This window comes from Rhodobacter sp. NSM (assembly GCF_052244495.1).
Classification (GTDB): Bacteria; Pseudomonadota; Alphaproteobacteria; order Rhodobacterales; family Rhodobacteraceae; genus Cereibacter_A.
The window spans coordinates 504,885-559,205 of the sequence record NZ_JBQPXH010000001.1 but is presented as its reverse complement, the minus strand read 5'-3'; the positions used below and the strand labels follow the sequence as shown (position 1 = coordinate 559,205).

Genomic DNA, 54,321 nt, shown 5'->3' with positions numbered 1-54,321 from the left:
TGCGGGAAGGTCCCTGCCAGCCCCCGTTCGTCAGGCCATGCCGAGGGCGTTCTTGTAGAGTTCGAGGATCGTCTCCTCTTCGGCGATGTCGTCGGGCTTGCGCTTGCGCAGGGCCACCACCTTCTTCATCACCTTGGTATCGTAGCCGCGGCCCTTGGCCTCCGCCATCAGCTCCTTCTGCTGCTCGGTGACGTCCTTCTTCTCGGCCTCGAGCTGCTCGTAGCGCTCGATGAACTGGCGCAGTTCGTCGGCGGTGACGTTGTAGGGGTCCAGCGTGTCGCTCATGTCTCTGCCTCTCGGTCTCGTTGGCGCCCCTCCTATCTCGGGCGGGGGGGCCGGATCAAGCGGGACGCGATCCTTCGTGGCCCGGTCGCCCTTGCCAGCGCCCACAGGCTCCGCTAGGCCCCGCGGCGTGCAGGGAGCAGCGGGAGAGTGCCATGGAATGGATGATCTGGATCGGAGCCGCGATCTCGCTCGCGGGCGTCGGCGGGTTGGCGTGGTGCATCTGGCTTGCGATGTCGGCGCGCCGCGCGCAGTTGCCGGATGCCGAGATGCGCGCGCGACTGCAGCGCGTCGTGGCACTGAACCTCGCGGCCCTGGGGATCTCGGCGATCGGCCTCATGTGCGTGGTGGCGGGCATCCTGCTGGGATGACGTCCCGCCCGGCCGCTCCCGAGAAAGGCGCGGCCCGACGGACGTGGGACGGGAAGCGGCAGCCCGTCGGCTGACGCCTGCGGGGGCCCGCGACGCAGGGCTGCCTGTCGGAGTGACGAAAGCGGCCTCTGCGCCGCCCCCCCGGCAACAGCTTCAGGATCAGACCGGCATGTTGTCGAATTCGGCCTCGATCTCGGCCTCGGTCCGATCCACCGGCGGCAGGACGAGGGCGAGACCCTGCATCTCGACGAGCAGATGGGCGAGGCTCTCCATCGGGCCTTCGTCATCCGCTGCCATCGTGTTCGGCTTGTCCTGCACCGGCCTGGGCTTGGTCGCGATCGTCATCTGTCCTCCTCCGCCGGTCACCCGGCGCAATTGCGGCAGAACGGCGTGTAGGGCAAGACGTCGAGCCTCGCATCGCCGATTTCCGAACCGCATTTCACGCAGTAGCCGTATTCGTCCGCCTCGATGCGGGCGAGCGCAGCCATGATGGCGCGCATTTCCTGCTGTCCCGAGGTGCCCATGCTTTCGAGCACTTCCTCGGTCTCGCGCTCGGTCGCGAGTTCTTCCCAGTCGCGGGAGTTGTGCGAATCCAGCTCGGCTTCGATGCCTTCGAGCCGCGCCCCCAGATCGGCAAGCCGGGTCTCCAGCTGGGCCTTGCGTCTGGCGATGTCGATCATGGCACACCTCCTCTGGGTGCGGCGAGGTTAGGCGAAGGCCAGCCGTGACTCCTTGACTTGAGTCAATGATTCAAGGCGGCAGCAACACGGCAGGGCCGGTCGGCGCCCGGACGGAAGCCGCCGGACGGACGGTCCCTGCGCGTGTCATCGCACGGTCGAAGTGAGCGCCGGGCCGGCGCCTGCGACCTTTCCTCCCATCCCGCCCGACGCTATGGTTGCCGGCAGAGCCGCGCCGCAGCAAGGGATCTCCATGAGCTTTCGTCACCTCACCGACAGCTACGCCGTCTCGCCGCAGATATCGCCGGAAGAGCTCCCGGCGCTCCGGGCAGCGGGTTTCACGACGATCATCGACAACCGCCCGGATGGCGAGATCCCTCCGCCGCTGCACACGGACGCGATGCGCGACGCGGCCGAAGCCGAGGGCTTCACCTTCGTCGCGAACCCCGTGATCGGCGGGGCGATCACGCTCGAGAACGTGCACCGCCAGCGCGATGCCATCGACGCGGCGTCCGGTCCGGTTCTGGCCTACTGCGCCTCGGGCAACCGGTCCTCGGTCGTCTGGGCGCTGGCCAGCGCCGGGCGACTGCCGACCGACGAGCTGATCGCCCGGGCCGCAAGCCACGGATACCAGCTGGAAGGCTTCCGGCGCGAGATCGACCGCCTCGCCGAAACGAAGGCCTGACCGCGCGCATCCCGGCGCCCGTCGGTCGCATGCCGTCCGTCCCTCGAGCGGTCCCTGCAAGCCGGGCATTCCGGTCGCCTGCCCGTCGCTGAGCATCCGGACCTCGCTGCGCAGAAGCGCGTGATCAGGGTGCCTGCTCCTCCCCTTGCAGCAGGATCGGCCCCGGCTTGCGAGGCTCAGGGGGAGACCTGCGCGGATCAGTCATCGCTGCCGGTCATCGCGAAGGGGACGACGCCGCCACTTGCTGGCTCCATGGCGGCAGCGGCGGGCGAGAGCCGCACGGCGCGCATGCCGCGATGCTGACCGAGCCTGCCCTCGGCGATGCGATGGCCATCGAGACCCTCGAAGGAAATGCCGTCGAGCGTAGCCTTCGGCAGCTCCACCAGATCGCCAACCTGCCACTGCATCAGCATGCCGAGGGGCAGGGTCACGCGGCTCAGCACCGCGTCGAGGCGGCAATCCGCCCCCATGACCTGCTCCGCCAGGGCGTTGCCGAAATCGGTCGGGGGTGCCGCCTCTCCCTCCGGTTCGGTCGGGGGTGCCAGCGGCTCACCCCGGCCTTCGGCCGGAAAGGCGAGGAGAAGCGTTCCGGTCTTGGACCCGAGCGCGAGGTCCACCTCGGCGGTGAAGACGCGGTAGTCGCAATCCTCGAGCAGGAGACCCAGAGGCCGTGGATCGTCGAGGAAGGACGCGTAGCGGAAGCCGGCCGCCCAGATCCGATCCTCGTCCTCGTCGATCAGCAGGTCCAGTTCCGAAAGGAACCGGTCCATGAAGCCGGAGACCATTGCGGCATCGGTGCGGGTGGGCTTGCGGGTCGCGACCGGCAGCGCGGTCACGCGGCCGATCGTCTGCACCTCGATCAGCGCGGAGAGCACCGGGGGCGACAGGACCAGAAGCCCCAGCCCCTCGCCCGGTCCCTCGAGGACCGCGTGGAGCGAGAGTTCCTCCGGCAGTTCGAGAAGTTCGGCCAGAGACCGCCGGGCCGAGGCGAGCTGCGCCACGTCGAGCGCCAGCGCGAACGAGTCCCGCGCCGCCCGCGCCAGCGACAGCCTGAGCCCACGCTCCGCCCCCGTGACCTGCGGCACCACCGGCCGGGCCTTCGCCTCGATCTTGCGCCTGAGCACGCTTTCCGTCACCGCATCGTCCTGCAATCGCCTCCGGACCTTTTGGCACGACAGAGTTGAGAAAGGGTTGACGGCTGCGCGGGTCGATCTTCCGCTGCAACGCCCGGCCGGACCGTCGTCTCGGCCGCAAGCCCGTGCCGCGGCGCTTGCCCGAACCGGCCGGAGGGTTCACGCCGCCCGCTGGAGGCGCAGCGGCAGCGTCACGCGGAAGGCGGCGCCGCCCTGCCCCGGCAGATAGGTGATGGTGCCGCCGAGGTTGGCCATCACCTCGCGGCAGATGGCGAGGCCCAGACCCGCGCCGCCGGCCCGCGTCTGGTCGGACAGCCGCGCAAACTTCTCGAAGATCAGCTCCTGGCTTTCCTTCGAGATCCCGGAGCCGTTGTCGGCGAAATCCACCGTCACGCGCCCGCCCTTCTGGCGCACCGAGATCCGCAGCTCGGGATACTCGGCATCGCAGTATTTGCGGGCGTTCGAGATCAGGTTGATGAAGACCTGCGCGAGCCGGTCACCGTCGGTGAAGAGAAAGATGTTCTCGGCCGTGGGATCGCGGTGAATGGTGAAGCCGCGCTCGGGCCGGGTATGCGCCGCGGCCTGCAGCGCCCGGTCGATCATCTGCTGGAGGTTGGAGAGGCCCAGGTTCAGCTGCACCGACCCGTTCTCGAGCACCGAGAGATCCAGCAGGTCGTCGAGCAGCCGGGTGAGCCGGATGGCCTCCTCGTGGATGATCCGGGCGTGGCGTGCCGCCATCTCGGGCGGCAGGTCGCCCTCCATCAGGATCTCCGAGAAGGCGCGGATCGAGGTCATGGGCGTGCGCAATTCGTGGCTGATCTGGCTCAGGAAGGCGTCCTTCTGCACCGAGAGCCGGGTGAGCTTGTCGTTCGCCTCGCGCAGCTGCCGGGCCGTGCGGGTCAGTTCCTCCTGCTGCGCTTCGAGCCGCGCGGAATACTCCATGATCTGCGCGGTTTCGTTGGCCACCGCCATCAGATCCTCGACGGACACCGCCGCGCGACCGGCCAGCTGCGCCAGCATGGCATGGGCCGTGGCCGCGCCCACCGACCCTGCGAGCCTCCGCTCCAGCCGCTCGACGAAGACCGGGATCGGGTCGGGCAGGTAGCCCTGCTTGCCCTGCGCGCGCGCCTCGGACTGAAACAGCGCCAGCGCCGCCTCCTCGCCCAGGATGCGCTGCGCCATGACCAGAAGTTCCTCGGATTCCGCCTTGCCCTGCGCCCATCCCTGCGGGCCGCGGTCGCCGGTCTCGAAGACATTCACGAAGGCTGCACCCTGCAGCCGTTCCAGCGGCCCCGGAAAGGTCACGAGCGAGGCCGCGACGAAGACCGTCGTGTTGAGGGCGAGCGACCAGAACATCGAATGAATGAGCGGATCCATCCGCCCGACGCCGAACAGCGCCTGCGGGCGGAGCCAGCCTACGCCGAAGGGGCCTTCCGTGATGGTGTGGGCGGAGAGGACGGCACCCTCGCCGAAGGAGGGCAGGAAGAGCGTGTAGGCCCAGACCGCGAAACCGAGCAGGAGGCCATAGAGGGCGCCCGTGCGCGTGGCTCCGCGCCAGAAGATGCCGCCGAGCATCGCGGGCAGGATCTGCGCCACGCCGACGAAGGAGATGAGACCGATGGCGGCGAGAGCGCTCGATCCTCCCGAGAGGCGGTAGTAGCCATAGCCGAGAGCGAGCACCCCCGCGATCGAGATCCGCCGTGCGAGCAGGACCAGCCGCCGCACATCGCCGCTGACCGCGGGCGTCGGCCGCAGCGACAGCCAGAGCGGCATGACGATGTGGTTGGACACCATCGTTGCCAGGGCCACGGCGGCCACGATGACCATGGCGGTGGCCGAGGAGAAGCCGCCGAGGAAGGCCAGCATCGCCAGTCCTCCGCGCCCCTGATCGAGGGGGACGGTCAGGACGAAGAGATCCGGATTGGCGCCCTCGGGCATGATCTCCAGCCCCACCACCGCGATCGGCACGACGAAGAGGCTCATCAGGAACATGTAGAGCGGGAAGGCCCAGCTTGCGGTGGCGAGGTGGCGCTCGTCCCCGGTCTCTACCACCAGCACCTGGAACATGCGCGGCAGGCAGACGACCGCCGCCGCCGAGAGGAAGGTGAGGCCCGCCCACCGCGAAGGCGCAAGTTCCCAGTCCGCGATTGCGGACCGGTCGATCCGCGCGATGATGTCGGCCGGCCCGTCCGCGATCCCCCAGACGACATAGGCGCCGACCGCCACGAGCGCCACCAGCTTCACGACCCCCTCGACGGCGATGGCAGTGACGATCCCGGTGTGCTGCTCGTTGGCGTCGAGCTTGCGGGTTCCGAAGAGGATGGTGAAGAGCGCGAGGCCGGCGGCGACCCAGATTGCCGTGCTGTCGCGGTCGGGCATCTGCCAGCCCTCGTGCGCGCCGCTTGCGAAGACGCTGAAGCTGAGCGTCACCGACTGCAGTTGCAGCGCGATATAGGGGGTCGCTGCGACGACGCAGAGGAGCGTGACAAGCACGCCCAGAAGGTTCGACTTGCCGTAGCGCGACGAGATCAGGTCGGCGATCGAGGTTACCCGCTGCTGCCGCCCGATCCGCACCAGCTTGCGCAGCACCCACCACCAGCCGACGAAGACCAGCGTCGGCCCGAGGTAGATGGTCAGGAACTCGAGCCCCGAGCGTGCCGCGTAGCCCACCGCGCCGTAGAAGGTCCAGGCCGTGCAGTAGATCGAGAGCGAGAGCGTGTAGACCAGCGGCGACCGCAGCCAGGGCAGCGCCTCGCCCACCGCCCTGCGCTCGACGAGGAAAGCCACGAGGAACAGGAAGATGACGTAGCTGAGACAGGAAAGAACCAGGAGATCGAACGGCATCAGCCCGCTCCGCCCTCCGCGGATCCGCTTTCGTCCGCCCCGTCCTCGCGCGCTTCGGCCCTGAGCCCCGGCGCCATGGCGCCGGCCACGAGGATCAGCAGCGCCCAGACCACGAAGAGATAGACGCCGTCCGGCGCCGTGTCGCGCCGGTCGGTGGCCGCCGGCTCCCACAGGATCGGCAGCAGGAACAGGAACGATCCGAAGATCGGCAGCACGCGCGCCGCGTCACGCAGCCTGCGCCTGCGGTAGGACCGCCGCGCGAGAAACAGCGGCGAGCGCCGGCGGCTCATCGCGGCACGAGCGCCCGGACCGACGCCAGCATTTCCGTGTTGGAAAAGGGTTTCGACATGAAGGCATCGACCCCCGCCCGTTCCGCCGCCGCGCGGTCGCGTCCCTGCCCCTTGGCGGTCAGCATCAGGACGGGCAGGTCCTCGGTGTCGGGATCCGCACGCAGGGCCGAAAGGATGTCGAATCCGCTCATCCCCGGCAGCATGAGATCGAGGATCAGAAGATCGGGCTGGGAACTCCGCACCACCTCGATCGCATCGGCGCCTCCGGAGTGGGTCGAGACCTTCAGTCCGTCGCGCATCAGGATGAACCGGATCGCCTCGGCAATGTTCGGCTCGTCCTCGATCAGCAGCACATGCGCCGTCATGAACCATCCCCCCGGAACCTGCACCGGGGCCGTCCTCCCCTGCCCCTTCGCAACTATCTGCGGAAAAAGCTTTGCTGTCAAAGCTGGAAGCCGGCGCATGGCGGTGCCGGAAGCCTGCCAGGCGACCCTGACGGTCATGCAGCGCGGCCGGAGCCTTCCGCCGAAGCGGCAGGTCTCGCCGCAGGGGCGGCCGCGCTTCCTCCCGAAGGCGGAGACCGTCTCGGCCGAACCACGGAACCCGGGCCTTTCGGAGGTGTCTTGCGGACGCCCGCGCCGCCCGGCCGATCAAGCAAGCGAGACTACTCCCCCTCCAGCAGGATCGAGGGTTCTCGGCGGGCGGGGCATCCCGCGCGCGGGCAGATCCGGCAGGACGTGCCGACGGCGCGCGGCTCCCTCGCCGGATCGGGCAGCGCGGGCTCGATCAGCATGCCCGCCTCGCGCAACTCGGGGCCTGAGAACCCGGATGGGTGGCGCGGCTCGCAGAAGGCCCGCGTGCGGAAGCGCCGGCGGGTCCGGGCCGCGGGCTCCACCACCGCCTCGATCGGGCTGAGCGGCCGCGCAAGCGCCTCGAACAGCGGCCAGAGCGGACAGGCCGCCCCGAAGCGCGGCAAGAGGAAGCCCTCGGGTGGCTTGCGGAACACCAGCGTACCGGAGCCGTCACAGATCACGAGGCCCGCAATCGCACCCGGAAGGGTCGCCATGCGCCGGAAGGTCGCCAATACGCCGACCCCGAACTGCCGGGCCACCAGCACCGGATCCCCCTCGGTCCGCAGGGCCGCGCGGAAGGGCTCGAGCGGCATGGCGGCCGCGTCCGCCTCGGCCCGCTGGATCCAGTCGCGCGCCATCGCGCGACCGGCCTCCGAGGCGAGATGCTCGACCTCGGCCTCGAGCACCGCGCGACCGCCCGGCTCTTCCAGCTCCGCCAGATGCCAGCCGCGCCCGGCGAGCCAGCCTTCCACCTCCTCCTGCGGCGCGGCGAGGCCCTGTTCCTCGTCCTCGGATGCCGCATCGAGATAGGCCACCAGCGCCTCGGCCCCCACCGCGAGCCGCTCGCTGTCGGCATGGATGTTGGCATGGAAGCGCGCACGCCAGTCGGGATCTATGTCCTCGGTCTCCGCGAGGATCGCGGCGGTCGAGCGCACGGCACTGACCGCCGAGAGCACCTCGTGCAGCGCCTGGCTCAGGTGCGTGTCGTGGGTCAGCCGATCGTTCAGCGCGGTCACGGTCCGCTCGAGCAGGCCCACCCGCCGGTGCTGCGCGGCCAGCATCCGCGCCCAGCCGGGATAGCGGCCGACCAGATCCTCCACCCGGTCGAGTTCGGGCTGCTCGTCCCCGGCCGAGGCGGCCGCGGCTCGCAGATCCTCGATCAGCACGCCCTCCGCCCCAGTCGACAGCGTCTGCGCCTCGATCTTCAGGGCAAGCGCCAGCCGTGACAGCACCTCGCCGCCGATGCGCCGCCGGTTGTGCTCGATCAGGTTGAGATAGGAGGCCGAGATGCCCGCGGCCCGCGCCAGATCGGCCTGCCTGAGCCCGAGCTGTTGCCGCCGCTCTCTCACCCGGCTTCCCGTCAGCGCCGTCATCGGCATGATCCGCTCCTCCCGACTTTACAGGATCATCCTTCAGGATCAGGAGGAAGAACAGCGCTTTTCAGGATCGCACGGGCCGGGTGTCAAGAAGATGCATCCGCGGGAGTGCGCCGTGAACGCTGGTCGCGGGACAGGAGAGAAGGGCCGATACGTCCCGGCGACATGCGCCGCAACGACCGGCCCCGCCCGGTCTCACGCGTCGGCGACGACCTCCTGCCGTTGCTGGCCCAGCCCTTCGACGCCAAGCTCGACCACGTCGCCCGGCTTGAGGAACCGCGGCGGCTTCATGCCGAGGCCCACGCCCGGAGGCGTGCCGGTCGAGATCACGTCGCCCGGATGGAGCGTCATGAACTGCGACAGGTAGCTGACCAGATGGGCCACGCCGTAGACCATCGTCCCGGTCGTGCCGTTCTGCATCTTCTCTCCGTTGACCGACAGCCACAGCGGCAGGCTCTGCGGGTCGGCCACCTCGTCGCGCGTCACGAGCCAGGGCCCGAGCTGCCCGAAGTTGTCGCAGCTCTTGCCCTTGGTCCACTGGCCCGACCGCTCGGCCTGGAACGAGCGCTCGGAGACGTCATTGGCCACCGCATATCCCGCGACATGGTCCAGCGCCTCGGCCTCGGAGACATATTTCGCCTTCTTGCCGATGATGACGGCCAGTTCCACTTCCCAGTCGGTCTTCACCGAGCCGCGGGGAATGATGATCGGGTCGTTCGGCCCGCAGATCGCCGAATTGGCCTTCATGAAGATGATCGGCTCGGGCGGGACCTGCGCACCGGTCTCGGCGGCGTGATCCGAATAGTTCAGGCCGATGCAGACGAACTTGGTCGTGCCCGCGACGCAGGGGCCGAGGCGCGTGCCTTCCGGCACGACGGGCAGGCTCGCCCCGTCGATGTCGCGGAGCTTCGCCAGCCCCTCGTCCGACAGCACCTCGCCCGCGATGTCCGGCACCACGCCCGACAGGTCGCGGATCGAGCCGTCGGTCCAGACGAGGCCGGGTCGTTCGGCCCCGGCGGGCCCATGGCGCAGCAGTTTCATGGCGTCTCCTCAGATGTTGGACCAGCCCCCGTCGATGACATGGGCGACCCCGGTGGTATAGGCGGATTCGTCCGAGGCGAGATAGACGACGAGCGCCGCGATCTCCTCGGGGCGGCCGATGCGGCCGATGGGCTGGCGGGCCACGAAGGCCCGACGGGCGGCCTCGTAGTCGCCGGTGGCACGGAGCCTCTCCTCGAGCGAGGGGCTCTCGACGGTACCGGGGCAGATCGCGTTGCAGCGGATGCCCTGCCCGATGAAATCGGCCGCGATGGATTTCGTCAGGCCCACGACACCCGCCTTCGTGGTGCCGTAGACGAACCGGTTCGGAGCGGCGATCGCGGCCGAGACGACGGACGCCATGTTGATGATCGACCCGCCGCCTCCCTCGATCATGCCCGGCAGGAAGGCGCGGCACATCCGGTACATGCCGGTGAGGTTCAGCCCGACCGAAAACTCCCAGCTGTCCTCGTCGCAGTCGAGGATCGTCCCCGCGGCCACGAAACCCGCGCAGTTGAAGAGCACGTCGACAGGTCCGGCCGCCTCGACCGCCGCTGCGATGGAGGACGGGTCGCGGACGTCGAGGCGGCGCACCTCGAGTCCCGCCTCCGCGAGTTCGCCGAGCGCAGCCTCGTTGATGTCGGTGGCGAGCACCTCTGCCCCTTCGCGGGCCATGGCCAGTGCCGAGGCCCGACCGATCCCCTGACCTGCCGCCGTCACCAGCGCGCGCTTCCCGGCCAGCCGGCCGCCGCCCTCGCTCATCGAAGCCTCCCTCCCTGCTCCGGCCTCACAAAAGAGCATTCTCGATGCGAGAACAAGCCCGCTGCGACCCGCGCGCCGCGACGGCCCGTGCCGGACGGGGCCCTCGCCCTCGCCCGGCACCAGCCGGAAGCACGATGCGTCCCGGGCTGGTCCCCGCTTTCCCGATGTGACAGCCTTGCCCGGCACCGCCTGCAGGCGGCACGGCACGGGCGAAAGGAGACAGGATGGAACGGAAACGGGTAATCGCGGTGGGCTCCTACCCGGACTGGGACAGCGAGGCGATGTCGAGGGACTACGCTCTGGCCACGATCGCGCGTCTCGCCGATCTTGCGTCGCTCGATCCCGCCCTTCGGAACGAGGCCGTTGCCGTGGCCTACAAGAGCGGCGCGTCCTTCGGCGCCGCCGAGATGGACCTGCTTCCGAACCTGGGCCTGATCTCGAACTTCGGCGTGGGCTACGACGCGATCAACATCGAGGCCGCTCGTGATCGCGGCATCCGGGTGACCAACACACCCGACGTCCTGAACGACGACGTCGCCGACACGGCGCTTGCCATGATGCTCGCCCACTGCCGCTGCATCCCCGCGGGCGACCGCTTCGTGCGCGAGGGCCGCTGGCCGGGCGGCGACTTCCCCCTGAACCGAAAGTTTTCGGGCGGCCGCGCCGGGATCATGGGCCTCGGCCGGATCGGTCGCAGCATCGCGGACAGGCTCGTGGCCTTCGGCATGGAGATCCACTACCACGCACGCAGCGCGAAGGACGTGCCGGCGGGATGGACATTCCATGCGACGCCCGAGGGCCTCGCCGCCGAGGTCGACTGGCTCGTGGTGGCTCTGGTCGGCGGGGCCGCGACGCAGGACTACATCTCGGCCGAGGTCATCGCCTGCATGCCGCAGGACGCGGTGCTGGTGAATATCTCGCGGGGCTCGACCGTGGACGAGGCGGCTCTTCTCGATGCTCTCGAGGCCGGCCGCATCGGCGCGGCGCTCGACGTGTTCCGCAACGAGCCGGACATCGACCCGCGCTTCCTCACGCTTCCGAACGTCATCCTTCAGCCGCACCAGGGCTCCGGCACCGTCGAGACCCGCCGCGCGATGGGCGAGTTGCAGCGCGCCAATATCGCGGCTTACTTGAGGGGTGAGCCGCTCCTGACGCCCGTGACATAGAGGCCACGGAACGCAGCGCCCCCTCTCATCGTGTGACGTCTCAAGGGAAGTCCTTGCCGCGTCGTCTCGGCGCTTTTCCCTAAGTTAAAGAGCTTTTCGCCGTGGAAGGTGGCGGATCGCGGTATCGGCCACCTGCTGATGCGCAGCACGACGGCCACCCGCGGCACGTCCAGACGGCGAAGCCCGGGCACCGGGCCGGAGCAGGAGGTTGACCCGGCTCTTCCGCTGCGCTCTGGTGGCGCCGCGCGACGGCTGCGGAGCGCCTCAGGAGAACCGACATGACCCACTCCGCGACCCAGACCCTGAGCCCGGACGGCGCAGAGGCGCCGCTCCACGCGCTGCACGAGTTTCTGGGCGAGCGGCTCCTGACCTCGCAGGCCACACGCGCGCAGCATGCCGAAAACGAGGCGTGGTATCCGGCGGCGCTGCCCGATGCGGTGGCGCGTCCCCTCTCCACCTCCGAGGTCTCGCGCATCCTCGCGATCTGCCATGCCTCCGGCACGCCCGTGGTGGCGCAGGGCGCGCGCTCGTCGCTGGAAGGGCACCACCTGGCGATCCGGGGCGGGGTCGCGCTGGACCTGACCGGGATGGACCGGGTCCTGTCCGTCCACGCCGAAGACCTCGACGCGGTGGTGCAGCCCGGCGTCACGCGCGAGGCGCTGAATGCCCATCTGCGCGACACGGGCCTCTTCTTCCCCGTCGATCCCGGCGCCAATGCCACGCTGGGCGGGATGGCCGCGACCCGCGCCTCGGGCACCACGGCCGTCCGCTACGGCACGATGCGCGAGGCTGTTCTGGCGCTCGAGGTGGTGCAGGCCTGCGGCACGGTGATCCGCACCGGCAGCCGCGCCCGGAAATCGGCCACCGGCTACGACCTCACCCATCTTTTCGTGGGGTCGGAAGGCACTCTCGGCATCATCACCGAGCTCACGCTGCGTCTCTTCGGCCAGCCCGATGCGCAATCGGCCGCGATCTGCCGCTTCCCCTCGGTGGCCGAGGCCGTCGCGACCGTCGTCGCCACGATCCAGATGGGCCTGCCGGTGGCGCGGATCGAGCTCGTGGACGGGATGATGGTGCGCGGCTTCAACCTCCATGCCGGAGCGGGCCTGCCGGAGGAACCTCATCTCTTCGTCGAATTCCACGGCACCGAAAGCGGGGTCGCGGAGACCGCGACGCTCTTCGGGGAGATCGCCGCCGAGCATGGTGGACAGGCCTTCCGCTGGTCCCGCCAGCCGGAAGAGCGGCGCGCCCTCTGGTCCATGCGCCACAACGCGCATCACGCGACGCGGATGCTGCGGCCCGGGGCGCGGACCGTCTCGACCGACGTCTGCGTGCCGATCTCGGCCCTGGCCGAAGCCGTCGCCGTGGCGCAGGAGGAGGGACATGCGCGCGGCCTCGTGCAGGCCATCGTGGGCCATGTCGGCGACGGCAACTTCCACTGCGGCATCCTCGTGGACCCCGAGGATGCGGCCGAGATGAAGCGGGTGAAGGAGTTCACCGACCTGCTGTCCGACCTTGCCCTCAGGCTTGGTGGCGTCGTCTCGGGCGAGCACGGCATCGGCATGGGCAAGATCGGCAAGATGGAGGCGCAGCACGGTGCCGCTCTCGGCGCGATGCGGGCCATGAAGCAGGCGCTCGATCCGAAGGGGATCCTCAACCCGGGCAAGCTGCTGCCGTAGCAGCGGCATGCCGGTCCGGCAGGCGGCCATGGGCCAGCCGCCGCGGCGCCTCCGCCGGGTGCTCTGACGAGCGGGCCGCGCATATGCCGCTGCCGTTTTCGAGACCGCGCCGATACGGCGGCGGAAAGGCCATGGCCCTTGCGGAACGGCACCGGAAGGCACGCGGCGGGCGATGGCGAGGGACGCGCCACCGGCGCGCCCCTGCTGCGCTCAGTTCAGCGCCTTGTCCGTGATCTCGTGCGTCCAGGCGCCGACCGGCTCCTGCGAGATGACCGGGTCAGAGCCGCCGCCCATCAGCGTGGCCACGGTGCGCTGGTAGTCGCCCTCGTCCAGCGCGCCGTTCGAGCCTGCCGTGAGCTTGGCGACCTCGCCCATCATCCGCTTCTGGTGGCTCTCGGTCTGCGCGCCCGTGTCATCGTTGTCGAGCACGATCATCGCCGCGTCGTCCGGGTTTTCCTCGGCCCATTTCCAGCCCTTCATCGAGGCGCGCACGAACTTGGCCATGGTCTCGACGAAGGCCGGATCCTTCAGCTTGTCGGCCATGACGTAGAGCCCGTCCTCCAGCGTCGCCACGCCCTGATCCTCGTACTTGAAGGTCACGAGATCCTCGGGCGCTAGCCCTGCGTCGATGACCTGCCAGTATTCGTTGTAGGTCATGGTCGAGATGCAGGCCGCCTGCTTCTGCAGCAGCGGATCGACGTTGAAGCCCTGCTTCAGCACCGTCACGCCCTCGGGCGAGCCATCGGTCGGCAGGCCGAGCTTCGACATCCAGTTGAGGAAGGGATATTCGTTGCCGCCGAACCAGACGCCCAGCGTCTTGCCCTTGAAGTCCTCGGGCGCGGCGACGCCGGATTCCTTCAGGCAGGTCAGCATCATCCCCGAGCTCTTGAACGGCTGGGCGATGTTCACGATGTCGGCCCCCTGCTCGCGCGCGGCGAGCGCCGAGGGCATCCAGTCGACCATGACATCCGCCCCGCCGCCCAGCAGCACCTGCACCGGCGCGATGTCCGGGCCGCCCGGCTTGATCGTGACCTCGAGCCCCTCTTCCTCGTAGAAGCCCTGATCGAGGGCGACGTAGTAGCCCGCGAACTGGGCCTGCGTCACCCACTTGAGCTGAAGTGTCACCTCCTCGGCCGAAGCCGTGCCGGCGGCGAGCGCGAGAAGCGCGGCTCCGGTCAGCAGTCCTTTCATCGTTACCTCCATGTTGTGCCCCTTCGGGGCTATCGTTGACGTCGTTGGGACGGGTGCCAGAAGGTCACCCCGCGCTCGACCAGCGCGACCGCCCCATAGAAGGCCGAGCCTGCAAGGGCCGCAACAGCAATCTCGGCCCAGACCATGTCGAGCCCGAGCCGGCCCACCTCGGTCGAGATCCGGAAGCCCATGCCGCGGATCGGGCTGCCGAAGAATTCGGCGACGATGGCACCGATAAGCGCGAGCGTCGTCGCGATCTTCAGTCCGTTGAAGATGAAGGGCATCGCCGCCGGCAGCCGCAGCTTCAGAAGCGACTGCACGTAGCTCGCGCTGTAGGTCTTCATCAGGTCGCGCTGCATCCGGTCGGTGGCCGCGAGCCCCTCGACCGTGTTCACGAGCACGGGGAAGAAGACCATGACCACCACGACAGCGGCCTTGGACTGCCAGTCGAAGCCGAACCACATGACGAGGATCGGTGCGATCCCCACGATGGGCAGCGCCGCCACGAAGTTGCCCACGGGCAGGAGGCCCCTCTGCAGGAAGGGCGAGCGGTCGATGGCGATGGCGGTCACGACCGCCGCGCCGCAGCCGATGATCCAGCCCGAGAGCGCGCCCTTCACGAAGGTCTGCACGAAATCTCCCCAGAGCACCGGCAGGCTGCGGGCGATCCGTGCGCCGATGGCCGAGGGCGGCGGAAGGATCACCGAGGGCACCTCGAGCCCGCGCACCAGAAGCTCCCAGACCACGAGGATGGTGAGCCCGAAGATCGCCGGCACCAAGAGCCGCCCGAAGCGGCGCGTCGAGAAATCGGTGTGAGAGATCCGCACGTTCAGGACCAGCGTCACCACCCAGACGACAAGGGCGAGGAAGACCAGCGTCATCGCGCCATCCCCATCCGCCGCAGCACCTGTGCCTGAATCGCGCCCACGATCCCCACCAGCGCCGCAGCCACCACGGCAGCCGCAAAGAGCGCCGACCAGATCTGGATCGTCTGCCCGTAATAGCTCCCCGACAGCAGCCGTGCGCCGAGGCCCGCAACCGCGCCGGTGGGAAGCTCGCCCACGATGGCGCCGACGAGGCTCGCCGCGATCCCGACCTTCAGCGAAGCGAAGAGATAGGGCAGCGAGGCCGGCAGCCGCAGCTTCCAGAAGGCCTGCGACCGGCTCGCGTTGTAGGTGGAGAGCAGGTCGAGCTGCATCGCGTCGGGACTGCGCAGCCCCTTCACCATGCCGACGACCACCGGGAAGAAGCTGAGATAGGCCGAGATAACCGCCTTCGGCAGAAGCCCCGAGACGCCGATGGAGTTCATCACCACGATGATCATCGGCGCGATCGCAAGGATCGGGATGGTCTGGCTCGCGATGGCCCAGGGCATGACGCTCTGATCCATGGCACGGTTGTGGATGATGCCGACCGCGAGCAGGATGCCGAGCCCGGTGCCGATGCCGAAGCCCAGAAGCGTGGCCGACAGCGTGATCCAGCCGTGATAGACGAGGCTGCGCTTCGAGGTGATCTTCTGGCCGGCCACGCCGTCCCAGAGGCCCTTCGCCACCTGATGCGGCGCGGGCAGGACGGGGCGTTCCTGGCTCATCGTCCGGGGCAGGATCTCCGAAAGACCGATCTCCTCGCCGGCGCGCGCCGCCTGGTCGCGCACCCATTGCGCGTTCATCGCGACCGAGGCGGCGTACCAGAGCGCCACGATCACGGCGACGACCGTCAGGACGGGAACGAGTGACCTCATGCGCCGGCTCCGGATGCGGGATGTCTCACCGGGCGAATGGCACCGACCGCGCGCTCGTGGCCGACGGATTGTGCAGGACACTGACGGCCCGGAGGGATGGCACGAACCGAAAACCCAATCCGGACAATGCCCTCAGCGGCGGAATTCACGATTTGCACGAAGTCTCTTCCCGCCCACCGCCGCTCAGTCGTCATAGGAATGCCCCGCCCGAAGCCCCTCGCGGACGCGATGGGCGATCTCGATGAACTCGCGGCTGTCGCGGATGTCGAGCGGCCGCTCGCGCGGCAGCGGGCTTTCGATCACGTCGGTGATCCGTCCCGGGCGCGGGCTCATCACCACGATCCGCGTCGAAAGATAAACCGCCTCAGGGATCGAATGGGTCACGAAGCCGATGGTCTTGCCGGTGCGCGCCCAGAGCTTCAGCAGCGCCTCGTTCAGCCGGTCGCGCACGATCTCGTCCAGCGCGCCGAAGGGCTCGTCCATCAGCAGGATATCGGCATCGAAGGCCAGCGCCCGCGCGATCGAGGCGCGCTGCTGCATGCCCCCCGAGAGCTGCCAGGGGTATTTCTTCCCGAAGCCCTCCAGCTCGACCAGCTGCAGCACGTCCTTCACGCGCCGCTCCTGCTCGTCGCGGGCAAATCCCATGATCTCCAGCGGCAGGCGGATGTTGCCCGCGATGGTGCGCCAGGGATAAAGCCCGGCCGCCTGAAAGACATATCCATAGGCGCGGCGGCGGCGCGCCTCCTCGGGCGTCATGCCGTTCACGCGCAACTCGCCCTCGGTGGGATGCTCGAGCGCCGCCACCGCGCGCAGGAAGGTAGTCTTGCCGCAGCCCGAGGGGCCGATGAAGGAGACGAAGTCTCCCTTCATCACCTTCAGGTCCACGTCCTTCAACGCATGAACCGGCCCGTCCGCGGTGGCGAAGGTCAGGCCCACGCCCCGCGCCTCGATCACCGGCCGGCCACTCGCAAGGGCGTCTCCCATCAGACCCCCGTGGCCGGGATGCCGGAGCGCTCGACCGCGCGCGGCGCCGTCAGCTCCTTCCAGGCCGAGAGCGCGCGGTTGACCGCCGGGCGCGGCTCTCGCGCGACGAACTGCCCGTGGCCTTCCTCGGTGCGGATCTCGCCGTCGGCCACGGCGACCTTGCCGCGGGTCAGCGTGAAGCGCGGCAGGCCCTTCACCTCCTTGCCCTCGAAGACGTTGTAGTCGATCGCCGACTGCTGCGAGCCTGCCGAGATCACCTTGGTCTTCTCCGGGTCCCAGACCACGAGATCGGCATCCGCCCCCACCAGCACCGCGCCCTTCTTCGGGTAGCAGTTCAGGATCTTCGCGATATTGGTCGAGGTTACGGCCACGAACTCGTTCGGCGTCAGACGTCCGGTGTTCACGCCATGCGTCCAGAGCATCGGCATCCGGTCCTCGAGCCCTCCCGTCCCATTGGGGATCTTGGTAAAGTCGTTCAATCCGAAGCGCTTCTGATCCGTCGTGAAAGCGCAGTGATCGGTCGCCACGACCGAGAGCGACCCCGACTGCAGCCCGGCCCAAAGCGAGTCCTGATGCTGCTTGTTGCGGAAGGGCGGGCTCATCACCCGGCGGGCGGCATGGTCCCAGTCGGGGTTGAAATACTCGCTCTCGTCCAGCGTCAGGTGCTGGATCAGCGGCTCGCCCCAGACCCGCTTGCCCTGCATCCGCGCCCGCCGGATCGCCTCGTGCGCCTCCTCGCAGGAGGTGTGCACGACATAGAGCGGCACGCCCGCCATGTCCGCGATCATGATGGCGCGGTTCGTGGCCTCGCCCTCGACCTGCGGGGGGCGCGAGTAGGCATGGGCCTCGGGCCCGCGATTGCCCTCGGCCAGCAGCCGCGCGGAAAGCTCGGCCACCACGTCGCCGTTCTCGGCATGGACCATGGCGAGCGCCCCCAGATCGGCGCAGCGACGGAAGCTTGCATAGAGCTCGTCGTCGTTCACCATCAGGGCGCCCTTGTAGGCCATGAAATGCTTGAACGAGGTGATCCCCTGATCAACCACCGCCTGCATCTCGTCGAAGACCTGCTCGCCCCACCAGGTGATCGCCATGTGGTAGGAATAGTCGCAGTTGGCGCGCCCCGACTTGTTGTGCCACATGGCGAGCGCATCCATCAGCCCCTGCCCGGGGGCAGGCAGCGCGAAATCGACCACCATCGTCGTGCCGCCCGCGAGCGCGGCCCGGGTTCCACTCTCGAAATCGTCCGAGGAATAAGTGCCCATGAAGGGCATCTCGAGATGGGTATGCGGGTCGATCCCTCCCGGCATCACGTAGCAGCCGGTCGCGTCCAGCACCTCGTCGCCTGCGAGATCCGGCCCGATTTCGGTAATCACACCGCCCTCGATCCGCACATCGGCCCTGTAGGTAAGATCGGCCGTGACGATCGTTCCGTTCCTGATGACTGTGCTCATGATCCTCTCCTTCGACCGCCGTGCTGTCGGAGCGGCAGCGCTGTCCTCGCCGCCCGCCCCTTCATTCTCGCCCGAATATCCTCGGGGGGGGCCGGGGGGCAGACAGCCCCCCGGGCTCTCGTCAGGCCACCACGCCCGCGCTTTCGAGCACCGCGTGGAACAGCACCTCGGCCCCGGCGGTCGCCCATTCCGGCGAGATCTCCTCGGCCTCGTTGTGCGAGAGCCCGCCCACGCAGGGGCACATGACCATCGTGGCGGGCGCGACCTTCGCGGCCCAGCAGGCGTCGTGGCCCGCGCCCGAGATGAGGTCCATGTGGCTCAGCCCCAGCTTCTCGGCCGCAGCGCGCACGTTCGCCACCAGTTCAGGCGCGAAGGTCACGGGATCGAAATGGCCCACCGGTTCGACCGCGCAGCCGACGCCCAGTTCCTCGCAGATCGCGGCCGCGCGGCTCTCGATGGCCGCGCGCATCCCGTCGAGCTTGGACTGGTCGGGCGAGCGGATGTCCACCGTGAACACGACCCTGCCCGGCAGCACGTTGCGCGAGTTGGGCGCGAAGGTCACCTGCCCCACGCCGCCAACGGCACCCGGCTGGGCCGCCATCGCCACCTCCTGCACCATCTCGAAGATCCGTGCCATGGCGAGGCCCGCATTGGTGCGCATTCCCATGGGAGTGGAGCCGGTATGCGCCTCCTTCCCTGTCAGGGTGAATTCGAGCCACCACAGACCCTGGCAATGCGTGACCACCCCTATGGTCTTTCCTTCGGCCTCGAGGATCGGCCCCTGTTCGATGTGAAGCTCGTAATAGGCGTGCATCTTCCGTGCGCCGACCTCCTCCTCGCCCTTCCAGCCGATGCGGGAGAGTTCGTCGCCGTAACTCTTGCCCTCCAGATCCTTCCGGCCATAGGCGTAGTCGAGCGAGTGGATCCCGGCGAAAACCCCCGAGGCGAGCATGGCGGGGGCGAAGCGTGCGCCCTCTTCGTTGGCCCAGTTGGTCACGACGATCGGATGCTTGGTGCGGATGCCGAGATCGTTCAGGCTGCGCACCACCTCCAGCGCGCCGAGCACCCCCAGCACGCCGTCATACTTGCCGCCGGTAGGCTGTGTGTCGAGATGGCTTCCCACATAGACCGGCAGCGCTTCGGGATCCTCGCCTGCACGGGTGGCGAACATGGTGCCCATCGCATCGACGCCCATGCTGCAGCCCGCCTCCTCGCACCAGCGGGCGAAAAGCGCGCGTCCTTCGGCATCGGCATCGGTCAGGGTCTGGCGGTTGTTGCCCCCGGCCACGCCGGGGCCGATCCTGGCCATGTCCATGAGGCTGTCCCACAGGCGTTCGCCGTTGATGCGCAGGTTCTCACCTGCCGCCGCCGTCTCGGCCATGCTCTTCTCCCTGTCCGGGGTTGCAGGGCGCAAAAGCGCCGCGCGCCCCGACTCTTCTGTTGCGCATCGTTCGACCATCCGGTCAGACGGGAGCGCAACATAACCTGACCAAGCGGTCAATAAATATCTCCGAGCGCTGCCCGACCTGCCCCACGGAGGGGCGGCCGATTGCAGACCGGGCGCGCCGTCCCGCAGCGACCGGCACCGTCTCACAGAGACAAATTCAGGCAGGCTCAGGATGCTGGGCAGACCGGTTGGGCCGGAGCTGCCTTCCGGAGATGCTCTCGGCGGGCCGCATCCAGGTATCCCGGCCGCGAGGGCGCGCGGCGCGAGCGAGGTGGCGCATGTTCGGAACCGCTCATGCGACCAAAAGGCTCAAGCTGCCAGGATGCCCGGTTCGAGGGCGTCCCTGCCCATATCGACGTCAGGATGCGAACCTTCGACTGTCCCGCGACCTCGCAGAGTCATGACGGCGGCCCCAAGGCCCCTCCGTCGCCCACGCGGCGCATCCGGACGCCGCGAATCTTTGACCATACGGTCAGGAAGCGGCTACCGTTCCGTCGCATGAAGGAGCGACGCATGGATCCCGACCCACACGGACCGCAAGGATGAGCCGGCCACGGCAAACCCGCATCCAGCAGCGGAACTCGGAAGCCATCCTCGAGGCGGCGCTCGAGGTCTTTGCGGCTCAGGGCTTCCGCGGCGCGACGCTCGACCAGATCGCCGAGGTCGCGGGCCTGTCGAAGCCGAACCTGCTCTACTACTTCCCGTCCAAAGAGGCGATCCATCTCGCCCTCCTCTCGCAGTTGCTCGAGACGTGGCTCGACCCGCTGAAGGCCATGAACCCCGAAGGCGACCCGGTGCAGGAGATCCTCGCCTATGTCCGCCGCAAGCTCGAGTTGTCGCGCGACTTCCCGCGCGAGAGCCGGCTGTTCGCCAACGAGATCCTTCAGGGCGCGCCGCGCCTGCGCCCGGTGATCGAGACCGACCTGAAGGATCTGGTCGAGGAGAAGGCCGCCGTCCTCGACCGCTGGATGACCGAGGGCCGGATCGCCCGGCTTCATCCCGTGCATCTGATCTTCTCGATCTGGGCGCTGACACAGCATTACGCCGATTTCGACATGCAGGTGCGGGCGGTCCTCGGCAAAGCCGAGCCCGACCCCTTTCCGGAGGCCGGGCTCTACCTCGAGACGGTGTTCCGCCGCCTTCTGGCGGTCTGACCTGCACCAGCCGGGAGCGCGGTCCGGCGCCGCAGACCTCAGGCGGTGGGGCCGCCGTCTCCGGTGGGGTTGATGTCGCTCACGAAGTTCAGCAGGTCGACCATGGTGAAGGTGTCCGGCTCGGCCCGCGGCAGCTCGGGTTTCCAGTTGCTGCGCAGCCAGAGGAACGAGCGCTGGTCGCCATGCACGAGGCCAAGGAAGGTCTCGGCGACGATGATCGACCCCACTGGGCCGAGCGCGCGCCCGTCGCGCAGGAGCTGCGCCTCTTTCAGGATGTAGTACCAGAGCGGCGTTTCCTCATGCAGCCCGTGCGCCGCCGCGGCCGCGCCGTCCGGACCCGAATCCGCGATGTCCTGCGGATCGAGCGGCGCCACGCCCATCGCCGCCGCCACCGACTGCCCCGAAGGCAGGCCCAGCAACACCCCGCGCCGCAGGTTCAGGAAGGCGAGGATGCCCGCCTTCTCCGAGCCCGCGCCCGGCAACTGGTGTAGCGCCGGCACCAGCAGCGGGTCGATCCGCCGCGAATGGTTGACGGTCACGCCATCCGGATTGCCGCCGAAGTCATAGAAGCGGCGCCAGTCGATCACCCAGTTCGAGGGCAGCGTGGCCTGCGCCCCGACGGGCGGGAACGAGCCTGCCGGCGCCTGCGCCGCGAGATCGCCGATGATGGAGCCCGACTTGGCGGTGAAGGCGAAGAGCAGGCCCAGCGACCCCGGCGCCAACGCGACCGGGCCGGAGTTGAACACCCGGTTGTGGTCGTAGGTCTCGCGCACCATCGAATGCCCGAGCCTGTAGCCCGCCGCCGAGAATTCCACCGGCATGTAGGGCCGCGAGCGGAAGCGGTAGAAGCGCCGCCCCTCGTCCTTGATACGCCGGATGAGCCCGGGCTCGGTGAGGCGCTCCACGAAGTCGAAGAGCACGATCCACTGGTAGTGCCATGTGGTGACGCGACGCGCCTCGTCGAAGAGCTCGCCCGAGCTGAGGCCGGGGCTGCGCTCGGCCACCCAGTCCACCACCTTGTTGTGGAACTTGATCATGGCGAGATGGGTCTGCGCCACCAGCAGGTTCTCGTCGTTGCGCTCGTCGCCGATGATGGCGCGGCCGGCGCTGCTGCGCGGCAGGTCGTTCGGCAGGTCCGGGATCGTGCCGCCCGCGGCGTCCGGCGATGTCGTGGCCTTGCCGACCAGCAGCTTCGGCGTCATCGCGCCGGTGGCCGGATCGCGCTGGTAGAGATAGGGCGCGAGCGCCGGTCCCGGCCCGTAGAGCGCGTCGAGATCGAGCGCGGGCGTGCGGAAGTTGACGGTGGCGAGCGGATCCTCCTTCTGGACCTCCTGCGGGGTCAGGTCGAGGGTGATGTCATGGTCGATGAACTGGCCGAGATAGGTGAAGCCCGCCGGCACGTCGGGATTGTCGCCCGCAGCCGAGGCGGGCTCGACGTCCTTCATGGCGCGGGCGAGATCGAGAAGCGCCTCGTCGACCACGAAAAGCGGCGGCAGCATCGGGAACATCCGCCCGAACTTGCCGGGATCGCCGTGACCGGAAAGGGCATTCAGGGAAGCGGGCGAAGGCTCTCGCGGCGAGTGGCCGTGGTGGCATTCGAGGCCGTGGGGACGCGTAGGCTCGTGAGCGAAGGAACGACGGAAGTCCTGCCGAGCAGTCATGCGATGTCTCCATCTCTTCGGAATGTCTGGGATCGAAATATCTGCGTAGAAAAGATGCGCGCCGAGGGAATCAAATAGGCCCGGCGCATCACCAAGATACAGCAACCCCAGGCCGAAATCAAAAATTTGGCCGCACGCCAAGGTAGAAGCGCAAGGCGCTACCTGCTTCGCAGGTGCAGCGTGATGGCGAGCCTGACCGGCAAGTGATACCGGTATCGGCGAAAAACCGGGCGCCATGCGGGCGGTTGCCGGTGCGCCGGAAGAACGCGATCCCGGCTTTTCTCTGCGGCTGCAGCACGGGCTTCAAGCGGAATGCCGCCTGCCCGGTGCCCGCGCGCGGACCGTCCGGGTGGGCGGCACCGGGCAGTGGACCGTCGGGTTCAGGCCTCTGGCGCCAATCGCCGCGCACGCGCGGGCGGTCCGGTCATGCCTTCCTGAGCAGGATAAACGACCAGTGGCCGCGCGTGCGCAGGCCGTCCCTGCCTCGCTTCCGGTTGCGGCGCCTGCGCAGAGGCGCCGCAGGATCGCTCATTCGGCGGCTTCGCGCACCGAGGGGTTGTTCGGATGGCTGAGCCAGTTGGCGTAGTCGCCGATGGTGCGGCCCGTCCGGGGATCTGTCGCCCCTTTCGGCAGCTCGCGCATCGTGATGCAATCCTCGACGGGGCAAACGTCCACGCAGAGATTGCAGGCCACGCATTCCTCGTCCTTCACCGAGAAGATGCGGTCGGGCGACATGGCGATGGCCTGGTGGCTGGTGTCCTCGCAGGCGGCATAGCAGCGGCCGCACTTGATGCAGAGCTCCTGATCGATCTGGGCCTTGGTGACGTAGTTCAGGTTCAGATACTGCCAGTCGGTCACGTTCGGCACCGCACGGCCGACGATGTCCGCCGTCGAGGCAAAGCCCTTTGCGTCCATGTAATCCGAGAGCCCCGAGATCATCTCCTGCACGATGCGGAAGCCATAGGTCATCACGGCGGTGCAGACCTGCACGTTGCCTGCGCCGAGCAGCATGAATTCGACCGCGTCGCGCCAGGTGGTGACGCCGCCGATGCCCGAAATCGGCAGACCATGCGTTTCGGGGTTGCGCGCGATCTCGGCCACCATGTTCAGCGCGATGGGCTTCACCGCGGGGCCGCAATAGCCGCCGTGGGTGCCCTTGCCGTCGATCATCGGCTCGGGACAGAAGGCGTCGATATCGACGCTGGTGATCGAGTTGATCGTGTTGATCAGGCTGACGGCATCGGCGCCGCCGCGCTTCGCGGCCTCGGCGGGCTTGCGGATGTCGGTGACGTTGGGGGTGAGCTTCACGATGCAGGGCATGCGCGAATTCTGCTTCACCCAGCGCGTGACCATCTCGATGTATTCCGGCACCTGCCCCACGGCCGAGCCCATGCCGCGCTCGGCCATGCCGTGCGGACAGCCGAAGTTCAGCTCGACCCCGTCGGCCCCGGTATCCTCGACATGGGCGAGGATGTCCTTCCACGACTGCTCGTCGCAGGGCACCATCAGCGAGACGACCAGCGCGCGGTCGGGATAGTCGCGCTTGACCGCCTTGATCTCGCGCAGGTTCACCTCGAGCGGCCGGTCGGTGATGAGCTCGATGTTGTTCAGCCCCAGAAGCCGCCGGTCCGCGCCATAGACCGCGCCGTAGCGCGGGCCGTTCACGTTCACGACCGGCGGGCCTTCGGAGCCCAGCGTCTTCCAGACGACGCCGCCCCAGCCCGCCTCGAAGGCGCGGCGGACGTTGTATTCCTTGTCGGTGGGCGGCGCGGAGGCCAGCCAGAACGGATTGGGGGACCTGATGCCGAGGAAGTCGGACTGAAGATTGGCCATGGAGTGCTCCTCACAAATGGGGAACGGGCCGCGATGCGGCCTGACGGGGTGCCATGGAACGGGCAGCGACGGTCAGCCGCCCGTGACGAGATTCCAGAGATAGCCGAGGATGTTGCCGCCGATCTCGCCCGATTTCGGCGTGGCCCAGGCCCAGGCGATGCAGCCCAGGATGTTGACCGGCGCGAACTTCCAGAACGAGAGCCGCGAGACCCCGGCCAGAACGAAGACCACCGCGCGCAGCGGACCGAAGAAATGGCCGATGATGACCGCAAGCGATCCCCAGCGCGAGAAGGCGTCCGTCCCGCGACGGACGAGCGCCTGGTGGTCGCGCATCGGCGGCATCTCGAGCGCCCGTGGACCGAACCGCCAGCCGAGCCAGAAGGAGAAGAAGGAGCCCAGCATCGCGCCGATCGAGGCGCCGATCCAGATCGGAGTGAAGTCCAGCCCGCCGGTCGCGACCAGCGCCCCCACTCCGAACAGGATCGCGGTCGAGGGAATGAGGATCGACAGGAAGGCCGTCGTCTCTGCCGCGGCAAATCCCATGGCGATCCAGAGCGCCCAGGCACTGTTGTCGCGGATGAAATCCACGATCGTCTCGACGATGCCTTCCATGCGCCTCTCCGGTGCTGACCGGGCGATTGCCTAGCCCGAAGCCGATGGCCTTGCAAGGCAGGGTCATGGGCGGCACAGCTCGGCATGGATGTCGATGGCGGCATCCCGCCCCTGGGCAACCGCTGTCACCGTCAGGTCCTCGCCGCCCGTGGCGCAGTCGCCGCCCGCCCAGACGCCGGCAAGGCTCGTCCGTCCCGAGGCATCCACCGCGATCTTGCCGCCGCTGAGGACGAGGCCCTCGGGCACGTCGCCGAGCGTCTGGCCGATGGCCTTGAAGAGCTGGTCGGCCTTGAGCCGGAAAGTCTCGGGCAGGAGCTTCAGCCCCTCGGGACCGTCCTCGGTATAGGCGAACTCGACCTCGCGCACCGCGCCGTTGCCATGCACCTTCACCGGCGCGGCGTTGCAGATCAGGCGCACGCCATGCGACGTGGCATGCTCCTGCTCGTGGCGCGAAGCGCTCATCCTCTCCTGCCCGCGGCGATAGACGATGGTCACGTTCTCGGCCCCGAGCAGCTTCGCCTGCACGCCCGCGTCGATGGCCGTCATGCCGCCGCCAACCACCACGACATTACGGCCGATGGGCAGCGCGGCGAGATCCTCGGCCTGACGCAGCGCCGCGATGAAATCGACCGCCGGATAAACATGGCCGCGATCCTCGCCCTCGGTCCGGAGCGCGTTCACCCCCGACAGCCCCATCCCGAGGAACACTGCGTCATGCTCCTCTCGCAGTCCCCCGAGCGTCACATCCCTCCCGAGCGCCATGCCCGTCTTCAGCGTGATCCCGCCGATCATCATCAGCCAGTCCACCTCGGCCTGGGCGAAGTTGCCGGGTGTCTTGTAGCTGGCGATGCCGTATTCGTTCAGCCCGCCGGGCTTCGGACGCGCGTCGAAGATCGTGACCTCGTGCCCGAGCATCGCCAGGCGGTGCGCGGCGGCGAGACCCGCAGGGCCTGCCCCCACCACCGCCACGCGCTTGCCCGTCGCAGCCGCCCGGGCAAAGGGGTGGAGGTTCTTCGCCATCAGCGTGTCGGTCGCGTGGCGCTGCAGCCGCGCGATCTCGACCGGCTTGCCCTCGGCCACCTCGCGGACGCAGACCTCCTCGCAGAGCTGCTCGGTCGGGCAGACGCGGGCACACATTCCGCCGAGGATGTTCTGGGTGAAGATCGTCCGCGCCGCGGCCTCGGGCGTGCCGGTTGCGATCTGGCGGATGAAAAGCGGGATGTCGATCGCCGTCGGGCATGCCGTGACGCAGGGCGCGTCGTGGCAGAAGTAGCAGCGGTCCGCGGCGACCTTCGCCTCGTGGCGATCCAGCGGCGGCTCTACATCGGCGAAGTTCCGGCAGTAGGCATCCGCTGGCAGACGCCCCGGCACCACGCCGGGCGTAAGCTGGCTGTTGGACAACGTCGGGCCCTCCCTGGGCTGTTGATTGTGGAAACAGGCTGGCACGACCCCGATTTTTTACCAAACGATAAATAATCACCCGGCCGGTGGAGGCACGCTCTCGCGCAGGAACATCGGCTCTTTGCCCGAAAAAGCGGCAGGGCCTTGCCTTCTCGCGACGAACTGGCGCTTTTCTCCCCCGCGCCCTTTGCGTATAAGCCAGCAAACCGCGCGCCGGGCCGGGCCGAGCGGCCCGTCTCCTTCCGGCAGAAAAGCCAACCCGAGGACGTCATGAGCAAGAACAACACAGAGGCCGATGTCGCCTTCATCCAGGCCCTGGCCGAGCTTCTGAACAGCAACGAACTGACGGAACTTTCGGTCAAGCGGGAATACGGCGAGGACGACAGCCTCGAGGTCCGCGTGGTCAAGCAGGCGAACATCGTCACGACGCAGGTCGCGGCGCCGATGATGGCACCGGCGCCGGTGGTGTCCGCAGGCGCGGCCCCTGCCGCCGCGGCGTCCCCTGCCGCGGTCGAGGATCCGGCGCAGCATCCGGGCGCGGTCACCTCGCCCATGGTCGGCACCGCCTACATCGCGCCCGAGCCGGGCGCCTCGCCCTTCGTCACCGTGGGTTCGGCGGTCTCGGAAGGCCAGACCCTCCTGATCATCGAGGCGATGAAGACGATGAACCACATCCCGGCCCCCCGCTCGGGCACGGTGAAGCGGGTTCTCGTCTCGGACGGCACGGCGGTCGAATACGGCGCGCCCCTCATGATCATCGAGTGAGGCCCCGATGTTCGAGAAGATCCTGATCGCCAACCGCGGCGAGATCGCCCTGCGCGTGATCCGGGCCTGCCAGGAGATGGGGATCAGGTCGGTCGCCGTCCATTCGACGGCGGACGCGGATGCCATGCACGTGCGCATGGCCGACGAGAGCGTCTGCATCGGCCCCGCCTCCTCGGCCGAGAGCTACCTCAGCAAGGCCTCGATCATCTCGGCCTGCGAGATCACCGGCGCCGAGGCCGTGCACCCCGGCTACGGCTTCCTCTCCGAGAACGCGGCCTTCGCCCAAGCACTGCAGGACCACGGGATCGAGTTCATCGGCCCGACTGCGGATCACATCCGCATCATGGGCGACAAGATCACCGCGAAGGACACGATGAAGGCGCTCGGCGTGCCCTGCGTGCCGGGATCGGACGGCGGCGTGCCGGACTACGAGGCCGCCATCGCCACCGCGAAGGAGATCGGCTTCCCGGTCATCATCAAGGCCACGGCGGGCGGCGGCGGGCGCGGCATGAAGGTCGCCCGCAACGAGGAAGAACTCGAGATCGCCTTCCGCACCGCGCGCGCCGAGGCGAAGTCCGCCTTCGGCAATGACGAAGTCTACATGGAGAAGTATCTCCAGAAGCCGCGGCATATCGAGATCCAGGTCTTCGGCGACGGCAAGGGCCGCGCGGTCCACCTGGGCGAGCGCGACTGCTCGCTGCAGCGCCGGCACCAGAAGGTGTTCGAGGAAGCCCCCGGCCCGGTCATCACGCCCGAAATGCGCGCGAAGATCGGCAAGATCTGCGCCGAGGCCGTGGCCCGGATCAACTATATCGGCGCCGGCACGATCGAGTTCCTCTACGAGGAGGGCGAGTTCTACTTCATCGAGATGAACACCCGCCTGCAGGTGGAACACCCTGTCACCGAAGCGATCTTCGGCGTGGACCTCGTGCGCGAGCAGATCCGCGTGGCGGCGGGCCTGCCGATGTCCTTCAGCCAGGAGGCGCTGGAGATCAACGGCCACGCCATCGAGGTCCGGATCAACGCCGAGAAGCTGCCGAACTTCTCCCCCTGCCCCGGCAAGGTGCGGGTCTTCCATGCGCCCGGCGGTCTGGGCGTGCGGATGGACTCGGCGCTCTACGGCGGCTATTCGATCCCGCCCTACTACGACAGCCTCATCGGCAAGCTGATCGTGCATGGCCGCGACCGGCCCGAGGCGCTCGCGCGCCTGCACCGCGCGCTGGGCGAGCTGATCGTGGACGGGATCGACACGACCGTGCCGCTCTTCCACGCGCTTCTGGCCGAGCCCGACATCCAGAATGGCGACTACAATATCCACTGGCTGGAAAAATGGCTCGCCGCCCAGTTCGGCTGACCTTCCGCTCGGGCGGCGCATGAAGCCGCCCGAACTTTCCCCCCGCCTGCTGCTGCGCGCCTATGCCTTGGGAATCTTCCCGATGGCCGAGTCGCGCGACGATCCCGCCATTCACTGGATCGATCCGAAATGGCGCGGCATTATCCCCCTCGACGGCTTCCGGATCTCGCGCAGCCTCGGGCGACGCATCCGGCGGATGGACTGGCGAATCTCGGTGGACGAGGATTTTGCGGGCACCGTCGAGGGCTGTGCCGACCGGGACGAGACCTGGATCAATTCCACGATCTTCCGTCTCTACATCGCCCTCCATGCCCTGGGCCACGCCCATTCGCTCGAAGTGCGCGAGGGCGACACACTGGTGGGCGGCGTCTACGGCGTGACGCTCGGCCGGGCCTTCTTCGGCGAGAGCATGTTCTCGCGCCGGACCGATGCCTCGAAGGTCGCGCTGGCCTTCCTGATCGACCGGTTGCGCGCCGGAGGCTTCACGCTCTTCGACACCCAGTTCCTCACCCCCCACCTCGCCTCGATGGGTGCGGTCGAGATCTCGCGCGCCGACTATCAGGACAGGCTGGCCGAAGCTCTGACGGGGACGGCGGAATTCGAGCCGCCGGGCTACTGGCCCGACCCGGCGTCCGTGGTGCAGCGCAGCAGCCAGACGTCGTAGCGCGGGTGGTCGAGCGCCGAGAGTGCCGGGCTCGAGGCGATCATCCAGCCGTCGAAGACCGGCTCGGCCGCGCGCGAATCCCGGATCGTGAGATGGGCATAGGCGTCCGAGGCCGGGTCGCCCGCGGGGAAACGGCATTCGTCGAGTTCGATGGTCAGGTGGCCGCTGACCGCGGACTGGCCGCGCTGCAGTTCCACATCCGCGGTCTCGCCCGACATCTTGTCGAGCCAGCGCAGGAGCGCGCCGCCGCCTTCGGCCGTGCGCAGATCCTGCGCCATCGCCGGCGCGGCCATCAGGAGCAGCGCCGCGAGGATCTTCATCCCTCGTCGCCCTTTATCGTGTCCTCGGCGCCCGAGCCCACGAACTTCATCAGAAGCGAGATCAGGCTGACCGACCCCTGGGTGTCCTCGATCTCCTCGCCAGGTTGGAGGTTCTCGAGCGCGCCGCCGGGGACGAGTTCGACGAAGTTGCCCCCCAGAAGTCCTTCGGACGAGATCAGGATGGCAGAATCCGTCGGCAGACCGATCCCTTGCCGGACCGAGATCGTGGCATCGGCGAAGAAGGTCTGCGGGTTCAGCGAAAGCGCCGTCACCGTGCCGACCTTGACGCCCGCGAGACGCACATCGGTTCCGACCGAGATGCCCTCGGCCGACCGGAAACTCGCCGTCAGCGGATAGGAGCCGCCGTCGCGGGTGATCCCTGCGCTCTCGCCGGCATAGACGAGGAAGCCGATCGCCGCCGCGAGGACCGCAGCTCCGGCAAGGATTTCTGAACGGTTCTCGGCCATTATTCGGGCTGCCATGCCTCGTAGTCACGCCGGGCCACCGGCTCGGTGCGACGGATCGAACCGGGCGGCGCATAGGCGCGGTCGGTCCCGGTCAGATTCTCGACATGCGCCTTCTCCCACGGCTTGTGCAGCAGAGGCCTTGATGTCGGCGGATCCTCCCAGGTGTTGTGCAGCCAGCCGTGCCAGTCCGGGCTGATGCGGCTGGCCTCGATCTCTCCGTTGTAGATCACCCAGCGGCGCTTCCCGTCCTTGGAGGTGTAGAAGAGGTTGCCCTGCTCGTCCTCGCCGACCTTCACGCCATACCGCCAGGTGAAAAGCTGGGTGCCGAGCGTCTGGCCGGTCCACCAGGTGATCGCGCGCTTGAGAATGGACATCCACGAGCCTCCGAAAGCTGTTGCACCGATATGGCAAATGCCGCCGCCGAGGTCCAGCGGGATCGGCAGAAAAGAAGAAGGCGGGCCTGAACCCGCCTTCGAATCCGCAGGCGCGGAGGCGCCGTCAGCTCGCGGTCGCGTCTTTCTTTTTCGTGACCTCGGTGTAGATCAGGAGCGGCTTCGCCCCGGAGTTCACCGCTTCCTCGTTCACGACCACCTCTTCCACGCCCTCGAGGCCCGGAAGCTCGAACATCGTGTCGAGGAGGATATCCTCCATGATCGAGCGGAGGCCGCGCGCACCGGTCTTGCGCTTGATCGCGCGCTTGGCGATCGCGACCAGTGCATCGGCCGTGAAGGTGAGCTTCGTGCCCTCGATCTCGAACAGCCGCTGATACTGTTTGACCAGCGCGTTCTTCGGCTCGGTCAGGATGGTGACCAGCGCCGACTCGTCGAGGTCGGTCAGCGTCGCGATCACCGGCAGACGGCCGACGAATTCCGGGATCAGGCCGAACTTCAGCAGATCCTCGGGCTCGAGTTCGGTGAACAGTTCGCCCACGCCACGCGAGTCCGGATCCTTGACCTCGGCGCCAAAGCCGATACCCGACCCCTTGCCGCGCTGCGCGATGATCTTTTCAAGACCCGCGAAGGCGCCACCGCAGATGAAGAGGATGTTGGTCGTGTCTACCTGCAGGAATTCCTGCTGCGGATGCTTGCGCCCGCCTTGCGGGGGAACGCTCGCCACCGTGCCTTCCATGATCTTCAGCAGCGCCTGCTGCACCCCCTCGCCCGAGACGTCGCGGGTGATCGAGGGGTTGTCGGACTTGCGGGTGATCTTGTCGACCTCGTCGATGTAGACGATGCCGCGCTGCGCCCGCTCGACGTTGTATTCCGAGGCCTGCAGAAGCTTCAGGATGATGTTCTCGACATCCTCGCCGACATAGCCGGCTTCCGTCAGCGTCGTCGCATCCGCCATGGTGAAGGGCACGTCGAGGATGCGGGCCAGCGTCTGCGCGAGCAGCGTCTTGCCGCAACCGGTCGGGCCGATCAGCAGGATGTTCGACTTCGACAGCTCGATGTCGTTCTTCGAGCTGTGGTTGAGCCGCTTGTAGTGGTTGTGCACCGCGACCGAGAGCACCCGCTTGGCGTGCATCTGCCCGATCACGTAATCGTCGAGCACCTTGCAGATCTCGCGCGGGGTGGGGACTCCATCCGCCGACTTGAGGCCGGTGGATTTCGTCTCCTCGCGGATGATGTCCATGCAGAGCTCGACGCACTCATCGCAGATGAACACGGTCGGCCCTGCGATCAGCTTGCGCACCTCATGCTGGCTCTTGCCGCAGAAAGAGCAGTAGAGGGTGTTCTTGCTGTCGCTGCCAGAATTGTTCGCCATCGTCGTCCTCTGCCGTCGCCTTGGGGCCCACCCTGCCGGCCTGAAGCGAAAGTCTAGGACAAGCCCCCGACCTTCACAACGCCAAATCGCCCCCCGCCGTCCGCGGCGCCGGGGGGCCGTTCGTCACTTCGCCGTGTCGTCCGCCCTGCTGCGGCTTTCGAGGATCTCGTCGATGAGACCCCAGGCCTTGGCATCCTCGGCCGACATGAAGTTGTCGCGCTCGAGCGCAGCCTCGACCGTTTCGAGGTCCTGGCCCGTGTGCCGGACGTAGATCTCGTTCAGCCGACGCTTGAGCTTTTCCGTCTCGCGCGCGTGGATCATGATGTCGGTGGCCTGGCCCTGGTAGCCGCCCGAGGGCTGGTGCACCATCACCCGGCTGTTGGGCAGCGAGAAACGCATCCCCTTCTCGCCCGCGGTCAGCAGCAGCGAACCCATCGAGGCCGCCTGCCCGATCACCAGCGTCGAGACCTTGGGCCGGATGTACTGCATCGTGTCGTAGATCGACAGACCCGAGGTCACCACTCCACCCGGCGAGTTGATGTACATCGCGATTTCCTTCGAGGGGTTCTCCGCCTCGAGGAACAGCAGCTGCGCGCAGATCAGCGACGACATCCCGTCGTGCACCGGCCCGGAGAGGAAGATGATCCGCTCCTTCAGCATGCGGCTGTAGATGTCGTAGGCCCGTTCCCCCCGGCTGGTCTGTTCGACCACCATCGGCACGAGCGTGTTCATGTAGAGATCGATAGGGTCTTTCATGTGCGCCTGCTGTCCCGTGATATTTGCAACGATTATCGTCCAGCTGTTACCCGAGTCTTAGTGGCGCGCTCCCGCCCCCGCAAGGGTGGCGGAAAAAATGGGCGGCTGCGGTGGCTCGCGGCATCGGCGCCTCGGATCCGCCCATCGGTCCGCGCCAAGGGCCGTCCGCGCCCGGATTCCGGGGATCTTCCGGCTGCCGGAGCGCCCGTCACGGACAGCCTGCGGCTCGATGCGCGCTCAATCCCGGAACAGGCGGCGGGCGAGGAGCACGCGGCTCGCGGCGGTGACGAAGCAGAGCGTGCCGAAAATCCAGGCAGCGGGAGAGAAGAACTGCGGAAAAAGGCACAGGAACAGGAAGAAGAGGATCGTCTCGCTGCCTTCGAGAAGCCCTGCGGTGAAATAGAGCGATTTCTCGCCGCGCGCCCGCGTCTCCAGTCCGCGCCGGGCGGCCAGCACCGCAAACCCGAGGAAGCTCGATCCGTTGACATAGAAGGAGGCGAGGAGGAAGGCGCCCGCCACCCCGTCGGAAGGCTCGCGCAGCACGAAGGCCAGGGGGAAGGCCGCGTAGAAGAGGAAGTCGCAGGTGATGTCGAGATAGCCGCCGAAGTCCGTCTTGTGCCGTGCCCGCGCGATCGCGCCGTCGAGCCCGTCGGCCACCCTCCCGGCAAGGAAGGGCAGGACGGCCCATGCGGTCGGCACCCCGATCGCCACCAGAAAGGCCGCCGTCAGACCCAGCGCGAGGCCAGCCAGCGTGACCGCATCCGCGCTCCAGCCGCGGCGGGCCAGCACGCGCCCCGCCCGGTTCAGCGGCGGGTCGATCAGGCGTCTCATCAGGCCGTCGAGCATGGCGCCTCCTGCACTATCTCTCTCTGGCGCAAGCGCTGCGCCGGTGCAACGGCGGCGATTGCCGCCGGGGGGTGGCGCGGTTTAAGTCAGGTCTGGCGAGGTGGCGCCAGGAAGGAGACCGGATGCTGAGACGGACGATGGGGGCGGCGCTGGTCTGCCTCGCGGCACTAGCATCCCCGGCGCGGGCAGACGAGGCATGGGATCGGGTGCTCGCCGAGGCAGAGGGCCAGACGGTCTACTGGCACGCCTGGGGTGGCGATCCGAAGATCAACGCCTTCATCTCGTGGGTGGGAGATCAGGCGCGCGCACGCTACGGGGTGACGCTCGAACAGGTGAAGCTTGCGGACACGACTGACGCGGTGGCGCGGGTGCTGGCCGAGAAGCAGGCCGGGCGCAGCGAGGGCGGCGCGGTCGATCTCATCTGGATCAACGGCGAGAACTTCGCGGCGATGAAGGCACAGGGGCTCCTGTCCGAACCCTTCGCCGAGAGCCTCCCGAACTGGCCCCTCGTCGATGTCGCGGGCAAGCCGGCGGTCGTCACCGACTTCACCGAGGCCACGGACGGGCTCGAGAGCCCCTGGGCCATGGCCCAGCTCGTCTTCGAGCATGACAGCGAGCGGCTGCCCGCGCCGCCGCGCCGTCTCTCCGACCTGCTCGCCTGGATCGAGGTCAATCCCGGCAGATTCACCTTTCCCCAGCCGCCGGACTACCTCGGCACGACCTTCCTCAAGCAGGTGCTCTACGGCGTGATCGAGGATCCGCGCCTCCTCCAGAAGCCCGTCGATCCAGCCACCTACGAGGAGGCCACGGCGCCGCTCTGGGACTGGCTCGACCGGGCGGAGCCGCATCTGTGGCGCGAGGGTCGCGCCTATCCGGCCAACGAGCCCGCTCTCGGCCAGCTCTTTGCCGACGGCGAGATCGCCATCTCCTTCGCCTTCAACCCGGGCCGCGCCTCGGCAGCCATCGCGGCCGGAGAGCTGCCGGACACGGTCCGCACCTTCACGCTCGAGGGCGGCACCATCGGCAATGCGAGCTTCGTGGCCATTCCCTTCAACGCAAGCCACGAGGCGGGCGCGAAGGTGATCGCGAACCTCCTGCTCGACCCCGAGGTGCAGGCGCGGGCGCAGGATCCGGCCATGCTCGGCTTCCAGACCGTGCTGGATCTCGCGCGGCTGTCGCCCGAGGACCGGGCGCGTTTCGACGCCCTCGACCTCGGCCTGGCCACGCTCGCCCCGGACGAACTCGGCCCGGCCCTTCTCGAACCGGATGCCAGCTGGATGGAGCGGATTGCCGAGGACTGGACGCGCCGATACGGAACCGCCCGGTGAGGAAAGGCGCGGGCGCGCTCCTGCGGCAGGCGCCGCGGCTGACGCTCGCGCTGATGCTCTTGCCGGTGGCGGCGGGGCTTGCGGGCACCATCGCCCCCGCCTTCGGGCTGGGCGACGGTCCCGATCTCGCGGCCTTCCGAGCGCTGGCCGACTGGCCGGGCCTCGGCGCCTCGCTGCGCCTCTCGCTCGTCACAGGGATGGCCTCCACGGCGCTCGCCCTCGGCCTGACGCTCCTGATCCTTGCCCTTCTGCCCGGCGGGCGACTGTTCGGGGCGGTGCTCCAGCTGCTCTCGCCGCTCCTCGCCGTCCCGCATGCGGCGGTCGCCCTGGGGCTGGCCTTCCTCATCGCGCCCTCGGGGTGGATCCTGCGCGCCCTCTCGCCCTGGGCGACCGGTCTCGGGGTGCCGCCCGATCTGCTGACGCTGAACGACCCTGCGGGCCTGGCTCTGATCGCGGGGCTCGTCGCGAAGGAGGTGCCCTTCCTTCTCCTGATGTCGCTGGCCGCCCTGCCCCAGACCGATGCCGCCCGGCGGACGATGCTTGCCGAGACGCTCGGCTACGGCCGCGCGGCAGGCTGGGCCCTGTCCGTCCTTCCCGCGCTCTATGCCCAGATTCGGCTGCCCTGCTATGCGGTGCTGGCCTATTCGATGTCGGCGGTCGAGATGGCCATGATCCTCGGCCCCAACCGTCCGCCCACGCTTGCCGTGCAGATCGCGCTCTGGATGGCGGATCCGGCGCTGGCCGAGCGGGGCCGCGCCGCGGCGGCGGCGCTCCTGCAGCTCGCGCTGGTGCTGGCGGCGCTCGGGATCTGGCGGAGCGCCGAAATCGTGGGGCGCCGCCTGCTGCTGCGCGCGGCTGGCGGCGGATGGCGGGGCGTGACGCTGGATGCGTTCCTGCGGCCGCTGACGCTCGGCGGCACGGCCCTCGTGCTCGCGGCGGTCTTCCTCGGACTGGCGGGGCTCGCGGTCTGGTCCGTGGCGGGCCTCTGGACCTTTCCCGACGCGCTTCCGCGGACCTTCAGCCTCCGCGTGTGGCGCGAGGCGGCGCCCGACCTTGCCCGCACCGCCACGCTCACGCTCGGGCTGGCGGCGGCGGTCGCGACAGCGGCGCTCGCACTGACGCTCGCCTGCCTCGAGGCGGAGCAGCGTCACGCGCTCGTCCCTTCGCCGCGCGCGATGACGACGCTCTACCTGCCGCTCATCGTTCCGCAGGTGGCCTTCCTGCCGGGTCTTCAGGTGGCGGCGCTCGGCCTCGGCCTCGACGGCACGCCACTCGCGGTCGCGGCGGCGCATCTGGTCTTCGTGCTGCCCTATGTCTTCCTGTCGCTCTCGGCGCCCTGGCGTGCCTGGGACGCGCGGATCGGACAGGTGGGCGCAGCGCTCGGTGCCTCGCCGGACCGCATCTTCTGGCGGTTGCGCCTGCCCATGCTGCTGCGGCCTGTGCTGACGGCCCTCGCGGTCGGCATGGCCGTCTCGATCGGGCAATACCTGCCGACGCTGCTGATCGGCGGAGGCAGGGTCACCACCCTCACAACCGAGGCAGTGGCGCTGTCGTCGGGCGGAAACCGGCGCATCGTCGGTGCCTACGCACTCCTGCAGATGATCCTGCCCGCCGCCGGATTCGCGGCGGCGCTGCTCCTGCCCGCCCTCCTCTTCCGCCGCCGGCGCGGCATGAGAGCCGCATGAGGGGGCTCAGGCTCGACCGCCTCCGCGTGACGCGCGGCGATGCCGTGCTGGTCGATCTCGACCTCGCCGTGGCCCCGGGCGAGGTGGTGACCATCATGGGCCCTTCCGGTTCGGGCAAGTCCACGGCGCTGGCCGCGATCATCGGCACGCTCGCCCCCGCCTTCCGGCAGAGCGGGCGCATCCTGCTGGACGGCCGGGACGTGACGCCTCTGCCCACGCGCAGCCGGCGCATCGGGCTGCTGTTTCAGGACGACGTGCTGTTTCCGCACCTGTCGGTGGCGGGCAACCTCGGCTTCGGCCTGCCGCCGTCGATCCGCGGCGGCGAGCGCCGGGCACGAATCGAGGAGGCGCTGGCGCTGGCCGATCTGGCAGGCTTCGCGGACCGGGACCCTGCGACGCTCTCGGGCGGTCAACGCGCCCGGGTGGCCCTTATGCGGACGCTGCTGGCCGAGCCCGCGGCGCTGCTTCTCGACGAGCCGTTCTCGCGCCTCGACGCAGAACTGCGCGCACAGATTCGGGGCTTCGTGCTCGGGCGTGCACGGCAGGTCGGCCTGCCGGTGGTCCTGGTGTCGCACGACCCGGAGGATGCCGCCGCGGCCGGAGGCCGGATCGTGGCGCCGGCAGGAATCCGCAACCCGGGCCGGGCGACGCCATGATACCGCCTCGAATTTTTCAACTTTTGCGTGCATGGGAACCTCAGCTCAAATAAGATGAGTCCCATGCGCCCACTCCTGCTCAGCCTTCTCATCCTCGCAGCGGCGCCCCTGCAGGCCGCCCAACCCTGCAAGGCCCCGCAGGGGGCCGACGCGCTTCGTGTCGAGGTGATCCGCCTCGTCAGCGCCGAACGCCGCAAGGCAGGCCTTCCGCCGCTGGATCTGTCGCGGAAGTTGCAGGGCGCGGCACAGGTGCAGGCCTGCGACAACGCCCGCCGGTCGGTCCTCTCGCACGAGACCTCAAACGGTTCCGGCCTGACCGACCGCCTGCGCAGGCAAGGCTACCGGTTCCGCGCGGCGGCCGAGAACATCGCGCGCGGTCCTTCCACGGCCCAGAGGGTGGTCGAGCTCTGGATGAATTCGGCGGGACACCGCAAGAACATCCTGATGCGCGGCGTGCACGAGGCGGGCGTGGGCATTGCTCCGGGCAAGGACGGACGGGCGCAGTGGTCGCTCGTGCTCGCGAAGCGGAAGTAACTGAAACCGGGCCGGCGTGGCGCCGCAGCCCCGGCAGTTCAGCGAGCGAACATGAGTTCCGCGCGCAATCCCCCCAGCGTTTCGCTCTCGCCCAGACGCAGGGTGCCACCGTGACTGCGGGCAATGTCCATCGCGATGGTCAGGCCAAGCCCGACGCCTCCGCCACGGTTCTGGTTGCGCGCCTTGTCGAGCCGGGTGAAAGGGCGAAGCGCCTCTTCCCGCCGCTCCCGCGGGATGCCGGGGCCGTCATCCTCGACCGCGATCCGGAGCGCCCGTTCCCCGAGCACGACCGAGACCTCGGCCCTTCGTCCGTAGCGGACGGCATTGCCCAGCAGGTTCTCGAGCGCCCTGCCCACCGCCGCCGGCCGCAGGAGCATGGTGCCGGTGCCCTCGGCCTTCACCAGCGTCACGTCCTGCCCCATCCGCTGGCCGTTCTCGACGGCGCGTGCAACCAGCGCCAGCGGATCCACCTCCTCCGCCTCATCGAGCGCATCCCCGCGGACGAAGGACAGAAACTCGTCCACCAGCCGCTCCATGTCGGCCACGTCACGCAGAAGCTCCTCGGCTTCGTCCGGATCGGACAGCATCGACAGGCCCAGCCGAAGCCGGGTGAGCGGGGTGCGCAGGTCGTGGCTCACGCCCGAGAGCATCAGCGTCCGTTGCTCGATCTGCCGTTCGATCCGCGCCCGCATCTCGAGGAAGGCCTGCCCGGCCGAACGGACCTCGAGCGCCCCGCGCGGCCGGTAGGGGATGTGCTGGCCCTTGCCGAAGGCCTCCGCCGCATCCGCGAGCCGCGTGATCGGGCGAAGCTGATTGGACAGGAAGAGATAGGCGATGATCGTCATGAGCAGCGAGGTGACGATCATCAGCACCAGGAGCTGGTGAGGATTCGAGGCCGAGACGCGCCGCCTCTCCACCGCCACCGACATCGGCCCGTGATCCGTCACGAAGAGGAGCTGCACCTCGTTGTCGTTCGTCACGAGATCGACGGTCGCAAGCCCCGGCAGCCCGTTGCGCAGCGTCAGGATGAGTTGGCGTCCAGACAGGTCCAGAAAGTCCCGTCGGTCCGCCTCGGCATTCCAGGCGGCAGGCAGCGCAACCCGGAACTCGAGCGCCGCGCCCAGGGCCGCCGCGCGTTCCTCCGCGGCCGCAAGTGTCGGCGCCGCGTCCACCTCCTCGATCAGGTGGCGCAGCTCGATCACCAGCCCGCGGGCCATCTGACGCGTGACGCCCTCGTAATGGCGCTGGATGAAGGATATGGAGATGACGAGCTGGATCGTGACGATGGGCACGATCAGGATGAGGGCGGCGCGGCCATACAGGCTGCGTGGGACGACGGACTTGAGCGGCGCGAACATGGGGTCGAGCCTATCCGCGCCCCGGATGCGAGGAAAGAGCCATGGAGAGACCGGAGCCGGGCCGTTGCGTGACGCTGGAACCGGGCCTCAGGCGGGTTCTGGCGCCCAATCCCTCGCCGATGACCTTCTGGGGCACGAACAGTTACATCCTCGGCGATGGAGATGTGGCGCTGATCGATCCCGGCCCGGACCTCCCGGACCATCACGAGGCGCTTCTGGCGGCCCTCAGTCCGGGCGAGCGGATCACCGCGATCCTCGTGACGCATGCGCATCGCGACCACTCCCCTCTCGCCCGCCCCCTGGCCGCCGCAACCGGTGCCGAGATCCTGGCCTTCGGCGCGGCCGATGCCGGCCGGAGCCGCCTGATGGCCGCCCTCGCGGCGGAGGGCTTGACGGGCGGAGAGGGAGTCGATGCGGATTTTCGTCCCGACCGCACACTCGCTCATGGAGAGCGCGTCTCCGGTCCCGGCTGGGAGATCGAGGCGCTTCACACGCCCGGCCATTTCGCGAACCATCTGTGCTTCGCCTGGCGCAACCGGTGCTTCTCCGGGGATCATGTGATGGGCTGGGCCACTTCGCTCGTGTCGCCTCCCGATGGCGACATGGGCGCCTACATGGGCTCGCTTGAACGTCTTCAGGCGCGCGAGTGGAGTGCTCTCTACCCCGGCCACGGCGCACCGGTGCGCGACGCGGAGCGGCGCATCGCCTGGCTGATGGCGCACCGGCGCGAACGTGAGGCAGCGCTTCTCGCCTTGCTCGCAGAGGGGCCGGCGCACGTCCAGGACCTGACGCCCCGCATCTATGCGGACACGCCCGCGGACCTGCTTCCGGCCGCGAGCCGCAACCTCCTCGCGCATCTGCTCGACCTTTGGGATCGGGGGCGCGTGCACGCGGATCCAGGTCCGTCGGAAGCAGCCCGCTTCGCGTTGGCGGGGGGTAGCGAAGAAAGTTGAGGAAAGCGGCAAAAGCCTCTGGACGCCTCCGAAAGCCGTTGCTATACGGCCCCCGTGTTCCGGCGTAGCTCAGCGGTAGAGCAGTTGACTGTTAATCAATTGGTCGTAGGTTCGATCCCTACCGCCGGAGCCAAAATCAAAGCAAGCTACTGACACTAAAGAAGTGCTCTCCATTATGGGGAGTGCGGTTGCGTGCCGACTGAAGCAGTCTGCGCTGCGCCAATGGCTGTATCGGAGTTGGACGCTTGCGTCGAACTTCGCGAGGTACCCGGCCTTCGATGGCCGCCCGTGTCTCGTCCACCAACGTCCCGGTCAGCCTCGTGACACGAGTGGATCGATGGACGGAATGGCGCGGCCCAAGCCGCTCCTGTGCCTCTTGTCGCGGACCTGTGCCCCTGCGGACACGAAGGCAATTTCCCGCCGTCCGACTGCGCGGAGCGACGCGGATCTTGCCGCCACAGCGGAAGAAGATGCCTATCGACCGGATGACGGCCAAGAGCATCCTCGCGGAACCCGTTGCACTCGAGAGCGCATGTCCGATCAGGCCGGCGCCTATGCCCCGCATCATCGGATCAGGCCCGCGCTGAAGACTCGTATTCTCCGCTTTCGGAAACAGCGGCGGAAACGTGACGCAAACCTCGAGGACGTGGGCGCGCCTTGAAGGACCGTGCCTTCCTCTGGTAAGCCGGAGGCCGTTCCACCGCGCGCAACGGAGAGTCCAGTGGCAGAAGACGGGCCGCCCCGGGCCATGAAGCGCGCGGTGACGGTCAAGGACGTCGCCGCGGCCGCGCAGGTGTCCCGGGCGACGGCGGCGCGCGCGCTCAACGGCTACGGCTATGTCGGCGACGAGGCGGCGCGGCGGGTGCAGGAGGCGGCCGAGCGGCTCGGCTACCGCGGCAACCGGATCGCGCAGGCGCTGCGGCAGGGGCAGATGCCCATCGTGGGCTTCGTGCCGGGCGACATCCAGAACCCGTTCTTCGCCCGCGTCGCCCATGACATCGACGCGGCGCTGCGCCGGAGCCGCCACAGTCTCCTCATCGCCAGCAGCGACGAGAGCCTCGCGCAGGAGCAGGGCCTGCTCGACAATCTGCGCGCGCTCAATGTGCGCGGCATGATCGTGGCCCCCGCTTCCGAGGGCGACAGCCGCCATCTGGCGCGGCTGGTGCGCGAGGGCGTGCCGCTCGTGCTGATCGACCGTGAGCTGCCGGGCATGGAGTGCGACAGCGTCACGGTCGACAACGAGGGCGGCGCGCACGAGGCCATCGGCCTGCTGATCGCGAACGGGCACCGGCGGATCGCGCTGATCCACGACGCCTCGCGCATCGCGACCGCCCGGCAGCGGCGCGAGGGCTATCTGCGCGCGCTGGCCGAGGCGGGGCTTCCGGCCGACGACCGGCTCATCGCCGTGTCGCAATCGACGGTCGAGCATGCCATCGACGCCACGATCCGCCTGTTCAGCCGGCCCGAGCGGCCGACCGCGCTCTTCACCGTGGACAGCCTGATGACGACGGGGGCGCTGCTGGCGCTGCGCTCGATGGGGCTTGCCGTGCCGCGCGACGTGTCGCTGATCGGCTTCGACGACTTCGACCTTGCCACCTTCACCGACCCGCAGATCACCGTCGTGGCGCAGCCCGTGGGCCAGATCGGACCCCTGGCCACGAAGATGCTGCTCGAGCGCATTCAGGGCAGCGACCAGCCGGCCCGCCATGTGCGCTTTCCCACCCGCCTCATCGCGCGCGGCTCGGTGGCGCGGGCCGATTTCGGTCGCGCCTGACCTCTGTCCAGCCGTCAAAGAATCTCTTGCCAGATCGCATTTCGCGTGCAGTATGAAGTGTGAGATCGGTCTCTCAGCCGCCGCGGCGGCAGGACCGATCCTTTTTTGCCCCGATGTGAGATCGGTCTCATGAATCGTCCTGCCGGCTCTTCGCTGTCTCCCGCCACGGCCCTCGGCCGGCCGTTCGACGCGGCGGCCCATCGGCGGGATCTCGAAGCGGCGCTGGCGGCGGCCGATACGGCGTTGCGCTGGATCCCGGCCCTGTCGGTGGAAAGGCTCGTGCTGGTGGGCGGGGGCGCGGCGCAGCTTCTGGCGCAACCCGCGCTCGATCTGGTGGGGCGGAGCTCGCGGCTGGCCTCTTTCGCGCTCGCCTCCGAGGAGGCGCGGATCGGCCTGCCGCCGGAGCGGGCGCCCGGCACGCTGGTGCTGCTCTCGGCGCCCGACCCGGAAATGGCGGAGACGCTTGCCGCGCGGGGGGCCGCGGTCTGGACACTCGCGCCCATGGCGCCCGAGGCGCTCTGCCTGCAGGCGCTGGCCTGGGCGGTCCATCTGCTGGCGGCACGAGGAGAGATCGAGGCGCCCAGCGCGATCCGCGAGGGGCTGGCGGCCCTGCCCCGGCTCCTCGGTCCCGCCAAGGCGGCCTTCGAGCCCGAGGCCACCCTGCTGGCCGCGCGCCTGCGGGCCGAGCCCTATCAGATCGTCACCGGCGCGGGCGGGGCCTGGTCCGTGGCGCACCGCTTCGCGCTGTCGGCGCTGGAGCGCGGCCTGCGCCTGCCCGCGCGCCCGGTCCATGCCGCCGACTTCTTCCACGGCACCCTCGAACTGATCGAGCCGGGGGTGAGCCTCCTCCTCGTGAAGGGCGAGGATGCGCTGCGCCCGCTGGCCATCCGCGTCGAGCGGTTCGTGGGCCGCTACACCGACCGTCTGCGCATCGTGGATGCGGCCGCGGCCGAGCTGCCGGGCCTTGCCCCCCGCCTGCGGGCGCTGGCGACCCCGGTGATCCTCGCGGCGCTGCTCGAGCGGGTCGAGGCCCATCTGGGGCCGCCCGCCCCGCGCCGCGGCGAGTGACGCGCCTGCCCCAAGACCAACAAGAAGCCCGACAACAGGAGAGATAGAGATGAAACGGTCCTTGCAGTCCATGACAGCCATCGTCGCCGCAATGTCGGCGCTGGGAGCGGGCGCCGCCGCGGCCCAGACGGCGGTCGCCGATCCCGCGGCCCCGGTCGAATACGAGGGCACGATCAGGGTGATGACCAAGTTCGGGATGCAGCGCCTCGCGCCCTATTTCACCGAGCTGGCGCAGGAATACGAGGCGCAGCATCCCGGCGTCGAGATCGAGCTCATCCAGGAAGACGATGACAGCGTGAAGGGCAAGACCAAGACGCTGGTCGCCTCGAACTCGATCCCGGATGTCTTCTTCTCCTGGACCGGCACCTGGGGCGGGAACTTCATCCGCGGCAAGCGGGCGGTGGATCTGACGCCGGTGATCGGGCCGGACACGGACTGGGGCAAGACCTTCGCCCCGGCCGCGGTCGATGCCTTCGTCTACGACGGCAAGCACTACGGCATCCCGCTTTATCTCGATGCGAAATTCATGGGCTACAGCAAGCCCATCTTCGAGAAGCTGGGCCTCTCGGAGCCCGAGACGCTCGAGGACCTGCTGGCGGCCTGCGACACGATCAAGGAGGCGGGCATCACGCCGATCTCGATCGGCAACAAGGAGCCCTGGGTCGCCGTCCATTATCTCGGCCAGCTTCTGGCCTACAACGTGCCGAAGGACGTGCTGGAGCGCGATTTCGACCCGGCGACCGCCGAATATGCCGACCCGGGCTATGTCGCCTCGCTCGATCAGTTCAAGGCCATCGCCGACCGCTGCACCATCGGCGCGGGCATGAACGGCATCTCCTACCAGAACGCGATCCAGGAGCTGAGCGACGGCAAGTCGGCAATGTATTATCAGGAGATCATCGAGTTCGACAATTCGGCCTCGGACAAGACCCAGCTCAAGCCCGAGGAGTTCGGCTTCTTCCCGCTGCCGGCGCCGAAGGATGCCAAGGGAGATCCGAAGGCACTCGAAGGCGCGCCCGAGGGCTACATGATCTCCTCGGCCTCCGAGAACGTGCCGCTGGCGCTCGATTTCATGAAGTTCGTGACGAGCCAGGCCAATGCGAAGGTGCTGTCGGCCCCCCCCTACGGCCAGCCGAGCGCGGTCGTGGGCGGCGCGGATCCGGCGCAGATGAGCCCGGCCGTCGTGGGCGGTCTCGAGGATATCGCCGAGGCCTCCTACCTGATGCAGTGGCTCGACACCGTGAACCATCCGCGCGTCGCCGCGGCGTGGCTGTCGAACCTGCAGGCCTTCGCGGGCGGGAACCTCACGGCCGAGGAGGTCGTAGCCGAAGTCCGTGCGGCCGCCGCCGCGGCCAAGTGATGAGCTTGTCCGCGGACATCGGAAAGAGCGGGGTCGCCCTCAGCGGCCCCGCCCTCGGGGCAGGGAGGGGGCCGCGGCTGCGCCCCCTCCTCTCCCGGCTGCTGGCGCTGCGCTGGATCGCCGTGGCGCTCGTCCTCGTGGGCTGGTTCGTCTATTACCCGATCGTCAACAACTTCTTCGTCAGCACCACGAACCAGGATATCTTCACCGGCGAGGTGACGCAGGTCGGGCTCGACAATTACCGCAGGCTCGCCGAGGACCCGGTGGTGGGCCGCGCGCTCTGGAACAACGGCGCCTATGCGGTGCTCTCCATCGTCTTCCAGGTCTTCGCGGCCTTCTGCCTCGCCGCCATCGTCGAGGGCCTCTCCTCGGAACGCTGGCGCAACTTCTGGCGGGCGCTCTATTTCGTGCCCTCGGCCATCTCGACCACCGTCACCGGCCTCCTCTTCTACTTCATCTATCAGCCCGACATCGGCATCCTCGACGGGCTGCTGAAGGCCCTGAACCTCGAGCACTGGTCGCATGTCTGGCTCGGCGACCCGCGGACGGCGATCTATGCCATCATCGCCATGAGCCAGTGGCAGGGCTTCGGCTATTCGACGCTCCTCTTCACCATCGCGATCCAGAAGATCCCGCAGGAGCTTTACGACGCGGCGCGGATGGACGGGGCGGGCCCGCTCCGCCAGCTCTGGAGCATCACCTTTCCCCTCACGCGCGAGATGACCGGCATGATGATCATCGTGACCGTGACCGGCGCCTTCCAGGTCTTCAACGAGGTCATGGTCATGACCGGCGGCGGGCCGAACAATTCGAGTCAGGTGCTGGGCACTTGGCTCTACGAGCAGGGCTTCAACCAGAACGACATGGGCTATGCCGCGGCCATCGGCTCGGTCGTCTTCGCGGTGACGATGCTCACGGGCATCCTGCAGCTCTGGTATACCCGGCGGCGGAGGGTCCTCGCATGAGCGGCGCGACCCACTCCGCCCGCGGCTTCTGGCCCGTGATGGGGCAGGCCTTCCTCTGGGCCTTCCTCCTCGCCGTGGGCGTCGTCGTCCTTTATCCGCTGCTCTGGATGGGGCTCGGCGGCTTCAAGTCGAACAGCCAGATCTTCGACCAGCCCTTCGCCCTGCCGCAGAACTGGTCGCTCGAGAACTACTTCTCGGCCTGGCGCGGGGTGCAGGGCTACATGGTCTCGAGCCTCCTCGTCACGCTGGTCTCGACGGTGGCGACCGTGCTGATCTCGGCGCGCGCGGCCTATGGGCTCACGCGGACGGCGATGCCGGCAAAGCCCCTCATCACCGCCTTCGTCCTGGGCGGCATGATGCTGAGCCCGACCGTGGCTCTCGTGCCGCTGGTGCGGATGCTCCAGTCGCTCGGGCTCTACGACACGCACTGGGCGCTCATCATCCTCTACACCGCCTTCCGCGTGCCCTTCACCACCTTCCTGATCCGCGCCTACATGCTCGACCTGCCGCGCGACCTCGACGAGGCCGCCATGATGGACGGGGCAAGCCCCGGCCAGATCTACCGCAGGATCATCCTGCCGCTCTGCCGGCCGATCATCGTCTCGTGCGTCGTGCTCCATATCCTCTTTGCCTGGAATGAATATCTCTTCGCCATGATCTTCACCAACAGTCCCGGCGTGCAGACGCTGCCCGTGGGCCTCACGTCGCTGATGTCCAAGCAGGGCACCGACTTCGCGCAGGTCTTCGCCGCCATGACGCTCTCGGCGCTGCCCATCGTCATCATCTTCTTCCTGACCCAGCGGTATTTCATCCGCGGCCTGACGGAAGGGATGGCGAAATGAGCGCCCGCCTCTCTGCCTGCCAGTCGATCGGCGCGAACTTCGCCTTCCAGCACTTTCCGCTGTCCGAGGTGGCGCGCCGGATGCGCGGCTTCGGCTTCACCGAGATCGAGCTCTGGGGCGTGGCGCCGCATCTCGACCTCTTCCACTCGAGCGACCGAGACGTGGCGGAGGTGAAGCGCGTGCTGGCGGGCGAGGGCCTGTCGGTGCGCTGCCTCACGCCTGAGCAGGTGGTCTATCCGATCAACATCGCCTCGGGCGACGATGCCTTCCGCGCGGCCAGCATCGACCGCTTCCGCCGCGCGGCCGATATCGCGGCCGAGCTCGGCGCGCGGCACCTGTTCCTGACCCCCGGCCGCGGCTACGAGAGCGAGCCCGCCGAGCGCGCCTGGGACCGCTCGGCCGAGGCGCTGCGCCTGATCGCGGGCCATGCCGCGGGCCTTGGCCTGCGCTGCCTGCTCGAACCGCTGCAGCGGGTGGAGAGCAACATCGCCCACAGTGCCGCCGACACGGCGCGGCTGCTGGAGATGGTGGGCGCGGACAATATGGATGTGGTGCTCGATACGGTCGCCATGGCCTGCGCGGGCGACAGCGTGGCCGATTACGCGGGCCTCTTCGGCGACAGGCTCGCCCATGTGCATCTCGTGGACGGGCGCCCGGCGGGCCATCTCGTCTGGGGCGACGGCACGCTGCCGCTCGCCCGCATCCTCGCCGATCTCGCGGCGGCCGGCTATCGCGGCGCGCTCTCCTTCGAGCCCTTCGGCGACGGCTCCTATGCGCTCGATCCCGTCGCGGCCTGGACCCGCCATCTCACGGCGCTCGCGCCGCATCTCGATCCCGTGGAGGCCCGCCCGTGAGCCGCAGCCCGACCCTGATCGCCGTGGGCGACAATTGTCTTGATGTCTATCTGTCGAAGGACCGCATGGCGGTGGGGGGCAATGCCCTCAACGTGGCGGTGCAATGGAGGCGCGCGGGCCTCGAGGCGCGCTACTTCGGCCTTGTCGGCCCCGACCCCGAGGGCGAGGTGATCCGCACCGCCGTCTGCCGCGCGGGGCTCGATCCCGACGATTGCGAGGTGCGGCCGGGCAGCACCGCCGTTACGCTCCTTCTCGAACGCGACGGCGACCGGCGCTTCCTGCTCGAGGATCTGGGCGTGGGGCTCGGCTATGTGCCCGAGGGCGAGCGCCATGCGGCGCTTCTGGCCGCGGACTGGGTGCATCTGGGCACCCACAGCGCGCCCGAGCTGGTCCGCGCCCTCGTCCGCGACGGCGCGCGCTTTTCGGTGGATGTCTCGACGCATCACGACCTCCTCGACCTTCAGGGCGTGCCGCTCGTCTTCGCCTCGGGCCCCGAGGATCCGGCCGAGCCGGTCGAGCCGCTGCTCGCCCGCTTCCGCGCGCGGGGCGCGCAGGCCACCGTCGTGACCTGCGGCAGCCGCGGCGCCTTCCTCGATGCGGGCGGCACCGTCACCCCGGTGCGGGCGCGGCGGGTCGAGGTGGTGGACACCTGCGGCGCGGGCGACAGTTTCATCGCGCGCTTCATCGCGCTCTGGGCCATCGAGCGCCGCCCCGATGCCGAGTCCCTGCGGGGAGCGGCGGATGCGGCCACCAACACCTGCCTGCACGAGGGCGGCTTTCCGCAGCCGCTGCTGCCGATCCCCTCGTGGCTGCTGGAGAAATATGCCGATGTGATCGCGGCGGGAGAGGTCTGATATGGCGACGCACCGGCTCGCGCTTCCCACCGCGGCGCCCGAGGGCGACCGCTCTTTCTGGCTCCGCGATCTGGGCGCGGGGCCTGCGACGCCGCCCTTCGCGGGCGAGGCCGCCTGCGACGTGGCCATCGTCGGCGGCGGCTATACCGGCCTCTGGACGGCGCTGCGCCTGAAGGAGCAGGCGCCCGAGCTGCGCGTGACGATCCTCGAGGCCGATTTCTGCGGCTCGGGCGCCTCGGGGCGGAACGGCGGGCAGGTCCACAGCTGGTTCGCCGAGCTGGACCTGCTGACCCGCCTCGTCGGCGCCGAGGAGGCGCTGGCGCTCTGCCACGCCACCGCCGAGGCCATTGAGGAGCTGGCGGAGCTGCAGGCCTCGGGCACGATCGACATGGACCTGCGGCTCGATGGCTGGCTCTGGACGGCCAGCGCGCGGGCGCAGGAAGGGGCGTGGCAGGATGCGGCCGAGCTCTGCCGCAAGGCGGGTGAGGCCGACCGGCTGCGGCCCGTGGGCGCGGAGGAGATCCGCAGCCGCACCGGCTCGGGCGCTTCCTATATGGGCGTGGTCGAGCCGCGTGCCGGCACGGTCCAGCCCGCGAAGCTCGCCCTCGGGCTGCGCGCGCTGGCCCTGTCGCGGGGCGTCGTGATCCACGAACGGAGCCCGGTGTCGGAGATCGTCTCGGGCAAGCCCTCCCGGCTGCGGACGCCGGGCGGCACGCTTCGGGCGGGCAAGGTGGTGATCGCATCGAACGCCTGGGCCGCGACGCTGCCGGAGCTTGCCCGCTACCTCTATGTGGTGGACAGCCAGATCGTCGCGACGGAGCCGGTGGCCGAGACGCTCGACCGGATGGGCTGGACAGGCGGCGAGTCGATCTGCGACGCGCAGGCCCATGTGCTCTATTACCAGCGCACCACGGGCGGGCGCGTGGTCTTCGGGCGCGGCAGCGGGAATGTGGCCTATGCCAACCGCTTCGGCGCGGCCTTCAACCGCCGGCCGGACGGCGGCGCCGACAATCTGCGCGAGCTCCACCGCGTCTACCCCGAGCTGCGGGGCGCGAAGATCGCGGCGGACTGGTCGGGCCCCATCGACTGCTCGGCCGCGCATCTGCCGGTCTTCGGGTCGCTCACGGGCGAGCCCGACATCCTCTTCGGCGTGGGCTTCAACGGCACCGGCATCGCCCAGACGCCGGTCGCGGGCCGCATCCTCGCAAGCCTCGTGCTCGGGCGCGACGACCGCTGGAGCCGGAGCGGCCTCGTGGGCCTCGATCGGCGCCAGACGCTGCCGCCCGAGCCCTTGCGCACGCTGGGCGCCCGCCTCGTGCGCCGCGCCATCCGCATCCGCAACGACCTCGAGATCGAGAACCGGAGCCCGGGCCCGCTGATGCGCTGGCTCTCGTCGCTCACGCCCGGCCGGTGACGGCCATGAACGGTGCCACCGCGGCCTCGGGCCGGACAGACAAGGGAAGGGCAGGCCGATGGCCGAACTGACGCTGCGCCAGGTGCGCAAGACCTATGGCTCGATGGAAGTCCTGCACGGGATCGACCTCGACATCCCCTCGGGCTCGTTCGTGGTCTTCGTGGGCCCCTCGGGCTGCGGGAAATCCACGCTCCTTCGCACCATCGCGGGGCTCGAGGACATCAGCTCGGGCGAATTCACCATCGACGGCGAGCGGATGAACGAGGTGGCCCCCTCGCGCCGCGGCATCGCCATGGTGTTCCAGTCCTATGCGCTCTATCCGCACATGACGGTGTTCGAGAACATGGCCTTCGGGATGCGGATCGCGGGGCTGAAGAAGGACGAGATCGCCCGCCGCGTCGCCCGCGCGGCCGAGGTGCTGCAGCTCGCCCCCTATCTCGACCGCTATCCCCGCGCCCTCTCGGGCGGGCAGCGGCAGCGGGTGGCCATCGGGCGGGCCATCGTGCGCGACCCCAAGGTGTTCCTCTTCGACGAGCCGCTCTCGAACCTCGATGCGGCGCTGCGGGTGGCGACGCGGATCGAGATCGCCAAGCTCAAGCAGTCGATGCCGGGGGCCACGATGATCTATGTGACCCACGATCAGGTAGAGGCCATGACGCTGGCCGACCGGATCGTGGTGCTGCGGGCGGGGCGGATCGAGCAGGTGGGCTCGCCGCTCGATCTCTACCGGCGGCCTGCCAACCTCTTCGTCGCGCGCTTCATCGGCTCGCCCGCGATGAACGTGATCCCGGGCACGGTGCGGATCGGGCCCGAGGGCGCGCGGCTCGACCTCGCCACCGGCGGCGGGGTGCGGGCGCCTTTCCCGCTCAATGCGGGCCTTGCGGGCCGGACGGTGCAGGTGGGCATCCGCCCCGAGGACCTGCGGCTGGCCGAGGGCGCGCCGCTCCTCAATGGGCGGATCTCCTATATCGAGCAGCTGGGCGAGGTGCAGCTCACCTATATCGAGGCCGAGGGTCTGTCCGAGCCGCTGATCGCGAAGCTGCCCGGCGTGCTCGACCTTGCGGCGGGCGCCTCGATTGCTCTGACGGCCGATGTCCAGAGCCTGCACCTCTTCGGGGAGGACGAGCGCAGCCTGCGCCTCGACCCCGCCTCGTCGCCGGAGGTCATTTCCGCACGAAGCTGAAGGAGAAGGCCGAGCCCCGGTGATAGTCCATCGCATAGATCACGCGCGTGCCGCAGGCCGCGTAGCAGACCTCCTCGATGAGCAGCGCCGGGCCGAACTCCTCGAGCCCATGCAGCCCGCTCACCTCGTCGGGCAGAAGGACGGCGCGCACGTTCGCGGTCGAGGCCACGGGCCGCCGCCCCACCCGGTCGAGGAGCGCCACGAGCGAGCCGCTCCAGTCGGGCGTGCCTTCGAGCCCCTCGCCCATGAGCGCGCGAGGCAGCCAGTCCACGGAATAGACGAGCGGCTGGCCGCCCGAGCTGCGCAGACGCTCGACGCGGACGAGAGGCGTGCCCTCGGCCACAGCCAGCCGCTCGGCGGTCACGGAATCGGCGGGGACGGCCGAGAAGCCCAGAAGCCGCGTCTCGGCCCTGTAGCCGTGGCTGCTCACCATCTGCGACACGCTCTCGAACTTGGTGATCGGCCGCGCGATGCTGAGGAGCGCGCCCGCGGCGAGGAAGCGGCCCTTGCCCTGATGGCTGTCGATCACTGCCTCCTGCTCCAGCAGCTTCAGCGCCTCGCGCAGCGTGGGGCGCGAGATCTGGAAGCGCTCGACCATCTCCTTCTCGGTCGGCAGCCGGTCTCCGAAGCCGAGGCCAAGCTCCTCGATCATCTCGAGGATGCCGGCGCGCAATCGCTCGACATTGCTTTCCCGCGGTTTATCCATGCGGCTGAACTCCTTGCCGGTCTAGAACTCGAAATCCCGTGCAATCTGCGCCGGCGCGCGCCCGGCGGCCAGCGCGAGTTGCAGCAGAAGGCGCGCCTTCACCGGCGCGGCGCGGCCTGCGGGCAGGAAGCCGTGGCCGTCGTTGCGGCTGTTGGCCAACACAGGCCCGTGGCCGCGCGAGGCCATGACGACCACCCCGCCCTCCTCGCGCACCCAGGTCTCGAGCCGCCGGGCCTGCGTGCCCGTGGCGTAGCCGGGCGCGAAGCCCGCCACCACGAGACCCTGCGCTCCCGCGGCGATGAAGGCCTCGATGGCGCAGGCGTCGCCACCGTTGTGGCAATAGAGGATATCGACCCGCGGCAGCGCGCCGAGGCCTCGCCAGTCTGCCCGCGGTGCGCGGGGAGCGGCGGGGCGCAGGAAGCGCACCTGCCCGCCGATGACGAGGCCCACAGGCCCCAGATCGGGCGAGCGGAACGTGTCGAGGCCGAAGGTCGCCGTCTTCGTCACCTCGAACGGCAGATGGATCTCGCCATGCGCCACGACGAGCACGCCCTCGGCCCGCGCCTGCGGGTGGGCGGCCACCAGCGCCGCCTGAAAAAGGTTCATGTAGCCGTCGCTGGAGAGGGCGGAGGCCGGCCGCTGCGCGCCCGTCACAACGAGCGGCACCGGCAGGTCCCAGACGAGCGACAGGAAGAAGGCCGCCTCCTCGAGCGAGCCGGTCCCGTGGGTGAGCACGAAGCCCGCAAGCCCCGGATCCTCGGCCAGCGCCTTCGCGCAGAGGCCGCAGATCGCGCCCCACTGCTCGGGGCCCATGTCGAAGCTCGGCCGCGGTTCGAACGCGAGCGGCACCAGCGCCACCCGGTCGGCCATCGCCGCGCAACGGTCGATCAGTTCGGCCGCAGTCATGCTGCCCGCCTGCCCGTAGTCGCAGATCTCGAACGGATCGGAGGCGAGGGCGGTCAGCGTCCCGCCCCCCGCGATCACTGCCACCTTCGGACGGCCCGCTTCCTGCCGGCTCATCTCCTCCTCCTTCCGCCCGGCGCCAGAGGGGCGCGAGTCAGGCCGCTTCATGATGTCTGACAAGATGATTGCCCAATCCGCCGCGAGAAGTCACTACTTTTCAGATTGTTGCAGAAAAATGCGCGAGCCTTCAGAATCCAGATTGACAGATGCCCACCTGAAACGTTTCACTTGTCGGACAAGTTGAGACAAGCCAGGCCAGCAACGACGGGGGACGGATGGACGGGACAGGCGCAGCGGAGCAGGGCATTGCCTTCGACCGTGTCAACAAGTGGTACGGCCAGATGCATGTGCTGCAGGATGTGACCTTCTCCGTCGCGCCCGGCGAGAAGATCGTTGTCTGCGGGCCCTCGGGCTCGGGCAAGTCCACCATGATCCGCTGCATCAACCGGCTCGAGGAACATCAGGCGGGCACGATCCGCGTGGGTGGCGTCGAGGTGAACGACCAGCGCCGCAACATCGAGCAGGTCCGCCGCCGCGTGGGCATGGTGTTCCAGAACTTCAACCTCTACCCGCATCTGACGATCCTCGAGAACTGCACCCTCGCGCAGCGCTGGGTGCGGGGCACGCCGCGGGCCGAGGCCGAAGCGCGGGCCATGCGCTATCTCGAGCGGGTGCGCATCCCCGATCAGGCGCGCAAATATCCGGGCCAGCTCTCGGGCGGCCAGCAGCAGCGGGTGGCCATCGCGCGCTCGCTCTGCATGGAGCCCGAGATCATGCTGTTTGACGAGCCCACCTCGGCGCTCGATCCCGAACTGGTGCGCGAGGTGCTCGACACGATGGTCTCGCTCGCCGAGGAGGGCATGACCATGATCTGCGTGACCCACGAGATGGGCTTCGCCCGTCAGGTGGCCGACCGCGTGATCTTCATGGACCGCGGCCGCATCGTCGAGAGCGCGCATCCCGAAGACTTCTTCTCGAACCCCCAGGAGGAACGCTCGCGGCTGTTCCTCAGTCAGATCCTGCACTGATCCCGCAGAAGGATCGGGCCCAACCGGGGCCAGTCCCCTCCCCTTCCAGCAGAAAGGTCGACCCATGCCCAAGATCGGCACCCGCCTCGCCTCCCTCCTTTTGTCGGGGGCGCTCGTGCTCTCGGCCGCCTCCGCCGCCGTGGCGCAGGACATGCCGCCCCTGCCCGAGGCGATCCAGAAGGCGGGCAAGATCCGCATCGGCGTGAAATGCGACAGCCCGCCCTTCGGCGCTTCCGGCCCCGACGGCAAGCCGCGCGGCATCGAGGTCGAGATGGCCAGGAAGATCGGCGACTATGCCTTCGGCTCGGAGGAGGGCGCGGAGCTTTCCTGCGTCACCAGCGAGGCGCGCATCTCGTCGCTGAATGCCGGCAAGCTCGACCTGATCATCGCCACGCTGGGCCGGACGGCGGCGCGGCAGGAGGTGATCGACTATTCCAACATCTATTTCTGGGGCACCTCGAACGTGCTCGTCCCGGCCGACAGCCCGGTGCAGAAGCTTTCGGACCTCGAGGGCCGCTCGGTGCTGGTGGTCAAGGGCGCCTCGCAGATCAAGTGGCTCGAGGCCAACATCCCCGACATCTCGATCGTGCAGCTCAACACCACCGCCGACGGGGTGCAGGCGCTGATGCAGGGCCGCGCCGACGGGTTCGTTGGCGACGGCGGGCTGATCTACACGCTCGGCGGCAACTATCCCAAGCTCCGCGTGATCGAGGAAGGGCTCGACCTAGGCGTGAACGGCGTGGGGATGCGCAAGGGCGAGACCGAGCTTCGGACCTTCGTCAACGCGGTGCTCGACGAGCTGCGCAAGGGCGATTTCTACGAGACGGTGATCCCGCAGTTCGTCGAGGAACCGGCCGTAGTCGATGTGATGAAGCGCGGCTTCCTCGAAGAGCCGCCGCAGATCTGAGCCCGCTCCGGGAGGCGTCCGCGCCTCCCGGCCCTTCCCTCCCGCCGGACCGGACCGACCATGACCGTCATCGACTGGGGCTATATCCTCGCGGCCTTGCCCGACCTCATGCGCGGCCTCGGCATGACCCTCATGGTCAGCCTGCTCGCGATCCTCTTCTCGCTCCTTCTGGGGCTGGCCGGCTGCGCGCTGCGCGTCTCGGGCATCCGCCCGCTGTCCTACGCCATGCGCGGCTATGTCGAGTTCATCCGCGGCACGCCCTATCTGGTGCAGATCTTCTTCGTCTTCTACGGCCTGCCGAGCCTCGGGCTCACGCTCTCGATCTTCTGGTCCGGGGTGCTTGCGCTGACACTCTGGGCCAGCGCCTTCCATATCGAGAGCTTCCGCGCCGGTCTGGCCTCGGTCGGGCGCGAGATGCACGACGCCTCGGCCTCGCTGGGCCTGCGCCGGCTGCCGCACGCGCTGCTCGTGGTGGCGCCCATCGCGCTGCGGGCGGCGCTGCCCTCCACGCTCAACACGGTCGTCGGCACGATCAAGAACTCGGCCTATCTGCAGGCCATCGGCCTCGTGGAGCTGACCTTCGTCGCGGTCGACCGGATCGCG

At 68.8% G+C, this 54,321-nt stretch carries 54 protein-coding genes and 1 tRNA gene (1 of these 55 cut by a window edge); 26 read left to right on the top strand and 29 right to left on the bottom strand.

All coding sequences use genetic code 11. The features are described 5' to 3' along the window. Positions 1-30 precede the first annotated feature (30 nt). The gene (locus tag ACTVZP_RS02625) at positions 31-285 is read right to left on the bottom strand and encodes a DUF2312 domain-containing protein (protein ID WP_443210528.1); all 255 of its coding nucleotides are present in this window, start codon (positions 283-285) and stop codon (positions 31-33) included. A gap of 152 nt (positions 286-437) precedes the next feature. Between ACTVZP_RS02625 and ACTVZP_RS02620 the strand changes: the two genes are divergently transcribed. After that, positions 438-653, top strand: a complete 216-nt coding sequence (locus ACTVZP_RS02620; RefSeq protein WP_443210527.1) for a hypothetical protein — start codon at positions 438-440, stop codon at positions 651-653. Positions 654-812: 159 nt separating this feature from the next. On the opposite strand, the gene ACTVZP_RS02615 is transcribed toward ACTVZP_RS02620, so the two are convergent. Together ACTVZP_RS02615 and ACTVZP_RS02610 are read right to left on the bottom strand one after the other, a co-directional pair. Beyond that, positions 813-998 carry a hypothetical protein gene (locus ACTVZP_RS02615; protein ID WP_443210526.1) on the bottom strand — a complete coding sequence of 62 codons (186 nt, stop codon included), beginning with the start codon at positions 996-998 and terminating at the stop codon, positions 813-815. A 17-nt stretch (positions 999-1,015) separates the two neighbouring features. Next, complete coding sequence (locus ACTVZP_RS02610) at positions 1,016-1,333, bottom strand: TraR/DksA family transcriptional regulator (RefSeq protein WP_443210525.1); 318 nt, start codon at positions 1,331-1,333, stop codon at positions 1,016-1,018. Between the two features lie 250 nt (positions 1,334-1,583). Between ACTVZP_RS02610 and ACTVZP_RS02605 the strand changes: the two genes are divergently transcribed. Further along, positions 1,584-2,015 carry a TIGR01244 family sulfur transferase gene (locus tag ACTVZP_RS02605; RefSeq protein WP_443210524.1) on the top strand — a complete coding sequence of 144 codons (432 nt, stop codon included), beginning with the start codon at positions 1,584-1,586 and terminating at the stop codon, positions 2,013-2,015. A gap of 197 nt (positions 2,016-2,212) precedes the next feature. Here ACTVZP_RS02605 and ACTVZP_RS02600 read toward each other — a convergent pair whose 3' ends face one another. The 7 genes from ACTVZP_RS02600 to ACTVZP_RS02570 form a co-directional block, all read right to left on the bottom strand. Next, entirely contained in the window at positions 2,213-3,151 is a 939-nt protein-coding gene (locus ACTVZP_RS02600; protein ID WP_443210523.1) for a FliM/FliN family flagellar motor switch protein, read from the bottom strand. Positions 3,152-3,307: 156 nt separating this feature from the next. Beyond that, positions 3,308-5,992 carry a sodium:solute symporter family transporter gene (locus ACTVZP_RS02595; RefSeq protein WP_443210522.1) on the bottom strand — a complete coding sequence of 895 codons (2,685 nt, stop codon included), beginning with the start codon at positions 5,990-5,992 and terminating at the stop codon, positions 3,308-3,310. Beyond that, entirely contained in the window at positions 5,992-6,282 is a 291-nt protein-coding gene (locus ACTVZP_RS02590) for a hypothetical protein (RefSeq protein WP_443210521.1), read from the bottom strand. Before ACTVZP_RS02590 ends, ACTVZP_RS02595 begins: the two co-directional genes overlap by 1 nt. Beyond that, positions 6,279-6,647: a response regulator transcription factor gene (locus ACTVZP_RS02585; protein WP_443210520.1), complete on the bottom strand. Its 369-nt coding sequence runs from the start codon at positions 6,645-6,647 to the stop codon at positions 6,279-6,281. Before ACTVZP_RS02585 ends, ACTVZP_RS02590 begins: the two co-directional genes overlap by 4 nt. A 299-nt stretch (positions 6,648-6,946) precedes the next feature. Beyond that, positions 6,947-8,233 (bottom strand): helix-turn-helix domain-containing protein, encoded by a 1,287-nt coding sequence (locus ACTVZP_RS02580; protein WP_443210519.1) that lies wholly within the window; start codon positions 8,231-8,233, stop codon positions 6,947-6,949. A gap of 192 nt (positions 8,234-8,425) precedes the next feature. Further along, a complete protein-coding gene (locus ACTVZP_RS02575) occupies positions 8,426-9,271 on the bottom strand; it encodes a fumarylacetoacetate hydrolase family protein (RefSeq protein WP_443210518.1) in 846 nt (281 codons plus the stop codon). A gap of 9 nt (positions 9,272-9,280) precedes the next feature. Beyond that, positions 9,281-10,030 carry an SDR family oxidoreductase gene (locus ACTVZP_RS02570; RefSeq protein WP_443210517.1) on the bottom strand — a complete coding sequence of 250 codons (750 nt, stop codon included), beginning with the start codon at positions 10,028-10,030 and terminating at the stop codon, positions 9,281-9,283. 224 nt (positions 10,031-10,254) lie between these two features. On the opposite strand from ACTVZP_RS02570, the gene ACTVZP_RS02565 reads away from it, so the two are divergent. Continuing rightward, complete coding sequence (locus ACTVZP_RS02565) at positions 10,255-11,196, top strand: 2-hydroxyacid dehydrogenase (protein WP_443210516.1); 942 nt, start codon at positions 10,255-10,257, stop codon at positions 11,194-11,196. Positions 11,197-11,474: 278 nt separating this feature from the next. Continuing rightward, positions 11,475-12,875, top strand: a complete 1,401-nt coding sequence (locus tag ACTVZP_RS02560; protein WP_443210515.1) for an FAD-binding oxidoreductase — start codon at positions 11,475-11,477, stop codon at positions 12,873-12,875. A 210-nt stretch (positions 12,876-13,085) separates the two neighbouring features. Here ACTVZP_RS02560 and ACTVZP_RS02555 read toward each other — a convergent pair whose 3' ends face one another. The 6 genes from ACTVZP_RS02555 to ACTVZP_RS02530 form a co-directional block, all read right to left on the bottom strand. Further along, on the bottom strand, positions 13,086-14,066 hold the full coding sequence (locus ACTVZP_RS02555) for an ABC transporter substrate-binding protein (RefSeq protein ID WP_443210514.1): 981 nt from the start codon (positions 14,064-14,066) through the stop codon (positions 13,086-13,088). A 29-nt stretch (positions 14,067-14,095) separates the two neighbouring features. Then, positions 14,096-14,947 carry an ABC transporter permease gene (locus ACTVZP_RS02550; protein WP_443210513.1) on the bottom strand — a complete coding sequence of 284 codons (852 nt, stop codon included), beginning with the start codon at positions 14,945-14,947 and terminating at the stop codon, positions 14,096-14,098. Further along, entirely contained in the window at positions 14,944-15,807 is an 864-nt protein-coding gene (locus tag ACTVZP_RS02545; RefSeq protein ID WP_443210512.1) for an ABC transporter permease, read from the bottom strand. The genes ACTVZP_RS02550 and ACTVZP_RS02545 overlap by 4 nt, the downstream gene beginning before the upstream one ends. A gap of 183 nt (positions 15,808-15,990) precedes the next feature. Then, complete coding sequence (locus ACTVZP_RS02540) at positions 15,991-16,791, bottom strand: ABC transporter ATP-binding protein (RefSeq protein WP_443210511.1); 801 nt, start codon at positions 16,789-16,791, stop codon at positions 15,991-15,993. Beyond that, positions 16,791-18,242 carry a dihydropyrimidinase gene (hydA, locus tag ACTVZP_RS02535; protein ID WP_443210510.1) on the bottom strand — a complete coding sequence of 484 codons (1,452 nt, stop codon included), beginning with the start codon at positions 18,240-18,242 and terminating at the stop codon, positions 16,791-16,793. The genes ACTVZP_RS02540 and hydA overlap by 1 nt, the downstream gene beginning before the upstream one ends. A 121-nt stretch (positions 18,243-18,363) precedes the next feature. After that, positions 18,364-19,623 carry a Zn-dependent hydrolase gene (locus ACTVZP_RS02530; protein ID WP_443210509.1) on the bottom strand — a complete coding sequence of 420 codons (1,260 nt, stop codon included), beginning with the start codon at positions 19,621-19,623 and terminating at the stop codon, positions 18,364-18,366. 608 nt (positions 19,624-20,231) lie between these two features. On the opposite strand from ACTVZP_RS02530, the gene ACTVZP_RS02525 reads away from it, so the two are divergent. Beyond that, positions 20,232-20,843 (top strand): TetR family transcriptional regulator C-terminal domain-containing protein, encoded by a 612-nt coding sequence (locus ACTVZP_RS02525; protein WP_443210508.1) that lies wholly within the window; start codon positions 20,232-20,234, stop codon positions 20,841-20,843. Positions 20,844-20,881: 38 nt separating this feature from the next. Here ACTVZP_RS02525 and ACTVZP_RS02520 read toward each other — a convergent pair whose 3' ends face one another. From ACTVZP_RS02520 to ACTVZP_RS02505, 4 genes are all read right to left on the bottom strand, one after another. After that, on the bottom strand, positions 20,882-22,342 hold the full coding sequence (locus ACTVZP_RS02520) for a peroxidase family protein (RefSeq protein WP_443210507.1): 1,461 nt from the start codon (positions 22,340-22,342) through the stop codon (positions 20,882-20,884). Between the two features lie 690 nt (positions 22,343-23,032). Continuing rightward, a complete protein-coding gene (gene preA / locus ACTVZP_RS02515) occupies positions 23,033-24,337 on the bottom strand; it encodes an NAD-dependent dihydropyrimidine dehydrogenase subunit PreA (protein ID WP_443210506.1) in 1,305 nt (434 codons plus the stop codon). A 72-nt stretch (positions 24,338-24,409) separates the two neighbouring features. After that, entirely contained in the window at positions 24,410-24,949 is a 540-nt protein-coding gene (locus ACTVZP_RS02510) for a DedA family protein (protein ID WP_443210505.1), read from the bottom strand. A 63-nt stretch (positions 24,950-25,012) separates the two neighbouring features. Next, positions 25,013-26,350: an NAD(P)-dependent oxidoreductase gene (locus ACTVZP_RS02505; protein WP_443210504.1), complete on the bottom strand. Its 1,338-nt coding sequence runs from the start codon at positions 26,348-26,350 to the stop codon at positions 25,013-25,015. A 270-nt stretch (positions 26,351-26,620) separates the two neighbouring features. Here ACTVZP_RS02505 and accB point away from each other — a divergent pair, with 270 nt between their 5' ends. Genes accB through aat form a run of 3 tightly spaced genes read left to right on the top strand, consistent with a single transcriptional unit; the run spans position 26,621 to position 29,133 of the window. Next, positions 26,621-27,115: an acetyl-CoA carboxylase biotin carboxyl carrier protein gene (gene accB, locus ACTVZP_RS02500; RefSeq protein WP_443210503.1), complete on the top strand. Its 495-nt coding sequence runs from the start codon at positions 26,621-26,623 to the stop codon at positions 27,113-27,115. Between the two features lie 7 nt (positions 27,116-27,122). Further along, complete coding sequence (accC, locus tag ACTVZP_RS02495) at positions 27,123-28,469, top strand: acetyl-CoA carboxylase biotin carboxylase subunit (protein ID WP_443210502.1); 1,347 nt, start codon at positions 27,123-27,125, stop codon at positions 28,467-28,469. 19 nt (positions 28,470-28,488) lie between these two features. Then, positions 28,489-29,133, top strand: a complete 645-nt coding sequence (aat, locus tag ACTVZP_RS02490) for a leucyl/phenylalanyl-tRNA--protein transferase (RefSeq protein WP_443210501.1) — start codon at positions 28,489-28,491, stop codon at positions 29,131-29,133. On the opposite strand, the gene ACTVZP_RS02485 is transcribed toward aat, so the two are convergent. The 6 genes from ACTVZP_RS02485 to ACTVZP_RS02460 form a co-directional block, all read right to left on the bottom strand. Then, positions 29,082-29,453, bottom strand: a complete 372-nt coding sequence (locus ACTVZP_RS02485; RefSeq protein WP_443210500.1) for a DUF2155 domain-containing protein — start codon at positions 29,451-29,453, stop codon at positions 29,082-29,084. The genes aat and ACTVZP_RS02485 overlap by 52 nt on opposite strands. Continuing rightward, a complete protein-coding gene (mlaD, locus tag ACTVZP_RS02480; protein WP_443210891.1) occupies positions 29,450-29,920 on the bottom strand; it encodes an outer membrane lipid asymmetry maintenance protein MlaD in 471 nt (156 codons plus the stop codon). Before mlaD ends, ACTVZP_RS02485 begins: the two co-directional genes overlap by 4 nt. Further along, positions 29,920-30,294 carry an NADH:ubiquinone oxidoreductase subunit NDUFA12 gene (locus ACTVZP_RS02475; protein ID WP_443210499.1) on the bottom strand — a complete coding sequence of 125 codons (375 nt, stop codon included), beginning with the start codon at positions 30,292-30,294 and terminating at the stop codon, positions 29,920-29,922. Before ACTVZP_RS02475 ends, mlaD begins: the two co-directional genes overlap by 1 nt. Positions 30,295-30,418: 124 nt before the next feature. Continuing rightward, complete coding sequence (gene clpX, locus ACTVZP_RS02470; RefSeq protein WP_443210498.1) at positions 30,419-31,684, bottom strand: ATP-dependent Clp protease ATP-binding subunit ClpX; 1,266 nt, start codon at positions 31,682-31,684, stop codon at positions 30,419-30,421. Positions 31,685-31,807: 123 nt separating this feature from the next. Continuing rightward, a complete protein-coding gene (locus ACTVZP_RS02465; RefSeq protein WP_443210497.1) occupies positions 31,808-32,440 on the bottom strand; it encodes an ATP-dependent Clp protease proteolytic subunit in 633 nt (210 codons plus the stop codon). A gap of 237 nt (positions 32,441-32,677) precedes the next feature. Then, positions 32,678-33,286, bottom strand: a complete 609-nt coding sequence (locus tag ACTVZP_RS02460) for a CDP-alcohol phosphatidyltransferase family protein (protein ID WP_443210496.1) — start codon at positions 33,284-33,286, stop codon at positions 32,678-32,680. A 122-nt stretch (positions 33,287-33,408) separates the two neighbouring features. Between ACTVZP_RS02460 and ACTVZP_RS02455 the strand changes: the two genes are divergently transcribed. The 4 genes from ACTVZP_RS02455 to ACTVZP_RS02440 all read left to right on the top strand — a co-directional run bounded on the left by ACTVZP_RS02455 (position 33,409) and on the right by ACTVZP_RS02440 (position 37,489). Next, complete coding sequence (locus ACTVZP_RS02455; protein WP_443210495.1) at positions 33,409-34,614, top strand: ABC transporter substrate-binding protein; 1,206 nt, start codon at positions 33,409-33,411, stop codon at positions 34,612-34,614. 53 nt (positions 34,615-34,667) lie between these two features. Continuing rightward, the gene (locus tag ACTVZP_RS02450; RefSeq protein WP_443210890.1) at positions 34,668-36,299 is read left to right on the top strand and encodes an ABC transporter permease; all 1,632 of its coding nucleotides are present in this window, start codon (positions 34,668-34,670) and stop codon (positions 36,297-36,299) included. Continuing rightward, the gene (locus ACTVZP_RS02445) at positions 36,296-36,955 is read left to right on the top strand and encodes an ATP-binding cassette domain-containing protein (protein ID WP_443210494.1); all 660 of its coding nucleotides are present in this window, start codon (positions 36,296-36,298) and stop codon (positions 36,953-36,955) included. Before ACTVZP_RS02450 ends, ACTVZP_RS02445 begins: the two co-directional genes overlap by 4 nt. A 63-nt stretch (positions 36,956-37,018) precedes the next feature. Further along, a complete protein-coding gene (locus ACTVZP_RS02440) occupies positions 37,019-37,489 on the top strand; it encodes a CAP domain-containing protein (protein WP_443210492.1) in 471 nt (156 codons plus the stop codon). A gap of 38 nt (positions 37,490-37,527) precedes the next feature. Here the strand turns inward: ACTVZP_RS02440 and ACTVZP_RS02435 are convergent, their stop codons facing one another. Next, complete coding sequence (locus ACTVZP_RS02435; RefSeq protein WP_443210491.1) at positions 37,528-38,847, bottom strand: ATP-binding protein; 1,320 nt, start codon at positions 38,845-38,847, stop codon at positions 37,528-37,530. A 41-nt stretch (positions 38,848-38,888) separates the two neighbouring features. Between ACTVZP_RS02435 and ACTVZP_RS02430 the strand changes: the two genes are divergently transcribed. The 11 genes from ACTVZP_RS02430 (at position 38,889) to ACTVZP_RS02380 (ending at position 50,114) form a co-directional block, all read left to right on the top strand. Beyond that, the gene (locus ACTVZP_RS02430; RefSeq protein ID WP_443210489.1) at positions 38,889-39,800 is read left to right on the top strand and encodes an MBL fold metallo-hydrolase; all 912 of its coding nucleotides are present in this window, start codon (positions 38,889-38,891) and stop codon (positions 39,798-39,800) included. A 58-nt stretch (positions 39,801-39,858) separates the two neighbouring features. After that, positions 39,859-39,933: transfer RNA gene (locus ACTVZP_RS02425), tRNA-Asn, on the top strand. Positions 39,934-40,521: 588 nt separating this feature from the next. Then, positions 40,522-41,574, top strand: coding sequence for a LacI family DNA-binding transcriptional regulator (locus ACTVZP_RS02420; protein WP_443210487.1), 1,053 nt, complete (start codon positions 40,522-40,524; stop codon positions 41,572-41,574). A gap of 129 nt (positions 41,575-41,703) precedes the next feature. Next, a complete protein-coding gene (locus ACTVZP_RS02415) occupies positions 41,704-42,642 on the top strand; it encodes a glucosamine-fructose-6-phosphate aminotransferase (RefSeq protein WP_443210486.1) in 939 nt (312 codons plus the stop codon). Between the two features lie 49 nt (positions 42,643-42,691). Continuing rightward, positions 42,692-44,002, top strand: coding sequence for an ABC transporter substrate-binding protein (locus ACTVZP_RS02410; protein ID WP_443210485.1), 1,311 nt, complete (start codon positions 42,692-42,694; stop codon positions 44,000-44,002). Then, positions 44,002-44,967 (top strand): carbohydrate ABC transporter permease, encoded by a 966-nt coding sequence (locus ACTVZP_RS02405; protein ID WP_443210484.1) that lies wholly within the window; start codon positions 44,002-44,004, stop codon positions 44,965-44,967. The genes ACTVZP_RS02410 and ACTVZP_RS02405 overlap by 1 nt, the downstream gene beginning before the upstream one ends. After that, positions 44,964-45,809: a carbohydrate ABC transporter permease gene (locus ACTVZP_RS02400; RefSeq protein ID WP_443210483.1), complete on the top strand. Its 846-nt coding sequence runs from the start codon at positions 44,964-44,966 to the stop codon at positions 45,807-45,809. The genes ACTVZP_RS02405 and ACTVZP_RS02400 overlap by 4 nt, the downstream gene beginning before the upstream one ends. Continuing rightward, positions 45,806-46,663 (top strand): sugar phosphate isomerase/epimerase family protein, encoded by an 858-nt coding sequence (locus tag ACTVZP_RS02395; protein WP_443210482.1) that lies wholly within the window; start codon positions 45,806-45,808, stop codon positions 46,661-46,663. The genes ACTVZP_RS02400 and ACTVZP_RS02395 overlap by 4 nt, the downstream gene beginning before the upstream one ends. Next, a complete protein-coding gene (locus ACTVZP_RS02390; RefSeq protein ID WP_101325971.1) occupies positions 46,660-47,517 on the top strand; it encodes a fructoselysine 6-kinase in 858 nt (285 codons plus the stop codon). Before ACTVZP_RS02395 ends, ACTVZP_RS02390 begins: the two co-directional genes overlap by 4 nt. Before the next feature lies 1 nt (position 47,518). Next, a complete protein-coding gene (locus tag ACTVZP_RS02385) occupies positions 47,519-48,931 on the top strand; it encodes an NAD(P)/FAD-dependent oxidoreductase (RefSeq protein WP_443210481.1) in 1,413 nt (470 codons plus the stop codon). Between the two features lie 58 nt (positions 48,932-48,989). Further along, positions 48,990-50,114: an ABC transporter ATP-binding protein gene (locus ACTVZP_RS02380; protein WP_443210480.1), complete on the top strand. Its 1,125-nt coding sequence runs from the start codon at positions 48,990-48,992 to the stop codon at positions 50,112-50,114. Here the strand turns inward: ACTVZP_RS02380 and ACTVZP_RS02375 are convergent. Both ACTVZP_RS02375 and ACTVZP_RS02370 read right to left on the bottom strand, forming a co-directional pair. Further along, positions 50,095-50,820 carry a GntR family transcriptional regulator gene (locus ACTVZP_RS02375; RefSeq protein WP_443210479.1) on the bottom strand — a complete coding sequence of 242 codons (726 nt, stop codon included), beginning with the start codon at positions 50,818-50,820 and terminating at the stop codon, positions 50,095-50,097. The genes ACTVZP_RS02380 and ACTVZP_RS02375 overlap by 20 nt on opposite strands. Positions 50,821-50,841: 21 nt before the next feature. Beyond that, the gene (locus ACTVZP_RS02370) at positions 50,842-51,840 is read right to left on the bottom strand and encodes an asparaginase (protein WP_443210478.1); all 999 of its coding nucleotides are present in this window, start codon (positions 51,838-51,840) and stop codon (positions 50,842-50,844) included. A 218-nt stretch (positions 51,841-52,058) separates the two neighbouring features. Between ACTVZP_RS02370 and ACTVZP_RS02365 the strand changes: the two genes are divergently transcribed. The 3 genes from ACTVZP_RS02365 to ACTVZP_RS02355 form a co-directional block, all read left to right on the top strand. After that, on the top strand, positions 52,059-52,811 hold the full coding sequence (locus tag ACTVZP_RS02365) for an amino acid ABC transporter ATP-binding protein (RefSeq protein ID WP_443210477.1): 753 nt from the start codon (positions 52,059-52,061) through the stop codon (positions 52,809-52,811). Between the two features lie 64 nt (positions 52,812-52,875). Beyond that, positions 52,876-53,718 (top strand): transporter substrate-binding domain-containing protein, encoded by an 843-nt coding sequence (locus tag ACTVZP_RS02360; RefSeq protein WP_443210476.1) that lies wholly within the window; start codon positions 52,876-52,878, stop codon positions 53,716-53,718. Positions 53,719-53,778: 60 nt separating this feature from the next. Beyond that, on the top strand, positions 53,779-54,321 hold the 5' portion of the coding sequence (locus tag ACTVZP_RS02355) for an amino acid ABC transporter permease (RefSeq protein WP_443210475.1). It continues 126 nt past the right edge of the window; 543 of the gene's 669 nt are visible here — the first part of the coding sequence; its start codon is at positions 53,779-53,781; the stop codon falls past the right edge of the window.

What these genes read in the sequence shown, in the direction of transcription:
- accB (WP_443210503.1), top strand. Translation starts at nt 26,621, where the DNA reads ATGAGCAAGAACAACACAGAGGCCGATGTCGCCTTCATCCAGGCCCTG.
- ACTVZP_RS02405 (WP_443210484.1), top strand. Translation starts at nt 44,002, where the DNA reads ATGAGCTTGTCCGCGGACATCGGAAAGAGCGGGGTCGCCCTCAGCGGC.
- hydA (WP_443210510.1), bottom strand. Translation starts at nt 18,242, where the DNA reads ATGAGCACAGTCATCAGGAACGGAACGATCGTCACGGCCGATCTTACC.
- ACTVZP_RS02485 (WP_443210500.1), bottom strand. Translation starts at nt 29,453, where the DNA reads ATGAAGATCCTCGCGGCGCTGCTCCTGATGGCCGCGCCGGCGATGGCG.
- ACTVZP_RS02585 (WP_443210520.1), bottom strand. Translation starts at nt 6,647, where the DNA reads ATGACGGCGCATGTGCTGCTGATCGAGGACGAGCCGAACATTGCCGAG.
- ACTVZP_RS02520 (WP_443210507.1), bottom strand. Translation starts at nt 22,342, where the DNA reads ATGCTGCCGCCGCTTTTCGTGGTCGACGAGGCGCTTCTCGATCTCGCC.
- ACTVZP_RS02370 (WP_443210478.1), bottom strand. Translation starts at nt 51,840, where the DNA reads ATGAGCCGGCAGGAAGCGGGCCGTCCGAAGGTGGCAGTGATCGCGGGG.
- ACTVZP_RS02625 (WP_443210528.1), bottom strand. Translation starts at nt 285, where the DNA reads ATGAGCGACACGCTGGACCCCTACAACGTCACCGCCGACGAACTGCGC.
- ACTVZP_RS02545 (WP_443210512.1), bottom strand. Translation starts at nt 15,807, where the DNA reads ATGAGGTCACTCGTTCCCGTCCTGACGGTCGTCGCCGTGATCGTGGCG.
- ACTVZP_RS02580 (WP_443210519.1), bottom strand. Translation starts at nt 8,233, where the DNA reads ATGCCGATGACGGCGCTGACGGGAAGCCGGGTGAGAGAGCGGCGGCAA.
- ACTVZP_RS02575 (WP_443210518.1), bottom strand. Translation starts at nt 9,271, where the DNA reads ATGAAACTGCTGCGCCATGGGCCCGCCGGGGCCGAACGACCCGGCCTC.
- clpX (WP_443210498.1), bottom strand. Translation starts at nt 31,684, where the DNA reads ATGGCGAACAATTCTGGCAGCGACAGCAAGAACACCCTCTACTGCTCT.
- ACTVZP_RS02360 (WP_443210476.1), top strand. Translation starts at nt 52,876, where the DNA reads ATGCCCAAGATCGGCACCCGCCTCGCCTCCCTCCTTTTGTCGGGGGCG.
- ACTVZP_RS02395 (WP_443210482.1), top strand. Translation starts at nt 45,806, where the DNA reads ATGAGCGCCCGCCTCTCTGCCTGCCAGTCGATCGGCGCGAACTTCGCC.
- ACTVZP_RS02460 (WP_443210496.1), bottom strand. Translation starts at nt 33,286, where the DNA reads ATGCTCGACGGCCTGATGAGACGCCTGATCGACCCGCCGCTGAACCGG.
- ACTVZP_RS02455 (WP_443210495.1), top strand. Translation starts at nt 33,409, where the DNA reads ATGCTGAGACGGACGATGGGGGCGGCGCTGGTCTGCCTCGCGGCACTA.
- ACTVZP_RS02435 (WP_443210491.1), bottom strand. Translation starts at nt 38,847, where the DNA reads ATGTTCGCGCCGCTCAAGTCCGTCGTCCCACGCAGCCTGTATGGCCGC.
- ACTVZP_RS02375 (WP_443210479.1), bottom strand. Translation starts at nt 50,820, where the DNA reads ATGGATAAACCGCGGGAAAGCAATGTCGAGCGATTGCGCGCCGGCATC.
- ACTVZP_RS02525 (WP_443210508.1), top strand. Translation starts at nt 20,232, where the DNA reads ATGAGCCGGCCACGGCAAACCCGCATCCAGCAGCGGAACTCGGAAGCC.
- ACTVZP_RS02450 (WP_443210890.1), top strand. Translation starts at nt 34,668, where the DNA reads ATGCTCTTGCCGGTGGCGGCGGGGCTTGCGGGCACCATCGCCCCCGCC.
- ACTVZP_RS02610 (WP_443210525.1), bottom strand. Translation starts at nt 1,333, where the DNA reads ATGATCGACATCGCCAGACGCAAGGCCCAGCTGGAGACCCGGCTTGCC.
- ACTVZP_RS02415 (WP_443210486.1), top strand. Translation starts at nt 41,704, where the DNA reads ATGAATCGTCCTGCCGGCTCTTCGCTGTCTCCCGCCACGGCCCTCGGC.
- ACTVZP_RS02605 (WP_443210524.1), top strand. Translation starts at nt 1,584, where the DNA reads ATGAGCTTTCGTCACCTCACCGACAGCTACGCCGTCTCGCCGCAGATA.
- ACTVZP_RS02595 (WP_443210522.1), bottom strand. Translation starts at nt 5,992, where the DNA reads ATGCCGTTCGATCTCCTGGTTCTTTCCTGTCTCAGCTACGTCATCTTC.
- ACTVZP_RS02440 (WP_443210492.1), top strand. Translation starts at nt 37,019, where the DNA reads ATGCGCCCACTCCTGCTCAGCCTTCTCATCCTCGCAGCGGCGCCCCTG.
- ACTVZP_RS02530 (WP_443210509.1), bottom strand. Translation starts at nt 19,623, where the DNA reads ATGGCCGAGACGGCGGCGGCAGGTGAGAACCTGCGCATCAACGGCGAA.
- ACTVZP_RS02620 (WP_443210527.1), top strand. Translation starts at nt 438, where the DNA reads ATGGAATGGATGATCTGGATCGGAGCCGCGATCTCGCTCGCGGGCGTC.
- ACTVZP_RS02465 (WP_443210497.1), bottom strand. Translation starts at nt 32,440, where the DNA reads ATGAAAGACCCTATCGATCTCTACATGAACACGCTCGTGCCGATGGTG.
- ACTVZP_RS02510 (WP_443210505.1), bottom strand. Translation starts at nt 24,949, where the DNA reads ATGGAAGGCATCGTCGAGACGATCGTGGATTTCATCCGCGACAACAGT.
- ACTVZP_RS02475 (WP_443210499.1), bottom strand. Translation starts at nt 30,294, where the DNA reads ATGTCCATTCTCAAGCGCGCGATCACCTGGTGGACCGGCCAGACGCTC.
- ACTVZP_RS02555 (WP_443210514.1), bottom strand. Translation starts at nt 14,066, where the DNA reads ATGAAAGGACTGCTGACCGGAGCCGCGCTTCTCGCGCTCGCCGCCGGC.
- ACTVZP_RS02445 (WP_443210494.1), top strand. Translation starts at nt 36,296, where the DNA reads ATGAGGGGGCTCAGGCTCGACCGCCTCCGCGTGACGCGCGGCGATGCC.
- ACTVZP_RS02430 (WP_443210489.1), top strand. Translation starts at nt 38,889, where the DNA reads ATGGAGAGACCGGAGCCGGGCCGTTGCGTGACGCTGGAACCGGGCCTC.
- ACTVZP_RS02385 (WP_443210481.1), top strand. Translation starts at nt 47,519, where the DNA reads ATGGCGACGCACCGGCTCGCGCTTCCCACCGCGGCGCCCGAGGGCGAC.
- ACTVZP_RS02570 (WP_443210517.1), bottom strand. Translation starts at nt 10,030, where the DNA reads ATGAGCGAGGGCGGCGGCCGGCTGGCCGGGAAGCGCGCGCTGGTGACG.
- aat (WP_443210501.1), top strand. Translation starts at nt 28,489, where the DNA reads ATGAAGCCGCCCGAACTTTCCCCCCGCCTGCTGCTGCGCGCCTATGCC.
- ACTVZP_RS02365 (WP_443210477.1), top strand. Translation starts at nt 52,059, where the DNA reads ATGGACGGGACAGGCGCAGCGGAGCAGGGCATTGCCTTCGACCGTGTC.
- ACTVZP_RS02400 (WP_443210483.1), top strand. Translation starts at nt 44,964, where the DNA reads ATGAGCGGCGCGACCCACTCCGCCCGCGGCTTCTGGCCCGTGATGGGG.
- ACTVZP_RS02550 (WP_443210513.1), bottom strand. Translation starts at nt 14,947, where the DNA reads ATGACGCTGGTCTTCCTCGCCCTTGTCGTCTGGGTGGTGACGCTGGTC.
- ACTVZP_RS02410 (WP_443210485.1), top strand. Translation starts at nt 42,692, where the DNA reads ATGAAACGGTCCTTGCAGTCCATGACAGCCATCGTCGCCGCAATGTCG.
- mlaD (WP_443210891.1), bottom strand. Translation starts at nt 29,920, where the DNA reads ATGGCCGAGAACCGTTCAGAAATCCTTGCCGGAGCTGCGGTCCTCGCG.
- ACTVZP_RS02560 (WP_443210515.1), top strand. Translation starts at nt 11,475, where the DNA reads ATGACCCACTCCGCGACCCAGACCCTGAGCCCGGACGGCGCAGAGGCG.
- preA (WP_443210506.1), bottom strand. Translation starts at nt 24,337, where the DNA reads ATGGCCAATCTTCAGTCCGACTTCCTCGGCATCAGGTCCCCCAATCCG.
- ACTVZP_RS02615 (WP_443210526.1), bottom strand. Translation starts at nt 998, where the DNA reads ATGACGATCGCGACCAAGCCCAGGCCGGTGCAGGACAAGCCGAACACG.
- ACTVZP_RS02380 (WP_443210480.1), top strand. Translation starts at nt 48,990, where the DNA reads ATGGCCGAACTGACGCTGCGCCAGGTGCGCAAGACCTATGGCTCGATG.
- accC (WP_443210502.1), top strand. Translation starts at nt 27,123, where the DNA reads ATGTTCGAGAAGATCCTGATCGCCAACCGCGGCGAGATCGCCCTGCGC.
- ACTVZP_RS02590 (WP_443210521.1), bottom strand. Translation starts at nt 6,282, where the DNA reads ATGAGCCGCCGGCGCTCGCCGCTGTTTCTCGCGCGGCGGTCCTACCGC.
- ACTVZP_RS02540 (WP_443210511.1), bottom strand. Translation starts at nt 16,791, where the DNA reads ATGGGAGACGCCCTTGCGAGTGGCCGGCCGGTGATCGAGGCGCGGGGC.
- ACTVZP_RS02565 (WP_443210516.1), top strand. Translation starts at nt 10,255, where the DNA reads ATGGAACGGAAACGGGTAATCGCGGTGGGCTCCTACCCGGACTGGGAC.